Genomic DNA, 55,921 nt, shown 5'->3' on the forward strand with positions numbered 1-55,921 from the left:
GGGTCTCGACGGGCGCTCGTCGCTGGCGCTCCTCACTGCTCGACCACCGGAGGGTGGTTTCGAGGCTCGCTGCGCTCGCACCTCAACCACCGTGGTCGCCGCCTTCGGAGGTTGCGCGGCAACCGTCTCGGAACCACCGCCGGCGGCGGCGGTCAGCGGAGGAGGCGGCGGAGGAGGGCGAGGGCGACGATGGCGCCGAGCGCCTGCTTCCAGTAGGTCTTGAGGAGGATGGGGACGACGGCGGCGCCGAGGTCGAGGGAGTCGTCCGCGGGCTGCGGAGCGGGGGCCGGTCGCGGTGGGGGCGGCGGCGGGGCGGTCGCTGCGGCCGCCTCGTCGGCCAAGGGGGTCGCCTCGACGACGGGCTCCTCGACCGCCGCAGCAGGCTCGTCCGCAACCGCCGGCGACAGCCGCTGCTCGAGGCAGGCGACGAACTGGCCGAGCAGCTTGTCGGAGACGTCCTGCATCACACCGCGTCCGAACTGCGCCGGCTTGCCCGTGATGTTGAGGTCGGTGACGACCTCGACGTCGGTGGCGCCCGCGGAGTCGGTCATGGTGCAGGTCACCACCGCACCCGCGGTCCCGTTGCCGCGCTTGTCCTTGCCCTTGGCGTCGACGACGAACCGGTGGGCGTCCTCGTCCTTCTCCACGAACGTCCCGGAGCCGTTGTAGACCAGGGCGATCGGGCCGAGCTTGACCTTGCAGGAGCCCTGGAACGTGTCGCCCTCCACCGACGACACCGTGGCGCCCGGGAAGCACTCGGCCACCGACGCGATGTCCTGGAAGTGCGCCCAGGTCTCCTCGACGCCGGTCGGGACGGTGAACCGGTGGGTCAGGTCCATCAGCTGCTCCCGGCCGCCGACAGCACTGCCCGGCGTACGAGCACGGTCGCGAGGTGGGACCGGTACGCCGCCTCGCCGTTCAGGTCCGAGGGCGGGTTCGTGCCCTCGGCCGCGTGGGCAGCCGCGGCGCGCACGGCGTCCTCGGTGGCGGGCTGTCCCACGAGCGCCGCCTCCACCGCACGGGCCCGCAGGGGGGTCGAGCCCATGTTGGTGAGGCCGACGCGCGCCTCGGCGATGGTGCCGCCCTCGACCCGGACGGTCGCCGCGACCGCGACGATCGGCCACTGGTGGGCGACCCGCACGAACTTCTCGTACGTCGCTCCCCAGCCGGTGTGCTTGGGCACCCGGATCTCGGTGAGGATCTCGTCCTCGCCGATCGCGGTCTCGAACAGGTCCACGAAGAAGTCGTCGGCCGCGACGGTGCGCGTGCCGCCGGGACCGGCGATCACGAACTGCGCCTCCAGCGCCAGCGCCGGAGCCCCGAGGTCGCCCGCCGGGTCGGCGTGGGCCAGGGCGCCGCCGAAGGTGCCGCGATGCCGGATCTGGTGGTCGGCGAGATGCTCGACTGCCTTGGAGATCAGCGTCGTGTGCTCGGCGACCAGCGCGTCGTGCTCCACCACCGAGTGCTGCGTCATCGCGCCGATGACGAGGGCGTCCCCGTCGTCGCGGATGCCCCGCAGGCTGTCGATCTTGCCGAGGTCGATGACGACCTCGGGCGCGTTGAGACGCATCCGCAGCACGGGCAGCAGGCTCTGCCCCCCGGCCAGGATCTTGGCGTCGTCGCCGTGCTGGCCGAGGGCGGCGAGCGCCTCCTCCACCGTGGTGGGGGCGAGGTAGTCGAACGGTGCGGGGATCATGCGTTTCCTCCAGACGTGCGGTCCACGGTGCCGTCCATGCCGGTCGACTCGTCGAAGTGCGGAGCGGCCGCGCCGACCGTCTCGGCCTGGGCGCCGCCGCGGGCGTCGTTGATGGCCTTCCACACCCGCTCGGGCGTGCAGGGCATCCGGACGTCCTGCACGCCCAGGTGGCGCACGGCGTCCACCACGGCGTTGACGACGGCCGGGGTCGAGGCGATCGTGCCGGCCTCTCCGACGCCCTTAGTGCCGAGCGTGTTGGTGGTCGCGGGCGAGGTCGTGTGGTCGAGGTCGAAGCTGATCGTGTCCGCCGCCGTCGGCAGCAGGTAGTCGACGAACGAGCCGGTCACCAGGGTGCCGGAGTCGTCGTAGACCGCCTCCTCCCACAGGGCTTGCGCGATGCCCTGCACAAGACCTCCGTGCAGCTGCCCGGAGACGATCAGCGGGTTGATGATGTTGCCGATGTCGTCGCAGGCGGCGTACTTGCGCATCGTCACCTCCCCCGTCTCGGTGTCCACCTCCATGGCGCAGAGGTGGGTGCCGTGGGGGTAGTTGAAGTTCACGGGGTCGAACGTCGCGTCGGAGTCGAGCGAGGGCTCGACGCCGTCGGGCAGGTTGTGCGCCGCGAACGTCGCCAGCGCGATCTCCGCCATGGCCAGCCCCTGGTCGGTGCCCTTCACCGAGAACCGGCCGGAATTGAACTCGATGTCGTCCACCGAGGCCTCCAGCAGGTGCGCCGCGATCGGCTTGGCCTTCTCGATCACCTTGTCGGCGGCCTTGACGATCGCCTCTCCCCCGACGACCAGCGAGCGCGAGCCGTAGGTGTCGAGACCCTTGTGGCTGACCATGGTGTCGCCGTGCAGTACCTCGACGTCCTCGAACGCGACGCCGAGCCGGTCGGCGACGATCTGGCTGAACGCCGTCTCGTGGCCCTGCCCGTGCGCGGACGCGCCGGTGAGGACCTCGACCTTGCCGGTGGGCAGCATCCGCACGCTCGCGTGCTCCCAGCCGCCGGCGCCGTAGTCGAGCGAGCCGAGCACCCGCGAGGGTGCCAGGCCGCACATCTCGGTGAACGTCGAGACGCCGATCCCCAGCTGTACCTGGTCTCCCGAGTCGCGACGCCGCCTCTGCTCGGCCCGCAGCTCGTCGTACCCGAACAGCTCCTTGGCGCGCGCGGTGGCGGCCTCGTAGTTGCCGGAGTCGTACTCGAGACCGGCCACCGTCGTGAACGGGAACTCCTCGTGCTTGATCCAGTTCTTCTCGCGCACCTCGAAGGGGTCGACGCCGAGCTCGGCCGCCAGCTCGTCCATGATCCGCTCGATGGCGTACGTCGCCTCGGGCCGGCCGGCGCCGCGGTAGGCGTCGGTCCAGGTCTTGTTGGTCAGGACCGTCTGGCAGTTGAACTGGTAGGCCGGGAACTTGTAGATCGCGTTGAACATGAACGCGCCGAGCACCGGCACGCCGCCGCCCACCAGGGACACGTGCGAGCCGAGGTCGGCGAGCAGCTCGACCTTGAAGCCGGTCACCGTGCCGTCCTTCTCGGCCGCGAGCGTGAGCTTCTGCCACTGGTCGCGCCCGTGGTGCGCGGCCATCAGCGACTCCGAGCGGGTCTCGGTGTACTTGACCGGCTTGCCCACCTGGCGGGCCACGAGGAAGGTGATGAACTCCTCCGGCGTGGTCTGGAGCTTGCCTCCGAAGCCGCCGCCGACGTCGGGGGCGATCACCCGGATCTTGGACTCCGACACCCCGGTGACCGCCGCGAGCAGGAACTTGAGGATGTGCGGGATCTGGGTCGACGACCACATCGTGATCTGCTCGCCGGTCGGGTCGACCACGGTCGAGCGCGGCTCCATGAAGGCGGGGATCAGGCGCTGCTGGCGGTACTCCCGCTCGATGACGATGCCGTCGGCGCGGGCCTTGGCGATGGCCTCGTCGACGTTGCCGCCGGTCCCGGCCTCCTCGGAGTCGAACCTCCAGAACGCCGACTTGTTGGTGCCGAGGTCGGGATGGGCCAGCACCTTGTCTTCTGCTGCCTCCTTGAGGTCGAGCGCGGCGGGCAGCTCGTCGTAGTCGATGTCGACCAGCTCGGCGGCGTCGCGCGCCTCGGCGGCGGAGCGGGCCACGATGACCGCCACGATCTCGCCGGCGAAGACGACGCGGTCGACGGCGATGGGTGGGTGGTTGGGCGTCACCTGGTCGGGCGTGATCGGCCACGCGTTGGGCAGCCCGCCCTGCTCGTCGGCGACGTCGGTGCCGGTGATGACGCGCACGACGTTCGGCGAGGCCTCGGCCGCGGACTTGTCGATGTTCGTGATCGTGGCGTGGGCGAAGGGGCTGCGCACCATCGCGAGGTGCAGCATGCCGGGCAGCGTCAGGTTGTCGGTCCAGCGTGTGCGGCCGGTGATCAGGCGCTGGTCCTCCTTGCGGCGCCGGTCCTTGCCGATCTCCAGCGTGGCGTCGGGCTGGGCCTGGGTCATCTCGTCCTCAGTGAGCGTCACTGCGCACCTCCCTGCGCGGCCGCGTGCTGCACGGACTTCACGATGTTGTGGTAGCCGGTGCAGCGGCACAGGTTGCCCTCGAGGCCGACCCGGATCTCCTGCTCGGTGGGGTCGGGGTTCTCCTTGAGCAGGTCGACGCTCTGCATGATCATCCCGGGCGTGCAGAAGCCGCACTGCAGGCCGTGGCACTCCCGGAACGACTTCTGCACCTGGTGCAGCTCGCCGTCCTTCGCCAGACCCTCGATCGTGGTCACCTCGGACCCGTCGGCCTGCACGGCCAGCACGTTGCACGACTTCACGCTCGTGCCGTCCAGGTGCACGGTGCACGCCCCGCAGTTGCTGGTGTCGCAACCGATGACGGTGCCGGTCTTCCCCAGCTTCTCGCGCAGGTACTGCACCAGCAGCATCCGGGGTTCGACGTCGTCGGAGACCTTCGATCCGTCGACGGTCAGGTTGATCCGGGTCATGGACGACTCCCTCGAGCGTGGGGTGTGGTGACCCAGGTCACGCTAGGGACGATCGGTTGGCGGAAGGTAGGTCCGTGGACGCCGGCCCGGCAGCCCCGAGGTTCTGGGCGTTTCCTGGCGCTTCTGGGGTGGAATTTCGGCCCGGAGGCGCCGGGTTTTCAGCATCTGCTGAAAAACCTGCTCAGCGAGCCGCGACCGCGAGCCGGCCCTTGAGGAGCGGCACGGCGGGGTGGGAGGTGCCGGCGAGGCGGGCGAGGCAGACCTCGATCACCTCGCTGTCGTACGGCGCGAGCTCGCTGTAGCGGACCACGGCGTCGGGCACCGGGTCGACCAGGAGCGCCTCGCGGACCGCGACGGCGACGTACTCGGCCAGGTCGCCGAGGGCCGGGGAGTTGGTGCCGGGGAGCAGGTCGCCGCCGTAGGCGTCGACGGCGGCGGCGACGTGGCCGCCGCGGAGCAGGGCGAGGACGTGCTCGACGTCGGTGGCCACGGGCATCAGCAGCCGGTAGGGGCGGGACGAGAGCTGGCCGCCGAGGGCCGCGCGCAGGTGGGACACCTCGGCCTTGAGGGTCGAGAAGGTCACCGCCTGGTCGCCGTATACGAGGGCGTGCAGCTGCTCGAGCGAGAGACCCTCGGGGTGCAGCGCGAGCAGCGCGAGCACCTCGGTCTGGCGGCGGTTGAGCAGCAGCCGCTGGCCGTCGAGGCGCACCTCGGCGGTGCCGAGCAGGGTCATCACCAGGCCGGGGTCCTGGGTGAGGTCGTCGGCCAGGGCGGAGGGGTGCTGCGAGGACTTGGGCAGCGCCGACTCGATGAGGCGCGCCATCACTCGCGCGGTGGCCAGCCCGATCGGGTGCGTGCGGTCCCAGGTCGTCGAGAGGTCCAGGACGCCGAGCTGCAGGCCGGTCGTGGGGTCGACCACCGGGGCGGCCCAGCACACCCAGTTGTGGACGATGGAGGCGTAGTGCTCGGCGCTGAAGACCATCGCCGGCTCGCCGAGCCGGTTGGCGAGGTCGAGGGCGTTGGTGCCGACCGACTGGTCGTCCCAGCGCCCGCCGGCCACGAAGTTGACGGTCTCGGCCTTGCGGCGCATCACGCGTCCGCCGTAGGTCCACAGGATCCGGGTCTCGGCGTCGGTGACGGCGAGCACGAGGTCGCCGTCCTCGGCGGTGCGGCGCAGCTCGGACTCGACGCTCTCGACCGCTGCCTGCAGCGGGGAGTCCTTCCAGATCGACGCCGTCTCGTCCTCGTCGGCGAGCGGGGCCTCGGTCACGTCGGGCGTGATCGCGGCGGTCGAGCGGGTCCAGCTGGTGAGGATCTCGGGACGGACGACGGGCTCCGCGAGGTCGCCGCTCTCCACGAACGTCGTCCAGGCGCGCATCGCCTCGCGCTTGCGGTCGCGCAGGTCACCGCGCCCCATTGGCCTACCCCCGATGCTGGTCGTCGCCAACGTAGCACCGGCGCGGTGACGTGGGTCACAGCCGCTTCGGGGCCCTGACGCCCCGGCCGGCTCAGCCCAGTCGGCGCCGCAGGAACTGGATGGTGCGGTCCATCGAACGCTGCCAGTCGAAGGTGAACGCGTGGGCCTCGCCCTCGTAGACCTCGAGCCGGCTGTCGACCCCGGCACGGCGCATCGCCTTCTGGGTGTCCAGCGCCCAGGGGAACGGGCACACCTCGTCGGTGTCGGCGTGGTGGGCCAGGACCGGCTCGGTGATGCGGTCGAAGTAGCGGCGGGCGGAGAGACCGGCGTAGACCTGCGGCGAGTCCTCGGGGCTGCCCAGCTCGTCGTAGAGCGCCGCGACCTCGTCGGGGCGCTCGGGCTCGGCGAAGTGCCGCACGTTGTCGAGGTAGCGCGAGGAGACCGAGGCGTAGATGACGGCGGCGTCGACGAGCCCGGGCGCGACGACGAGCGCGTTCATGGTGACGCCGCCGCCCATCGAGCGACCGAGCATCGCCATGCGGTCCTCGTCGACGTAGCGCTCGCGCTCGAGCGCGAGCACGGCGTGGATCGCGTCGCGGGTGTAGCCCAGACGGGTCTCGCGCGACAGGGGGCTGGCGGGGTCGGAGCCGGCGTGGCCGCGGTAGTCGGTGTGGAGCACCGCGAAGCCGGCGTCCGCCAGGGCGACCTGCTCGCGGGCCAGGCCCTGGCCGGTGACGTAGATGGACGGCTCGATGTAGCCGTGGTTGAGCACGATCCCGGGGAACGGCCCGCGTCCGCGCGGGCGCAGCAGCACCCCGGAGACGGTCACGTCGCCGCTGCGGTAGGTGACCTCGTAGCGCGTGTAGCGGTCGGTCTCCTCGATCATGTCGCCGTAGCGGATCCGGCTCGGGCGGAGCTCCTCGCGCATCAGCCCCGGCAGCGAGCGCGGGCCCGTGACCGGCGGCAGCGTGTCCTCGGGCTCCGGCGGCGCGGACGGAGCAGGGGCGGCGGAGGTCGAGGGGGTGGCGGAGGGGCTCGTGGTCGGCGACTCCTCGGAGGGCTGCAGGCCGGGGGTCTCGGTGTCGGTGCTGCAGGCGGCGAGCGGCAGCAGCAGGACCAGCGCGAGCCAGCGCGACGCCCGCCTCACGGCGCGCGGTCGATGTCGCGGTGGATGCGGCCGCCGGTGGCTGCCAGGCGCTCGCCGCTGCCGCCCCAGCGGCCGGCGATGATCTCCGCGGCGATGCTGATCGCGGTCTCCTCCGGGGTGCGCGCCCCGAGGTCGAGGCCGATCGGGCTGGACAGGCGCCCGAGCTCGTCGTCGGCCAGGCCGGCCTCGCGCAGCCGGGCCATCCGGTCGTCGTGGGTACGCCGCGAGCCCATGGCGCCGACGTAGGCGACCTCCGGCAGCCGGAGCGCCACCTCGAGCAGCGGCACGTCGAACTTCGGGTCGTGGGTCAGCACGGTGATCACGGTACGTCCGTCGAGGCGACCGGCCGCCTGCTCGGCCTGCAGGTAGCGGTGCGGCCAGTCGACCACCACCTCGTGGGCGTCGGGGAAGCGGCTGGCGGTGGCGAACACGGGTCGGGCGTCGCAGACGGTGACCTGGTAGCCGAGGAAGCCGCCCACCCGGGCGACCGCGGCCGCGAAGTCGATGGCGCCGAAGACCAGCAGCCGCGGCTTGGGGGCGAAGGCCCACACGAACACCCGCATGCCCTCCCCGCGGCGCTCGCCGTCGGCACCGTAGGTGAGCGTCGCGTTGGTGCCCGACGCGAGCAGCCCGAGCGCGTCGTCGTGCACGGCGTCGTCGGCGCGCGGGGAGCCGAGACCACCGGTGCAGTCGGCCCGGTCGGCGCGCACGACCATGCGGCGCCCGATCCGCTCGGGGTCGGGGTGGTCGATGACGGTGGCCAGCGCCACCGGCGTGCCGGCCTCGATGTCGGCGGCGAGGTCGCCGAGCTCGGGGAAGGTCTCGCGCGAGACCTTCTCGACGAAGACGTCGAGGACGCCGCCGCAGGTCAGCCCGACCGCGAAGGCGTCGTCGTCGCTCACGCCGTACCGCTCGAGCACGGGCTCGCCCGTGGAGACCACCGTCTGCGCCAGGTCGTAGACCGCGCCCTCGACGCAGCCGCCGGAGACCGAGCCGACGGCGGCGCCGTCGCCGAGGACCAGCATCGAGGCGCCGGGCGGGCGGGGAGCCGAGCGGAACGTCGCCACAACCGTCCCGACGCCGACCTCCTCGCCGGCGTCCCAGCGCTTGACCAGGTCGTCCAGCACGTCACGCACGGGCCACCACCTCCAGCACCTCGGCGAACGTCGCCAGTGAGTGGCCGGCGACGAAGTCGTCCACGTGCGGCAGGACCGCCAGCACGCCCTGCTGCACGGGCTCGTAGCCCTCCTTGCCGCGGTGGGGGTTGACCCACACGACGTGGTGCGCCACCCGGCGCAGTCGCGCCATCTGCGCACCGAGCAGGGCGGCGTCGCCGCGCTCCCAACCGTCGCTGAAGACCACGACGACCGCGCCGCGCGCCATGCCGCGCCGGCCCCACCGGTCGAGGAACACCTGCAGCGTCTCCCCGAGGCGGGTTCCGCCGGACCAGTCGGGGACGGCCTCGCCCGCGGCGACCAGCGCCCGCTCGGCATCGCGGTTGTGCAGCGCCCGGGTGAGGTGGGTGAGGCGGGTCCCGACGGTGAACGTCTCCACCACGCCCGGTCCCTGGGAGATCCGGTGCGCCAGGCGCAGCAGCGCGTCGGCGTAGCCGTTCATCGATCCGGACACGTCGACCAGCAGCACGATGCGTCGCGGGCGCACGGCCCGGCGCCGCCACTCGATGACGGCCGGCTCCCCCAGGCGGCGCAGGCTGGCGCGCAGGGTGCGGGAGGCGTCGACCTGGCCGCGGTGCCAGCCGCGGTGCCGCGCCGTACGTCGGACCGGTGCGCGCGGGCGCAGGGTCGCGAACATCGCGTCGAGGCGGTGCTTCTCGGCCGCCGACAGGGTGGCGACGTCGCGGTGGCGCAGCACCTCCGCGGCGCTGGCGCGGGCGTGGACGGCCTCCTCGGCCGCCTCGCCGGAGCCGGAGGACTCGTCGGCGGGCAGGTCGGAGAAGGACGGGACCGACGGCGCCGCGGGCCGGGCCCGGGGCAGTCCGTCGCGGGCGTTGAACCACGCGGTGAAGACCTGGTCGTAGCGCGCCAGGTCGTCCGGGGAGCCGCAGAGCGTGGCCCGGCCGGCGGTGTAGGTGGCGCGCTGGTCGTCGACGCCGACGATCGAGACCGCCTCGACGAAGGTCTGGGCGCGGTCCTGGGTGACCGGGACGCCGGCGGCGCACAGCGCGCGGGTGAAGCCGACGAGCACCTCGTCGACCTCGTGGCGCACCGTCGTGCTCATGCGCGCAGCATCTGGTCGAGCGCCTGGCGGACGCGCTCGGTGTCCTCGCGGTACTTGACCAGCGCCCCGAGCGTGCGCGCGGCGGACGCCAGGTCCAGCTCCGAGCTGCCGAGGTGGTGCAGCGCCCGCGCCCAGTCGAGCGTCTCGGCGACGCCCGGGGGCTTCTCCAGGTCGTGGCGGTCGCGCAGCTGCTGCACGACGGTGGCGACCTGGCGGGCCAGCAGCTCGGGCACCTCCGGGGCCCGGGAGCGCAGGATCTCGACCTCGCGCTCCAGGCCGGGGTGGTCGATCCAGTGGTAGAGGCAGCGCCGCTTGAGCGCGTCGTGCAGCTCGCGGGTGCGGTTGGAGGTGAGCACGACGATGGGAGGCGTGGCGGCCTTGACGGTGCCGAGCTCGGGGATGCTGACCTGGTAGGTGGACAGCACCTCCAGCAGGAACGCCTCGAACTCGTCGTCGGCGCGGTCGACCTCGTCGACCAGCAGCACCGCCGGGCTCTGCTGCAGCGCCGCGAGCACCGGCCGGGCCAGCAGGAAGCGCTCGTCGTAGAGGCTCTTCTCGGCCTCCTCGACGTCGGCGCCGCCGGCCGCCTCGAGGGCGCGCAGGTGCAGGATCTGGCGCGGGAAGTCCCAGTCGTAGAGGGCCTGGGTGGCGTCGATCCCCTCGTAGCACTGCAGCCGGACCAGCGGCAGCCCGAGGCTCTGCGCGATCGCCTCGGCCAGCGCGGTCTTGCCCGTGCCCGGCTCGCCCTCGAGCAGCAGCGGCCGCTCCATGCGCAGCGCGAGGAACGCGACCGTCGCCAGGGAGTCGTCGCAGAGGTAGCCGGTCTCGCCGAGCTGCTCGGCCAGGGCGTGGGCGGACGCGGACTCCATGACCCCGAATCTAGCCGGGGGTGCGTTGGCGGCGGGTTGGCGTGGCGACGCCGGGCAGACTGGGGGCATGAGCGACACCGACGCCCGGCTGGAGGCGACCATCCTCGAGCTGCTCGGCCGGCGCGCGCCCGGGGCGACGATCTGTCCCTCCGACGCGGCCCGCGCCGTCGGGCCGGAGGACGGCTGGCGCGAGCTGATGGAGCCGGCGAGGCGTGCGGCCCAGCGGCTCGTCGACGCCGGCGAGGTCGACGTCACGCAGGGCGGTGAGGTCGTGGACCTGGCCACCGCGCGCGGACCGGTGCGGATCCGGCGGCGCTAGCGCGCGTCGACGTCCTGGCCGGTGGCGAGGTCGCCGCACTCGACGAGGCGGGCACCCGCCGAGTCGAGGTAGTCGCGCGCGCCGCGGTCGCCCGTGGCCGAGCCCTGGACGCCCGCCCAGTGGGCGCGCCCGAGGAGCACGGGATGGCCCGGGCGGCCGTCGTACGACGCGCGGGCGAGGTCGTCCGGCCCCGCGCCGGCGGCGACCACACGCCGTACGACCTCGGCGGTGACGTCAGGCAGGTCCACGAGCAGCACGACGGCCGCGTCGGCGCCGGCGGGGAGGGCGGCGAGCCCGGCGCGCAGCGAGGCCGACATGCCCGCGGCCCAGTCGGTGGCGACCGCGACGTCGACGCCGAGGCCGTCGAGCAGCGGCATCGCCTCGTCGGCGGCGGCGCCGAGCACGACCGTCACGTCGTCGCAGCCGCCGTCGCGCAGCACCTGCACCGCGCGGGCCAGCCAGGACTCCTCGCCGTCGTGGACGAGCGCCTTCGGCATGCCCATGCGGCTGCCGGCGCCGGCCGCGAGGAGCAGGCCGGCGGTGCTCACCCGGGGAACGCCTCGACGTAGAGGGCCTCGAGGTTGGGGCTCAGCGGACCGCTGAAGCCGCAGACGGTGACCTGGCCGTCGGTGGCGCTCACGAGGTAGCGCCGGCCCTCCTCGAAGGAGACCGCACCGACCAGGGCGGTCAGCTCGTCGGGCGTGGCGCGCACCTCGACGAGCTCGGTGGCCTCGCCGGTGTAGAAGCGGTCGGGCACGAGCGTCACGACGCCGGCCTCGACGGACTGGACGGTGCCGGAGAAGGCGACCTGTGCGGTCGACAGGGCCTCGGCGGTGGGGACCATGCAGCGACCGGCGGCGGGCGGCGGCGCCCCCAGCTCGGTCACCGAGGGCGCGGTGGAGCCGGGGTCGACGCTCGCGGAGGCGCTCGGGGCCGCGGTGGGCGCGTCGTCGCGCTCGGGGTCGTTGCCGAGCAGGCTGAAGACCCCGACGCCGGCGATGAGGACCGCGGCCGCCGCGACCAGCCAGGTGAGGGGGCTGCGGTTGCGGGTGCCGTCGTTGCGGCTCTCCTGCTCGGGGGTGCCGGGGGTGCCGGGAGCGGACGTGTCGGTGAGGTCGGTGTTCATGGTGTCCTCCAGGAGTCGGGCCACCCGGTCGGGGTCCGCCGGGGTCAGGTCGGACGCCGGGTCGATCGCCCGGAGTCGCTGCTGCAGCTCGTCGTCGTTCACGGTGTCCTCCCTTCCGTCGACTCCTCATGTCCGGCTGCGGGCCGGTCCTTTCGCAGGATCTCCTTGAGCTTCTCGCGGGCGCGGTGCAGGCGGATGCTCGCGGCGTTGGGGGTCAGGTCCATCACCCCGGCGATCTCGGAGGGGGTGAGCTGCTCCCACGCCCACAGCCGCACGAGCTCGGCCTCGGTGTCGGTCAGCCGGGCGAGCGCCTCGTGCAGCCGCTCCTCGCCGTGCTGGGTCTCGCCGGGTCCGGGGCTGCTCTGCGTCGGCGGGTCCACGGTCGCCACCCGCGCGGCCACCCGGCCCTGCCGGCGCGCGGAGCGCTGGGCGTTGGCGAGACAGTGGCGCGCGACGCCGTAGGCCCAGGGCAGCGCGGCGTCGGGCGGGACGTCGTCGAGCCGGCGCCAGCAGACGAGGAGGGTCTCGCCCAGCACGTCGTCGGCCGTGACCGGGTCGGTACGGCGGGCGAGGAAGCGCCGCAGGGGCTCCACCAGCTCGGGCGCCAGCGCCTCGAACCGAGCGCGGCGCTCGGCTGCTCCAGGGTCGTCGTCGGCCACGCCCCCACCCTCACACGTGCCGCCGACTCCGCGCACGTCGCGGCCCGGCGCCGAGGAGTTTCGCCGGTCGACCGGCGAATCACCCGCTTCCGGCACGTAATTTCGGCCCAGAAGCGTGAGTTTGGCCGGTCGACCGGCGAATCTCACGCGGCGTCCGCCCCGCCCCGACGGCCCGCCGTGTTTCGACAGGCCCGGCAACGGATAGGTTTCCCTCGCTGGACCGCCCGCGACGGAGGAGACGAGATGGCCCGCTTCCCCTCGGTGGGCGAGGAGTTCGGTGGCTACCGCATCACCGGCACGCTCGGACGCGGCGGCATGGGCGTCGTCTTCGCCGCCGAGCAGCGCGGACTCTCGCGCACCGTCGCCCTGAAGGTGCTGGCCCCGGAGCTCGCCGAGCAGCCCGACTACCGGCGCCGCTTCGCCCACGAGGCGTCGGTCCTGGCCCGGCTCGACTCGCCGCACATCATCCAGGTCTTCGACCACGGCGAGCAGGACGGCTGCCTCTACATCGCCACCCAGTACGTCGCCGGCGGCGACCTGAGCGAGGCCATGCGGCGCCACGGCGCGGTGCCCACGGCCCCGGCCGCGCAGATCGTGGGCCAGCTGGCCTGGGCGCTGGCCGACGCCCACGCCGCCGGGATCGTGCACCGCGACCTCAAGCCCAGCAACGTGCTGCTGCGCAACGGCGACGCCACCGACGTGTTCGCCTACCTCTGCGACTTCGGCATCGCCCAGGACCGCAGCCCCGGCCTCACCGCCCCGGGCGCGGTCGCCGGCACCTTCGCCTACCTCGCCCCCGAGCGCCTGCGCGGCGAGCCGGCCACCCCGAGCGCCGACCTGTACGCGCTCGGCTGCGTGCTGTGGACCGCGCTCACCAACGCCACGCCGTACGCCGGCAGCGACGTGCAGATCGCGATGAGCCACATCAGCGACCCGGTCCCCAGGCTCGCCGACACCTCGCCCGTCGCCCGGGCCGTCAACGACGTGCTGCAGCGGTCCATGGCCAAGGAGCCGGCTCAGCGCTACCCGACGGCCTCTGCCATGCGCGCCGCCCTCCAGCAGCTGGCGCACCTCGCCCAGACGACGCCGCACCCGCCGCTGGTGCCGCACCGCTCCACGTCGCCCGGGCCTCCCCCGCCCCCGCCGCCGTCGCAGCCCTCCAACCCGGCCAACCCCGCCCCGCCCTCGCCGCCGCCGCCCTCACCGCCGCGGCCGTCGTACCCGTCCCACCCCTCGCACCCGTCACACCCGTCGGCGCCCACGATGCTGCCGTTCCGGCCGCCGCCGCCGGCGCCTGCGCGCAACGGCCGCCGTACGGCGCTCGTGGTCGCCGCCTCCGTCGCCGCCGTGGCGCTCGTGGCCGGGACCGTCGCCGTCGTCGCGACGCAGGGCTCCGACGACGACCCGACCACCACCTCGACCACCTCCTCGGACCCGACCCCGACCGACTCCGGCGACCCCACCGAGTCCACCGAGTCGCCGACCGAGTCGCCCACGATCGAGATCGACCCGTCCCTGCCCACGGTCAGCTCGCCGCCGGCCCCGCCGACCAGCAGGGCGCCGAAGCCGACGTACCCCGACGTCGCCCCGGCCACGGGCATCAAGCTCGCGGTCGGCAAGGCCGAGATGCGCGCGCCGGCCGGCTGGGGGCGGGTGACCGAGACCAAGATCCCCAACGACGGCGTGGGCTCGCGCGACTACTCCGACTACGAGGGCTACTACTCCTCGGTCTTCCTGGAGCGCACCGAGCCGCGCTTCGAGCTGACCTCGCTGAGCCTGCTGGAGCTCGTCGCCATGGGCTCGGTGCGGGCGCTCGCCGACAACAACCCCGAGATCAAGCTCCTCAGCCAGGACACGCTGAAGCCCGGCTGGCTCGACGGCGAGCAGGCCGCCCGCGTGCGCGGCGTCTACTCCAACTCCAAGACCGGCTTCTCCTTCGCCGAGGAGTCGTGGTTCGTGCAGCGCGGCAAGTTCCTCTACCGGCTCACGTTCCAGCACAGCAAGGTCGACCCCCTGGACCAGCGGCGCGCCGACATCGACCCGGTCACCGTGTCGTTCCGCTGGCGCTGACCCGCGGGCCCCTCCCCCGCCGTTCGGCGCCGGCCGTTTCCCCAAGGGATGCAGGGAAGACGTCACTTCCCGGGCGCTGCAGACCGAGGGAAGTGACGCTTCGGCTGCATCCCTTGGGGAAACTGCAGCCGGCGTACGCCGGAACGCCGACAGGGCCCCCGCCGAAGCGGAGGCCCTGCCGGGTGGTGCTGGTTCGTGACGCTGTCGAGCTGGCTGGGGTTTCGAGACGCGTCGCACGTCCCGGGCTCCGCCCGGTCCGTGCCGACGCTCCTCAACCTGCCGGCCTGATCGCTTCCCCGCGGCTGCGCCGCGAGGAAGCGGGCCGTCAGAAGTCCATGCCGCCCATGCCGCCGGTCGGGTCGCCGCCGCCCATGGGCGCCGCCTTCTCCGGCTTGTCGGCCACGACGGCCTCGGTGGTGAGGAAGAGCGCCGCGATGGAGGCGGCGTTCTGCAGCGCGGAGCGCGTGACCTTCGCCGGGTCGATGATGCCCTCGGCGATCATGTCGACGTACTCGCCCGTGGCCGCGTTGAGGCCCTGGCCGGACGGCAGGTTGCGCACCTTCTCGGACACGACGCCGCCCTCGAGGCCGGCGTTGATGGCGATCTGCTTGAGCGGGGCCTCGGTCGCGACGCGCACGATGTTGGCACCGGTCGCCTCGTCGCCCGTGAGGTCCAGCTTGTCGAACGCGACGACCGCAGCCTGCACGAGCGCCACGCCGCCACCGGCGACGATGCCCTCCTCGACGGCCGCCTTCGCGTTGCGAACGGCGTCCTCGATGCGGTGCTTGCGCTCCTTGAGCTCGACCTCGGTGGCCGCGCCGACCTTGATGACCGCCACGCCGCCGGCCAGCTTGGCCAGGCGCTCCTGCAGCTTCTCGCGGTCGTAGTCGGAGTCCGACTTCTCGATCTCGGCGCGGATCTGGTTGACCCGGCCGGCGATCTGGTCGGCGTCGCCCGAACCCTCGACGATGGTGGTCTCGTCCTTGGTGATGACGACCTTGCGGGCCTGGCCGAGCAGCTCGATGCCGGTCGACTCCAGCTTGAGGCCGACCTCCTCCGAGATGACCTGGCCGCCGGTCAGGATCGCGATGTCCTGCAGCATGGCCTTGCGGCGGTCACCGAAGCCGGGGGCCTTGACGGCCACGGACTTGAAGGTGCCACGGATCTTGTTGACGACCAGCGTGGACAGGGCCTCGCCGTCGACGTCCTCGGAGAGGATCAGCAGGGGCTTGCCCGACTGCATGACCTTCTCAAGGAGCGGCAGCAGGTCCTTGACCGAGGAGATCTTCTGGTTGGCGATGAGGATGTAGGGGTCCTCGAGGACCGTCTCCATGCGCTCGGGGTCGGTGACGAAGTAGGCCGAGATGTAGCCCTTGTCGAACCGCATGCCCTCGGTCAGCTCGAGGTCCAGGCCGAAGGTGTTGGACTCCTCGACCGTGATCACGCCCTCCTTGCCGACCTTGTCCATCGCCTCGGCGATGATCTCGCCGACGGTGGTGTCGGCGGCGGAGATCGACGCGGTGGACGCGATCTGGGCCTTGGTCTCGATCTCGACGGCCATGCTGGAGAGCTGCTCCGAGACGGCGTCGACCGCGGCCTCGATGCCCCGCTTGAGGCCCATCGGGTTGGCGCCGGCCGCGACGTTGCGCAGGCCCTCGCGGACCATCGCCTGGGCGAGGACCGTGGCGGTGGTGGTGCCGTCGCCAGCGACGTCGTCCGTCTTCTTGGCGACCTCCTTGACGAGCTCGGCACCGATCTTCTCGTAGGGGTCCTCGAGCTCGATCTCCTTGGCGATGGACACACCATCGTTGGTGATCGTGGGGGCGCCCCACTTCTTCTCGAGCACGACGTTGCGGCCCTTGGGACCGAGGGTGACCTTGACGGCGTCTGCGAGCGTGTTCATGCCACGCTCCAGGCCGCGCCGGGCCTCTTCGTTGAAAGCGATCAGCTTCGACATATCTGCTGCGATCCTTCGCACTTCAGAGCTGTGGACGGACCGGCTCGCTGCCCGCGACGGACGGTCAGGCTGCCCGGCGAACCCTTCTCGCCGGCGCTTCGGACCTCAGCTCCCCGGTCCGGGGAAAGTTGTCACTCTCATGAGGAGAGTGCCAACCTCATGTTTAGCACTCGGGCCAGGCGAGTGCAAACGATCGGGCCGGCGCCGACCGCGCGCCTGGCTGCCCACGACGACCTCCTCACCGGGCGTGATGCCGGTGTGATGCCTGGTGGTCGTCCACGGTCCTCCGTCCGTCGCCCGCACCTCTCTACCGGGGCACGGGCGGCCCGGACGGTGGGAGGGTCAGAGGCGCGCGACCACCGCGTCCGCGAAGAGCCGACCGTTGTCGGGGATCACGTCGAGGTAGAGGCCGGGCTCGGTCACCTCGACCTCGCTGACCGAGAGCCGGCCCTCGTGGAGCAGCAGGTCGATCCGGGCGTAGACGATCTCGCGCCCGACCAGCCGGGAGGTCGCCGCGGCGGCGGCCTCCGCGACCGAGGCCGCCTCCGGCGAGAGCGCGGCGGGCACGGACGTGCCGCCGTACTCCTCGTGGACCCGGACGTCGCTGGCCCCGGCGACCTTGTGGACCTGGCTGACCGAGCGCCCGTCGATCACGAACACCGACTCCTCCCCCTCCTGCTGCACCGAGGGCACCAGCGGCTGCACCACCCACGAGCCGGGCTCGCCCGTCGGCTCCCACGACCCGTCGCGGACGACGACGAGGCCGCGACCGCCGGCTCCGACGCGGGGCTTGACGACGGCCGGCCGGACCCGCGCCACCGCCGCACGCAGCTCCTCGACGGTCGCGGGCACCTCGGTGGGCACCACGGGCACGGACCCGAGGCCGGCGAGCTCGACGAGGTAGGCCTTGTCGGTGTTCCACCGGAAGACGTCGGCGCCGTGGAGCAGGGTCGGGCCCACCCCCTCGGCCCAGGCCAGGAAGTCCTCCAGCCGGTCCTCGTAGTCCCAGGTGGAGCGCACGGCGACGAGCGCCGCCTCGGCCCAGTCGACGGCCGGGTCGTCCCAGCGGACCCAGCGGCTGCGGACGCCGCGCTCGGCGAACGCCGCGTCGAGCGCGGCGTGCCCGGCCTCGCCCTCCTGGTGCTCGCGGTCGGTGGCCAGCAGGACGAGCTTGGAGGTCATGGAGGAAAGAGTGTCATCCGTGTCGATCGAGGGGTGCCTCGCCCGTCATCGAGGTGTCACAATCCGACAGCCACGACGCGAGAGGTCCCCATGACCCAGACCAGCACCACCTACGTCATCCTCCTGCCGGGCGACGAGTCCGCCTGGGAGGCCGCCACCGAGGACGAGCGCACCGCGGTCTACGCCCTGCACGAGGAGTTCTCCGCGGCCCTGGAGGCGCGCGGTCACAAGATCACCGGCGGCCTGGAGCTCGGCCCGTCGCGGGAGGCGCGCACCCTGCGCACCGCCGCCGACGGCTCGATGACGGTCACCGACGGTCCCTACGCCGAGACGGCCGAGCAGCTCTCGGGGTTCTACGTCGTCGAGTCGACCGACCTCGACGACCTCATCGACGTGTGCCGGATCCTCGGCCGCGACGAGGGCGCCATCGAGGTCCGGGCCACGGCGGTGGAGCCGTGAGGTTCCTGGTGCTGATGGCCGAGGAGGACCACTTCGCGCGCTGGGACGCCGCCGACGAGGCCGCGCGCCAGGCGGTGGTGGAGTGCTTCACGGCCTTCGACGCGGCGGTCAACGAGCGCGGCTCGATCGTCGCCGGCGAGGCGCTGGCTCCCCCCTCGGAGGCCAGGACGGTCCAGCCCGGCCCCGGCCGCGCCGTGACCGACGGGCCCTACGCCGAGACCGTCGAGCAGACCGGCGGCTTCTACCTCGTCGACCTGCCGTCGCACGAGGTCGCGGTCGAGGTGGCGGCGCTGCTGCCGCCGGCGTACACCGTGGAGGTGCGGCCCGTCGTGGACGTGGTCTTCGACTGAGCGTCCACGACGACGCTCCCGAGTCTCTCGAGCGAGCGCTGCGCGACGAGTGGGGCCGCCTGCTCGCCCTGCTCGTCGCGCAGTACCGACGCCTGGACCTGGCCGAGGACGGCCTGGCCGACGCCTTCGAGGCGGCCGCCCGCACCTGGAGCGAGGCCGGCGTGCCGGACAACCCACCCGCGTGGCTGCTGACCGCAGCCCGGCGCCGGATCGTCGACCGCCTGCGGGCCGAGGCGGTCGCCGCCCGCAAGCTGCCGCTGCTCGCCGTCGAGGCGGACCTGACCGAGGAGGCGCACCGCACCATGGCCGACCCCGGGACGCCTGCCGTGCTCGGCGACGAGCGCCTGCGACTGGTGCTGCTGTGCGCCCACCCGGACCTGCCGCCGGAGTCCGCCGCGGCGCTGACCCTGCGCCTGGTGATGGGCGTCCCGACCGCCGACATCGCGCGGCTGTTCCTGGTCAGCACCCCCACGATGGCCGCCCGGCTGACCCGGGCCCGCAAGCGGCTGACGGGCGCGTCGTTCGCGCTGCCCGCCGGCGACGCGCTCCAGGCACGACTCTCGTCCGTGGCCGACGTCGCCTACCTGGCGTTCACGGCCGGCTACGCCCCGGGGACGGGGCCGGACGTGCTGCGCGCCGACGTCGCCGCCGAGGCGCTGCGACTCGTGCGCGTCGTGCGCGAGCTCGCCCCGGGCGACGACCTGGACGCCCTGCTCGCCCTGATGCTGCTCCAGCACTCCCGTCGCCACGCGCGGGTCGTCGACGGCGCGCTGGTGCTCCTCCCCGACCAGGACCGGGCCCGGTGGCGCCACGACGAGGCCGGCGAGGGGCTGCGCCTGCTGACGCCGCTCGCCGGGGCGCCCGCGACCCCGCTGCTCCTGCAGGCGCTCATCGCCGGCGAGCACGCCATCGCGCGCCGCGCGGAGGACACGGCGTGGCCGCGGATCGTGCGCCACTACGACGAGCTGCTGGCCCTCACCGACACCCCCGTGGTCCGGCTCAACCGGGCGGTCGCGGTCGCGGAGGCGGACGGGCCGCTGGCCGGCCTCTCAGCCCTCGACGGGCTGGACTCCGGCGCCCTGCCCGGCCACCGCCTGCCCGCCGTGCGCGCCGAGCTGCTGGCGCGCGCGGGCCGCTCCGCGGAGGCCCTGGCGGCGTACGACGAGGCGCTCGCCGCCTGCGCGAACGACGCCGAGGCGGCGTTCCTCCGGCGCCGGCGCGCCACCCAGGTGACCTGAGGCGCTCAGCCCCCGGCGACCGCCGGGATGACCGAGATCTGGGTGCCGTCGGGCGTGGGCGTCGCCAGGTCCTCGAGGAACCGCACGTCCTCGCTGCCGACGTAGACGTTGACGAAGCGGCGCAGCGCGCCGTTGTCGTCGAGGATCCGCGCCTTGATGCCCGTGTAGCTCGCCTCGAGGTCGTCCAGCACCTCGCCGAGGGTCGCGCCGGTGGCGGTGACCTCGGACTCCCCGCCGGTGTAGGTGCGGAGGATGGTGGGGACGCGGACGGAAACGCTCACGGGTGGCTCCTGGCTGTCGGTGCGTGCGGTGCGGTCCGGCTCAGGCCAGGCCGGTCTGGACGAAGGCGGCGTACGACGGCTCGATGGTCGCGACCGGGCCGACGGAGTCGGAGACCGCGTCGAGGGTCTTGAGACCGTGGCCGGTGTTGATGACGACGGTCTCGAGCGAGGTGTCGAGCTGGCCGGTCTCGACGAGCTTCTTCAGGACGCCGACCGTGGTGCCGCCGGCGGTCTCGGTGAAGATGCCCTCGGTGCGAGCCAGGAGCACGATGCCCTGGCGCACCTCGTCGTCGGTGATGTCCTCCACGGCCCCACCGGTCTGGCGGCAGATGTCGAGGACGTAGATGCCGTCGGCGGGGTTGCCGATCGCGAGGCTCTTGGCGATCGTGTCGGGCTTGACCGGGCGGATCGCGTCGGTGCCGCCCTTGTAGGCCGCCGACACCGGCGAGCAGCCGTTGGCCTGGGCGCCGAAGACCTTGTAGGGCTTGTCCTCGACGAGCCCGAGCTTGATCAGCTCCTGGAAGGCCTTGTGCACCTTGGTCAGCTGCGAGCCGGAGGCGACCGGGATCACGATCTGGTCGGGCAGGCGCCAGCCGAGCTGCTCGGCGATCTCATAGCCCAGCGTCTTGGAGCCCTCGGCGTAGTAAGGGCGCACGTTGACGTTGACGAACGCCCAGCCGTCCTCCTCGCCCGCGATCTCGGAGGCGAGCTTGTTGACGTCGTCGTAGTTTCCGTTGACGGCGACCAGCGACTCGGTGAACACCGCGGAGTTGACCTGCTTGGGCTTCTCGAGGTTGCTGGGGATGAAGACGACGGTCTTGATGCCGGCGCGGGCACCGGCGGCCGCGACCGCGTTGGCGAGGTTGCCGGTGGACGGACAGGCGAAGACCTTCGAGCCGAACTCGGTGGCCGCGCTCAGCGCGCAGGCGACGACCCGGTCCTTGAACGAGTTGGTGGGGTTGGTGCTGTCGTCCTTGACCCAGAGGTTGTCGATGCCCAGCTCGCGGCCGAGGTTGCCGGCCTTGAGGAGGCGGGTGAACCCGGGCTCCATGTTGGGGCTCTGCTCGATGTCGGTCGGGACCGGCAGCAGCGCCTTGTAGCGCCAGATGTTGCGGGGGCCGGCCTCGATCTGCTCACGCGTCACGGCGGGGAAGTCGTAGGCGATCTCGAGGGGGCCGAAGCACTCCATGCACGCGTAGTGCGGGCCGAGCTCGACCTCGTGGCCGCACTCGCGACAGGTCAGGGTCCGGGCGTTGCCGAAGGCACCCTCGCGGATCCCGCTGGTGGTGGTGCTGGTGGTCTCAGCCTGCTCGGCGATGACGGCGCTCATGAATCCTCCTTCTCATCTTCCCCGGCACGTACCTCGCGCCGGGACGGAATTAGCACCGTTTCCACGACTGCGCGATGGCAGGGAGCACGTGGCGGTTGCCGGGACTTCACTGGGCCGTACCCTCAGTCCCTCTTGATGAGCTGGAAGAGACAGTACGGCCGCGTCTCACGATGTGCACATCGGGTCCACGATCCGGGACGGGCTCGTCTCATCCCTCGTCACCCCGACGCGGACCCTCGCGAGCGTTCACCTCGGCGGCACCGGCCGCTCGGCCCGCGTTCAGCGGACGGGAGGACCGTCGGAGCTCCCCCGACGATCCCCCCGTCCCTCCGGAGGACCCCGTGACCCACCACGAGCACCCCCACCTGCACGACCACGACCACGCACACGCCCACGCCCGCGACGTCGACCCCGAGGCCGTGGCGGCCACCCGCGCCGCGGCCGACGAGACGGTGCCCGACCGCGACCTCTCGCCCTCCGAGCTCTCGCGGCGCAACCTCCTGCGCGCCGCCGGCATCACCGGCGCCGTCACGGCCGGCATCGCCGGGATGAGCGGCGTCACGCCGGCCATGGCCGAGGGGACGCGCTCCTCGCGCGGTCGCGGCCCCGGTCGCGGACCCCGGGTCTGGCTCGCCGGCGACCACCACATCCACACGCAGCACAGCTCCGACGGCCAGTACACCGTCCTCGACCAGGCCCAGCACGCCGCGGCGTACGGGCTGGACTGGCTCGTCATCACCGACCACGGCGGACCCACGCACGCCCGCCTCGGCGTCGACCTGGTCAACCCCGACATCGTCGCCGCCCGCCAGGAGCTGCCCGGCACGCTGGTCTTCCAGGGCCTGGAGTGGAACATCCCCTCGGCCGAGCACGGCACGGTGTTCGTCGCGCCCGGCCGCCACGAGGTGGCGGTGCTCAAGCAGTTCGAGAACGACTACGACGGCAACGTCAAGGGGGCCGCGGCCAACGAGGCGCTGGCCGTCGCAGGCATCCAGTGGCTCGGCAAGCAGGTGGACAAGCGCCGGGTGTCGGACGCACTGTTCCTCGCCAACCACCCTGCCCGCAACGGCATCGACAGCCCGCACGAGATCCGAGCCTGGCGCGACGCCGATCCCCGCGTCGCCATCGGCTTCGAGGGCGCACCGGGCCACCAGGCGGCGGGGCTGCCGGCCGGCTACGGCCCCGGCTCGGCCCGCGGCTTCTACGGCAACGCGCAGCGGCCGGACTCGTTCGCGGCGTACCCGCCCGAGAGCTACCGCACCTGGGGCGGCTTCGACTGGATGACGTCGACCGTCGGCGGGTTGTGGGACAGCCTCCTCGCCGAGGGCAAGCCGTGGTCGATCAGCGCCAACTCCGACTCCCACGTCAACTGGTCCGACACCTCGAAGCGCCCGGACGGCTCGACCCAGGCGCAGTTCGACGCCGACGGCCGCTACGGCGACCCCGTCTACGGCGGCCGGGTCAACCTGACCGCCGGCGACTTCTGGCCCGGCTTCTACAGCCGCACCCACGTCGGGGCCGCGTCGCGCGGCTACGTCGACGTCATGCGCGGCATGCGCGACGGCCGCATGTGGGTCGACCACGGGGGCCTGGTGAAGTCCGTGGACGTGACGGTCCGGTCGTCGGGTCGTGGCGGCACGCGGAGCGAGACGCTGGGCGGCACCCTGCAGGCCAGGCGCGGCAGCCGGCTGGAGCTGGTCGTGCGGATCACGGCGCAGGACGTGCCGAACTGGGCGCAGTTCCTCCCGCAGCTCAACCGGGTCGACGTGGTCCGGGGCGCCGTCGACCCCCTGTCGGCGGCCAAGGACCGGGACCGGTTCACCGCACCGGACACCAAGGTCGTCCGGCAGTGGGACACCTCCGGTCGCACCGGCACCTACGAGCTCCGCTACGACCTGGGCGTGGCCGAGGAGCCCTTCTACGTCCGGCTCCGGGGCACCGACGGCAACCGCCAGCAGCCGGGCTTCCTGGGCACGGCGGTCGACCCGCAGGGACCGGCCATCGACGTCGTGGGCTCGGCCGACCCGTGGCTCGACCTGTGGTTCTACACGAACCCGATCTGGGTCGTGCCGGGCCGGTGACACCTCCCCCGACCTCGGCGACGGCGGCCGCGCTCGTGCTGGCCGTCGATGCCGGGACGGCTGACCACGCGGGCGCCGAGCACCTGCTGCACCGGCTGGACGCGCTGCTCGACGGCGTCGCGGGCCTGCCCGGCCCCAGCGACCTGGCGAGCACGCACGTCGTGCCGGGACCGGTGGCGCACACCGCCGTCGTGCTCTCGTGGGACGGCCAGGCACGCCGGGGCGAAGAGGCCCAGCGGCTGCTCGCCGAGGCCCTGCCCGACGCCGGTGTCGTGGTGGCGCCGACGGGCAGCGCCGCCGGGCCGGACGACCGGGTCGCCGGCGCCGACCACGCCCTCGCCGAGCACGAGGAGCGGCGCGCCGGCCGGCTGGCGCGCTTCCCCGGTCAGGCCGAGGTCGAGCGCCGGATCGCGGTCGCGGACGTGCTGACCCTCTCCTGCGTGGACGCCGTCGAGGGCCTGGCCGGCAGGGAGGTGGGGCCGGGGACCATGCTCGACCTCACCGGCTTCGTCCGCCCGACGTGGCGCGACCGGTGGTGCGTCGTGCTGGTGCAGGCGTCAGCAGGGGACCTGGTGCCCTTCGAGAGCCGACACCAGATCCCCTGCTGCTCCGACCACTGAGTCCGATGACGTGGCCGGGCTACCCGGTCAGGCCGCGACCGAGCCGGTCTCCGCCGCGTCGTCCGCGGCGACGTCCGAGGCGACGGGCACGAGCGCGCCCTTCACCACGTCGAGCACGTCGCCGACCACGTGCACCGTCACCGTCTCCAGCACCTCGGCCGGCACGTCATCCAGGTCGGGCTCGTTGCGCAGGGGCACGAAGACCTCGGTCAGGCCGTTGCGCTGCGCGGCGAGCAGCTTCTGCTTGAGCCCGCCGATCGGCAGCACCCGGCCGTTGAGCGTGACCTCCCCGGTCATGCCGACCTCGGAGCGCACCGGCCGCCCGGTGGCCAGCGACGTCAGCGCCGTGACCATCGTGATGCCGGCCGACGGGCCGTCCTTCGGCGTGGCGCCGGCGGGCACGTGCACGTGGATCGCCCGGTCGAAGAACGCCGGGTCGACGCCCAGGTCGTCCGCGTGGGCACGGACGAAGGACAGCGCGATCTGGGCCGACTCCTTCATCACGTCGCCGAGCTGGCCGGTGAGCGTCAGCCCCGCCGTGCCCTCGTGGGCCGAGGCCTCGATGAACAGGACGTCACCGCCCATGCCGGTCACGGCGAGGCCGGTGGCCACGCCCGGCACCGACGTGCGCTCGTGCGCCTCGGGGGTGAAGCGCGGTCGCCCGACCAGGTCCTTGAGGTCGGCCACGTCGATCTCGACGGTGGTCTGGTCGGTCGTCGCCAGCCGGGTCGCCGCCTTGCGCAGCGCCTTGGCCAGCAGGCGCTCCATCTGCCTGACGCCGGCCTCGCGGGTGTAGTCGGCGGCGAGCTCGTGCAGGGCGCCGTCGCTGATCGTGACCTCCTCGGCGGTCAGCGCGGCGCGCTCCAGCTGACGCGGCAGCAGGAAGTCGCGGGCGATGGCGACCTTGTCGTCCTCGGTGTAGCCGTCGAGGGTGACCATCTCCATGCGGTCCAGCAGCGGGCCCGGGATCTGCTCCACGACGTTGGCGGTCGCGATGAACAGCACGTCGGAGAGGTCGAGGTCGAGCTCGAGGTAGTGGTCGCGGAACGTGTGGTTCTGCGCCGGGTCGAGCACCTCGAGCAGCGCCGCGGCCGGGTCGCCGCGGTAGCCGTCGGAGCCGACCTTGTCGATCTCGTCGAGCAGCACGACCGGGTTCATCGAGCCGGCCTCCTTGATGGCGCGCACGATGCGGCCCGGGAGCGCGCCGACGTACGTGCGCCGGTGGCCGCGGATCTCGGCCTCGTCCCGGACACCGCCGAGCGCGACGCGCACGAACGTCCGGTCCAGCGCACGCGCGACGGACTCGCCCAGGGACGTCTTGCCCACTCCCGGAGGCCCGGCGAGCAGGATCACCGCGCCGGAGCCGCGGCCGCCGACGACCTCGAGGCCGCGGGAGGCACGACGGGCGCGGACGGCGAGGTACTCCACGATCCGCTCCTTGACCTCCTCCAGGCCGTGGTGGTCGGCGTCCAGGACGGCCCGCGCGGCGGACACGTCGGTGGAGTCCTCGGTGCGCACCGACCAGGGCAGGTCGAGCACGGTGTCGAGCCAGGTGCGGATCCAGGAGGTCTCGGGGCTCTGGTCGCTGGAGCGCTCGAGCTTGTCGACCTCGCGCAGCAGCGCCTCGCGCACGTGGTCGGGGAGGTCGGCGGCCTCGACGCGGCCGCGGTAGTCGTCGGCCCCCCCTGACTGCTGAGCCTCACCCTCACCTAGTTCTTTCCGGATGGCGGCCAGCTGCTGTCGCAGCAGGTACTCGCGCTGGGTCTTCTCCATCCCCTCGCGCACCTCGGTGCCGATCTTGTCGGTCAGCTCGGCCTCGGCGAGGTGCTCGCGCGTCCACGCGATCACGATCTCGAGCCGCTTCTCGATGTCGGGCGTCTCGAGCAGCTCGCGCTTCTGCTCGCCGGTGAGGTACGGGGCGTAGCCGGCCGCGTCGGCGATCGCGCTCGGGTCGGTCATCTGGTGCACCGAGTCGATGACCTGCCACGCCTCGCGGCGCTGCAGCACGGCCACGACGAGCCGCTTGTACTCCTCGGCCAGCTCGCGCGCCCGGTCGGTGACGGTCTCCTCGACCGGCTCCACCTCGACCCACAGCGCCGCCCCCGGACCGGTCACGCCGGCCCCGATGCGCGCGCGGGTCTCGGCCCGCAGCACCGCCGCGGGCGACCCGCCCGCGAACTTCCCGACCCGCTCGATCGTGGCCACCACGCCGTACGAGGCGTAGCGGTCCTCCAGCCGCGGGGCGACCAGCAGCCGGCTCTCGCTGCCGGCACGGGCGGCGTCGACCGCGGCCTGCGCGGCCTCGTCGAGCTCGATGGGGACGACCATGCCGGGCAGCACGACGAGGTCGTTGACGAACAACACAGGCAGACGGGTGACGGACATGGAGCGCCTCTTTCGGAGAGATTCAAACGTTGAGCGTGATCGACTCAACCTCCGGCTCCGCGGCGGTGTTCCACTGTTCGTCCTGAGCGAACGCGGGCGGCGGGACGCGGCGTGACCGGAGGGTCGGTATGTCGGCAGTTCGAGCCGATGGCGGACCCGGCCGCGCTCGGCCGAGCCGGCGTGGCGCCGAACTGCCGACGCTGAGTGTCGGTCGAAGCACCACCAGCAACACCAGCCCCATGAGGAGGGTGCCGCGCTTTGCGCGGGCGGCGCGGGCGAAGCCCGTGTCCGCCCCGTGCGCCGTCAAGCCGGTCGAGAGAGGCTCCGGGTCAAGGACGCCCGAAGGGCGCCGCGAAGCGGGCGCCGCAGGCGATCCTTGAGGCGGAGACGCGACCGGCTAAGCGCGCGGCACCCCAGTCCGGCCCCGAGGAGACAACCAGAGGTGCAGGGGTCTCGACGGACGCTCGTCCACCGGTGGGGTGGTTCCGAGGCTCGCTCCGTGTCAGGCGCGGAGGGAGGCGGCGTCGGCGGCGAGCTGGCGCAGGAGGTCGAGGACGCCCTCGGGGCCGTGGACGACGACGTCGGCGAGGTCCTTGAGGCGGCTCTCCTCGTCGGAGGCGGAGCAGACGCGGAGGGTGGCGAGGCCCTGCTTCTCCAGGGCGGCGACGGCCTCGAAGGCCTCGATGTCGCCGAGGTCGTCGCCGGCGAAGAGGAAGCCTCCGGCGTCGAGGTCGTCGGCCAGCCGCTCGACGACCTGGCCCTTGTGGACGCCTGCCGAGCGGACCTCGATGACCTGGCGGCCGGGCTCGATGACGAGGTCGTGGCGGGCGGCCAGCTCCTCGATCTCGGGGAGCAGCCGACGGAAGGCGGCATCCGGCTCGGGCAGGCGGCGGGTGTGGATCGCCACGGACAGGACCTTGTCCTCGAGGTGGGCGTCCGCGGCGTCGGCGCGGCGCAGCACGCGGGGCAGCTCGCGCTCGAAGCTCGCGAGGCCGGCGGGCGGGCGCGGGCCGATGACGCGCCGGTTGGTGGAGCTCCAGCGCTCGTTGCCGTACTGGCCGAAGAGGTAGAGCTCCTTGCCGGCGTCGCCGATGGCGTTGCCGACCTGCTCGAGGCCGCCGAGGTCGAGGGCCTGGCGCGCCGGCCGACCGGTGATCACCGCGACCGCCGCCACCTGCAGGGCCAGCTCGAGGAGGACCTCGGGGGCGTCGGGGTGGATGTGCGCCTGGGAGGGGTCCTCGACGATCGGGGAGAGGGTGCCGTCGAAGTCGAGCCCGACGACCGTCTCGGCGGCGGCGCGCACGAGAGCGGCGTACTTCTGCTCACCGGCGCTGGAGGTGAAGTCCACACGCCAAGCCAACCATGCCGCGCGACGGGTTTGCCCAGGTGTCCCCCGCGGCAGGATCCCCCTCATGCGAAGCGTCGTGGTCGGTCTGGCCGTCGTCACCCTCCTGGCGTCCGGCTGCTCCGGCGAGTCCGAGGCGCCCGAGGAGGAGCCCCGACCCACCGCGGTGTCTCTGACCGGGGAGGACCGCGACGCGTTCGTCCGGGAGGTCACGGACCTCGGCTACACCTGTCGCGACGCGCTCCCGGAGACCTCGGAGCACGTCGCCTGCACGCGCCCCGGGCCGGAGGACGAGGCGAGGTACGACGTCGTGAGGATCTCCAGCACCCCGGACGGCGACCAGGTCCTGCGCGTCGCCTACTGCGGGGCGGAGCGCGGCGTGGTACCGGCCATGAGCCGCGCCTTCCTGGCCGAGGTCGACTCCCCCGACCTCCGCTCCGACCCTCCGCGGCTGGACGGGGTCCGGGTCACGCCGTGTCGCACGGAGGCCGGCGAAGGGGTGTCGCTGGGCGGGCCCGGACCGACGGTCCTGCGCGAGCTGGACCTGAACCTGCTGAACGTCAACCTGCGGCGCCGGGGCTGGGACTGCGGCGAGGACAGCGCTCGAGTCGACTGCCGCCAGCCCACCCCAGGGCCCGGGACGCACGTCTTCGGCATCGGCGACCAGGTGCTGGTCACCGCCCCGAGCAACCGGGCCCTGGCCGGGGCGACGCAGGCGCTGGGGCTGAGCCCGGTGGTCGCCGAGGCGGCGAGCTCGTGCCGGCCCGGGACGGCGTGCGAGCACCTCGTCGTCGACGGCTTCGACCTGTACCTCTCGGCCGACGCCGACTACCGGCGGCTCACCATCACGGAGCTGCAGGACTTCTAGACCGAGCCGACGTGGCGAGGACTAGCGCAGCTCGCCCGTCAGGATGACGGTGAGCCGGTCGAGCCGCATCGGGTCGACGGCCAGCGACGTGCGCTGGATGCCGAGGTCGAGCGCGAGCAGCTCGGCGGCGGCCTTGAGCCGCTTGGGGTAGAAGACGGTGTTGCCGTTGACCGAGCCGACCCAGTTGTCGGTGCCGACGACCTGCCAGCCGGCGTCGGTGGCACGGGTGGCGACGCTGCCGGCGAGACCGGTGATGCCGGAGTTGTTGTAGACCTCGACGTAGGTCTTGCCCCGCTTGACGACCGGCTTCGGCTTGGGCTTCGGCTTGGCGCTGGGAGCGGCGCTGGTGGTGGGCGTCGAGGGCTGGGCCGAGGACGGCACGACCTCGCGCTCGGTGGGCTCGCTCCCGCGGGTGGCGACGAAGGCGACGGCGGCCATGGCCACGGCGATGATGCTGAGCATCACGACCGGCGAGGGGAACACGACCCCGCGCTCGTCACGGCGGCGCGCCGACACGGTCAGACCTCGAAGCCGAGTCGGCGGGCGGAGCGCTGACGCTGGCGCTGCGAGCGCAGTCGGCGCAGGCGACGAACCAGGAGCGGGTCGGCCTCGAGGGCCTCGGGACGGTCGATGAGGGCGTTGAGGACCTGGTAGTAGCGCGTGGAGCTCATGTCGAACTTCTCGCGGACCGCGGTCTCCTTGGCACCGGCGAACTTCCACCACTGCCGCTCGAACTCCAGGATCTCGCGGTCGCGGTCGCTCAGGGTCGGCGTGGCCCCGGCCTGCTGGCCGTTGAGGGCGTTCGCGGCGTCCATGCGCTGTCTCCCGTGCGGTATGTGCGGTGCTCGTCGGGTCCCACTGTAGGCGACGAACCACAGCCGTGTCATTCGCCTCGCGCAAGTGGGCTTGTCCTAGGGTCGGGGGCATGGCAGAGACGACCCGCTGGGGCATCCTCGCGACCGGCAAGATCGCCCACAAGCTGGCCGAGGACCTCGCCCTCACGCCCGGCAACGAGCTGGCCGCCGTCGGCTCGCGGCGACTCGAGGCCGCGCAGGCCTTCGCGCAGCAGCACGACGCCCCGGCGGCGTACGGCTCCTACGAGGAGCTGGTGGCCGACCCGGACGTCGACGTCATCTACGTCGCCACCCCGCACGCGCTGCACCTGGAGTGCGCGCGACTGGCGTTCGAGGCCGGCAAGCACGTGCTGTGCGAGAAGCCGCTGACGCTCAACATCGCGCAGGCCGAGGAGATGGTGGAGCTGGCCCGCCGGCACGACCGCTTCCTGATGGAGGCGATGTGGACCGCCTGCAACCCCGTCATCCGGCGGCTGGGCGACGACCTGCGGGCCGGTCGGTTCGGGACGCCGCGCCAGGCGCACGCCGAGCTGGGCTTTCGCGTGGACGCCGGACCGGACCACCGGCTGCTCAACCCCGACCTGGGCGGCGGCGCGCTGCTCGACATGGGCATCTACCCGCTGACCTTCGCCCACCTGATGCTCGGCCCCGCCGAGGAGCTCACCGCCACCGCGACGCTCTCGGACGCCGGCGTCGACCTCGACGTCGCGATCACCGGGCGCTACGCCGGCGGGGCGCTCGCCACGATGACCGCCTCGCTGACCTCCGGGGCGTCGCGGACCGCCGCGGTGGCCACCGACGAGGGCCGCCTCGACGTGCCGGCGGAGTTCCACCACCCGACGTACGCCGTCTGGACGCCCACCGGCGGCGAGCCGGAGCGCATCGAGGCCGACGAGCCGATCATCGGCGTCGGCTACGGCAACGAGGTGGCCGAGGTCGGCCGCTGCGTGCAGGCCGGCCTCCGGGAGAGCCCGCTCGTCCCCCTCGACCGCACCCTGCTGCTCATGCGTCAGATGGACGACCTGCGGCGGCAGATCGGCGTCCGGTACGCGACGGACTGAGGGCAGGTTTTTCAGCAGCTGCTGAAAACCCTGAGGTTCTGGGCCGAAACAACGGCCCAGAAGCGCAGGTTCTGCCCCAGAACCTCGCCCTCAGCCCGAGCGGAGGTAGCTCAGCACCGCCTGGACGCGGCGGTGGGCGGCGTCGTCGGGAAGCAGGCCGAGCTTGGCGAAGATCCGCTGCGTGTGCTTCTCCACGGCCCCGAGCGTCACCGTGAGCTCGTCGGCGACCGCGGCGTTCGAGCGTCCCTCGGCCATCAGCGCGAGCACCTGCCGCTCGCGCGGGGTGAGCGCCGCGATCGGGTCGCGCCGGCGACCCATCAGCTGCCGCACGACCTGGGGGTCGAGCACCGTGCCGCCACCGGCCACGGTGAGCAGCGCGTCGAGGAAGTCGTCGACGTCGCTGACCCGGTCCTTCAGCAGGTAGCCGATGCCACCGTCGCCGGTGGTGAGGAGGTCGTCGGCGTAGGAGACCTCGACGTACTGCGACAGCACCATCAGCCGCGCCGCCGGCCAGGACCGCCGTACCTCCACGGCCGCCCGCAGGCCCTCGTCGGTGTGGGTCGGCGGCATCCGCACGTCGACGACGGCGAGGTCCGGCCGCTCCCCGAGCACGGCGGTCACCAGCGACGGGCCGTCAGCCACCGAGGCCACCACCTCGTGGCCGGCCTCCGCCAGGAGCAGCTGGAGACCCTCGCGCAGCAGCACGGAGTCGTCCGCGACGACGATCCTCATCGGCCACCCGCGTAGGGCACGTGTGCGGTCAGGACGGTGGGCCCGCCCTCGGGCGAGACGACGTCGAGCCGGCCCTCGACGCCGGTGAGGCGCTGCTGCAACCCGGCGAGCCCGTGCCCCTTGGCGGGGTGCGCCCCTCCGATCCCGTCGTCGGCCACGCGCACCTCGATGCGGTCGGCGAGCGTGGTGACCTCGACGCGGGCGGTCGCGGCGGCGCTGTGCTTGGCGACGTTGGTGAGCGCCTCGGAGACCACGAAGTAGACGGCCGTCTCGACCTGCGGCGGCAGCGACGCGGGCACCTCGACGAGTGCCTCGACCGGCACCGGGCTACGCGAGAGCATCTCCTCGAGCGCCACCGCCAGACCCCGGTCGACGAGCAGCGGCGGGGCGATGCCGCGCGAGAGCGAGCGCAGCTCGTCGACGGTCTCGCGCGCCTGTCGCAGCGCCTCGTCGAGGGTCTCGCCGGCGCGCTGCGGGTCGTCGGCCAGCTGCTTGCGCGCGCGACCCAGGTCCATGGTCAGCCGCACCAGCCGCTGCTGCGGACCGTCGTGCAGGTCGCGCTCGAGTCGCCGCAGCGAGTCGGCCTCGGCCAGGTGCGCGGCGTCGCGGCTGTCGGCGACGCGACGTACCTCGCCCTGCAGCTCGGCGCGGCTCGACAGCAGCACGGTGGCCAGGCTGGCGTGCACGACCGCCGCGAGCCGCACCGCCAGCGGCAGCGTCAGCACCGCGAAGACGCCGATCCCGAACATCAGCCACCGCTCCGGCTCGCGTCCCTCGCCGAGCCCGATCAGCGAGGCCACCGTGACGTTGTCGTCGGGGTCGTAGGGGATGAACCGCGACCAGAACCAGTAGCTCAGCCCGCCGAGCGCCGCCACCCACCAGACGAGCGCGAGGACGCTCGCGACCACGGAGGTGGCCAGGCCCAGGACGGACCAGAGCATGTCGAGCCACGACTGGGGGTCGCGCAGCGGCGTAAGGACCTTGCGCACCACTCCGGCGCCGGGCTCGGCGCGCAGGTAGTCGGGCGTCGGCGCCGCGCGTCCCTGGGCCGAGCGCAGCCGAACCCGCTCGAGCGCCGCGACCGCCCGGGCGACCTGGGTGGCCAGCGCCACCACGGCGACGCCGGCCACCACGACGCTGAGCCCGACCCCCAGCGCCAGGGTGACGACCACCAGGACGAACGCCGGCAGGGCGATCACGAACGCCGTCAGCGCGTAGCCGCTGTCGCGCAGCATCCGCCGTACGACGGACGGGGTCGCCGCCGGCGTCGCCGGAGCCGGAGCGGTGGCGTGGGTCGTGGTCATCGGCAGCGTCTCGGTCATGTCTCCAGCCTCGCGTCGGCGAGGGTCGTGCACGATCCTGCCAGCCCGACACCTCCTGTCGGGCCAGCCCGACAGGAGGGCGTCCGACGACATAGGGTGAGCACCGTGCCCGCGGACCTCGTGATCGTCGCCAACCGACTGCCCGTCGACCGGGTCGAGCAGAGCGACGGGACGCCCGGCTGGCGCGGCTCGCCCGGCGGCCTCGTGACCGCCATCGAGCCGGTGATGCGCGCCAACGACGGCACCTGGATCGGCTGGCCCGGCGGCACCGAGACCGACCTGGAGCCGTTCGAGTACGACGGCATGAACCTCGTCCCGATGACGATGTCGCAGAGCGAGATCGAGCTCTTCTACGAGGGCTTCGCCAACGGCACGATCTGGCCGCTCTACCACGACCTGGTCGCGAAGCCGGAGTTCCACCGGGAGTGGTGGGACGCCTACGTCGCGGTCAACCAGCGCTTCGCCGAGAAGGCCGCGTCGCTGGCCAACAAGGGCGCCACCGTCTGGGTCCACGACTACCAGCTGCAGCTGGTCCCGCAGATGCTGCGCGAGCTGCGGCCCGACCTGCGCATCGGCTTCTACCTCCACATCCCGTTCCCGCCGGCCGAGCTGTTCCAGCAGCTGCCGTGGCGCCGTCAGATCCTCGAGGGCCTGCTCGGGGCCGACCTGGTCGGCTTCCAGCTGCCCGGCGGCGCCGGCAACTTCGTGCGCCTGGTGCGCCAGCGCGTGGGCCACAAGACCCACCGCGACCTGGTCTACCTCCCCGACGGCCGCACCGTCCGCGCCGCGGCGTTCCCGATCTCGATCGACGCCGCCGGCTTCGAGGAGCTCGCGCAGAGCGACGCCGTGGCCGCGCGCGCCACCGCGATCCGCGAGGCGCTGGGCAACCCGCGCCGGATCTTCCTGGGCATCGACCGGCTCGACTACACCAAGGGCATCTACGCCCGCCTGCGCGCGTTCAGCGAGCTCATCGCGGACGGCCACCTCGACGTCGAGGACGCCGTGTTCGTCCAGGTGGCGGTGCCCTCGCGCGAGCAGGTCGAGCAGTACCGCATCCTGCGCGACGAGATCGACCGCCTCGTCGGCCGCATCAACGGCGACCTCGGACGCATCGGCAAGCCCGCCATCAGCTACCTGCACTCCTCCTACCCGCGCGAGGAGATGGCCGCCCTCTACCGCGCCGCCGACATCATGGTCGTCACCCCCTACCGCGACGGCATGAACCTCGTCGCGAAGGAGTACGTCGCCTGCCGCTTCGACGACGACGGCGCCCTGGTCCTCTCGGAGTTCGCCGGCGCGGCCGACGAGCTGCGTCAGGCGTGGCTGGTCAACCCCTACGACATCAACGCCATGAAGTCCTCCATGCTCGAGGCCTACGCCGCCGACGAGAAGGAGCTGACCAAGCGGATGCGCGCCATGCGCAAGACGATCCGCCAGCACGACGTGGCCGCGTGGGCCGACAGCTTCATGTCCGAGCTCGCCGACGTCGACAACACCCACGCCAAGCCGGTCAAGCCCGCCAAGCGCTCGTGACGCTCGAGGTCACCACCGACCCGGAGCGCCTCGACGTCGGCCTGGTCCACCGCTGGCTGTCGGAGGACAGCTACTGGGCGCTGGGCCGCTCCCGCGAGGTCATGGACCGCGCCGTCGCCGGGTCGCTGAGCTTCGCCGCCCTCGACGACGGCCGCCAGGTCGGCTACGCCCGCGTGGTGACCGACGGCGCGACGTTCGCCTGGCTCTGCGACGTCTACGTCGACCGGGCCGCCCGCGGACGGGACGTCGCGAAGGCCCTGGTGGCCGCCGTCGACGCCACACTCACCGAGCTCGGCGTCCGCCGCACCCTGCTCGCGACCGAGGACGCGCACGCGCTCTACACGCCCGTGGGCTTCGAGCCCCTCAGCGACCCGCACCGCTGGCTGATCCGCACCCGCAACGCTTGACGGAGCCGGGGGTAGGTTCTGGACATGGATCTGATCCCCAAGCCCGGTCAGGTCGTCTCGGCGGCGGGCAACGTGGCCACCCTGCTCGTGCGAGGGGGGCTCGCCGACCTCCGCCCGATGCCGCGCACCCTCGTCGACGAGGGCCCGCTGCGCGAGCTCTACCACTACCGCCCGGCCACCACCGTGGCCGCGCAGTCCGACCCGGTCCTGCTGGTGACGCCCCCGGCGGCGCCCTCCCTCTGCTACGACCTGCGCCGGGGGTGCTCGCTGGTCGAGCACCTGGTCGTCGGCGGGCGGCCGACGTACCTCGTCGAGTACGGCGAGCTGTCACTGACCGACCGTGACCTCGCGCTGGACCCGTGGGTCGAGGACGTCCTGCCCACTGCCGTCCGTGAGGTCTCCGAGCAGGCCGGCGGACGACCGGTCCACCTCGTGGGCTGGAGCCTCGGCGGGATCCTGGCGCTGCTGACCGCGGCCGACGACCCGACGCTGCCGATCGCGTCGCTGGCGCTGCTCGGCTCCCCCGTCGACCTCGCGCAGGTGCCGCTCGTGGCACCGCCCCGTCCGCTGCTCGACCCCAGGAAGGCCGGCGGCCTGACCGGTCGGGGCGCGCAGGTGCTCGGCAGCATCCCGATCGTCAAGTGGGCCGCCGACCTCGGCCCGGTCCAGCGGCTCGTGGCGAAGCCGCTCGCGGTCGGCACGCGCCTCGACGACGCGGAGTTCCTGGCGCAGATCGAGGCCGTCGACCGCTTCACGGCCGGCATGTCCGCCTACTCCGGCCGCACCTACGGGCAGCTCTACCACCGGTTCGTGCGGGGCAACGCGCTCGTCGCCGGCGAGATCGAGCTCGGCGACCGCACCGTCGAGCTGGCCGCCGTCAACAAGCCGGTGCTCGTGGTCGCCGGCGCCACCGACGGCATCGCTCCCTTGAAGGCGGTCCGGCCCCTGGTCGACCTCCTCGACGGCGCTCCCGAGGTGCAGCTGGAGATCGTGCCCGGCGGCCACCTCGGGCTGCTGACCGGCCGCGAGTCCCGCACCACCACCTGGCCCGCGCTGGACGACTGGTTCACCCAGTGGCCGGCCGAGCCCACTGAGCCCACCGCGCCGCCGGGTCCCGCGATCGGCACGGGCCGGCGCCAGCACGGCTCGAAGGCGTCGCGGAGGCTCTCGAACTAGGCGCCACGCCGGAAGGTTCCGGTTTCCGGGGCGGCGCGCGGGGCAGGGGACCGGCACCTGTTCCCGACGGAAGGTCTCCCCCATGTCCCGGATGCGTGCCTCTCTCGTGGCGGCGCTGGTCACCCTGACCAGCCTCGTGGCACTCACCACCGCCACCACCGCCCCCGCCCATGCCGACGAGTGCTACTCCTGGGGCCGCAGCCTCAGTCCCGGCGCCACCGGCGACGACGTCGCCCAGCTCCAGGTCCGCGTGGCGGGCTGGGCCGGGTACGGCGTCAACATGGCCATCGACGGCAGCTACGGCGCCCAGACGACCCAGGCGGTGCGCGGCTTCCAGGCGGCGTACGGCCTGAGCGCGGACGGCGTCGCCGGCCCGGCGACGTACGCCAAGATCTACGAGCTCCAGGATCCCGACTGCACCCCGATCCACTTCTCCTACGCCGAGGTGGACGGCGGCTGCGGCGCCGGCGGCTACAGCGGCGGCTCGGTGGGCGCGGCGACCGTGCAGCGGAACCTGCTGCGCGCGATGTGGCGCGCCGAGGCGCTGCGGCACCGGCTGGGCGACCGGCCGCTGACCGTGACCTCGGGCTTCCGCTCGCAGGCCTGCGACCGCCAGGTCGGCGGCAGCGGCACCGGTCAGCACACCTACGGCACCGCCCTCGACCTGGTCGGCTCCTCGACCAGCCTGTGCACCATCGCCCAGGGCTCCCGCTCCGCGGGCTTCGGCGCGATCTTCGGTCCGGGCTACCCCGACCACGACGACCACGTGCACGTCGACGTGCGCGCCGGCCGGTCGTGGAGCGCGCCGAGCTGCGGGATCTGACCCCGCGAGCGGCGGTGGCGTCCTAGGGTGCGGGACATGTCCGCACCCGTGGCGACCACCGCCGCCCTGCCTCGCGCCGTTCGCATCGGCTACGGATCGGGGTCCGTCGCCACCGGCGCCTTCGGCACCGTCCCGGGGCTCATGCTGCTGCCCTACCTCACCGACAGCCTCGGGATCACGGCCATCGTGGCCGGTGTCATCGTGTTCCTGCCGAAGGCGTGGGACGTGATCCTCAACCCGATCGCCGGACGCATCAGCGACCGGACCGTCGACCCGCGTGGGCCGCGGCGTCCCTGGCTGCTGCGGGCCGGGCTGACGCTGTCGGTGGCCTTCGCGGTCATCTTCGCCGCTCCCGAGCTGGGCTCGAAGGTCGCCGAGGCCGCCTGGGTGCTGGTGGCGTTCCTGGCCTGCGCCACGGCCTACGCGTTCTTCCAGGTGCCCTACGTCGCGATGCCGGCCGAGATGACCTCGTCGTACGACGAGCGCACCCGGCTGATGACCTGGCGAGTGGCGATCCTGGCCTTCACGATCATGCTGGCGGGAGCGACCGCACCGGTGATCCGCGACGCCGTCGGCGGGCGCGACGGCTACCGCGTCATGGGCGTCGTGATGGCGCTGATCATCGCGATCGGCGTCGTCGGCTCCTACCGCGGCACCCGCCACGCCCCGGTCGGCTCCGTCGAGGCCGGCCCGGGGTCGCTGCGCGACCAGCTGCGCATCGTGGCCACCGCCCACGACTTCCGCAACCTGCTCATCACCTTCGTCATCCAGGCGCTCGCGACCGGCTGCATGCTCGCCGGCGTCGCCTACCTCGCCGAGGACGTGCTCGACAGCAAGGGCGCCGCCACGGTCCTGTTCGTGTGCTTCGTCGGCCCGGCGCTGCTGCTGACGCCGGTGTGGTCGGCGATCGGCGGCCGCATCGGCAAGAAGCGCGGCTACCTCTACGCCTCGCTGATCCTCGCCGCCGGCGCCGCCCTCGCGGCCCTCGCCCAGTCGGCGCCCGCGGCCGTGGTGTTCCTCGCGACGGGTCTGGTCGGCGTCGGGTACGCCGGCTGCCAGGTGTTCCCGATGGCGATGCTGCCCGACGCGGCCGCCGTCGACGCCCGGCGCACGGGCACCAACCGGGCCGGCGTCTACACCGGCGTCTGGACCGCGGGCGAGACCCTCGGCCTGGCGCTCGGACCCGGCGTCTTCGCGCTGGTGCTCGCGCTCGGCGACTACCGCTCCAGCACCGACGGCGACGCGGTCCAGCCCGACTCGGCGCTGACCGCGATCGTCCTCGGCTTCTCGCTCCTGCCCGCCGCCCTCACGCTGCTCAGCCTCTGGTGGCTGAGCCGCTACACCCTCGACGCCTCGGAGGTCGACGCATGACCCGCTCCGCCGACATCCTCGCCCGCCTCGCGCTCATGCGCGCCGGCGACGTCCCGGTCCACGGTGGCCGCACCCTGGCCTACGTCTACGACTCCGGCATGGCCGAGGTCGAGCAGGTCGGGCGCGACGCGGTCGCGGCCTTCGCCGGCTCCAACGGCCTGGACCCCACGGCCTTCCCGAGCCTGCTGCAGATGGAGAACGACCTGGTCGCCTTCGCCGCCGGGCTGCTCGACGCACCTGAGACGGTCGTCGGCTCGGTGACCTCGGGCGGCACCGAGTCGGTGCTGCTGGCCGTGCAGACCGCGCGCGACTCGCGCCTCGACGTGGCCTCGCCCTCGATGGTGCTGCCGAGCTCGGCCCACGCCGCCTTCCACAAGGCTGCCCACTACTTCGGCGTGCGCGCGGTGGTCGTGCCGTGCGGCCCCGACCACCGCGCCGACGCCGCCGCGATGGCGGCCGCCGTCGACGACACCACGGTGCTCGTGGTGGCCAGCGCGCCGTCGTACGCGCACGGGGTCGTTGACCCGGTCACCGAGATCGCGGCGGCCGCCGCCGAGCGCGGGGTCCGCTGCCACGTGGACGCCTGCATCGGCGGGTGGGTGCTGCCCTACGCCGCCAGGCTGGGCCGCGAGGTCACGCCGTGGACCTTCGCGGTCCCGGGCGTCACGTCGGTCTCGGTCGACCTGCACAAGTACGGCTACGCCCCCAAGGGCGTCTCCCTGCTGCTGCACGCGACGCCCGCGCTGCGGCGACCGCAGTTCTTCGCCTCGGCCGACTGGCCGGGCTACACGATGCTCAACTCCACGATGCAGTCGACGAGGTCCGGCGGCCCCACCGCCGGTGCGTGGGCGGTCGTGCAGATGCTGGGCGACGCGGGCTACGAGAAGCTCGCCCGCGACGTCTTCGAGGCCACCGACCGGATCGCCGCCGGGATCGCGGAGATCCCGGGCCTGCGGCTGCTCGCCCCGCCCGACTCCACGCTCGTCGCCCTGACGACCGACGACACGTGCGACCCGTTCACGGTGAGCGACGAGATGGGCGCCCGCGACTGGTACGTCCAGCCCCAGCTCACCTACGGCGACGTCCCGGCCAACATCCACCTCTCCGTCAGCGCCGCCACCCTGGCGCACGTCGAGGACTTCCTCGCCTCGCTCGCCGAGTCGGTGCGGGTCGCGGCGCAGTCCGGGCCGGTGCAGGTCGACGCCGGCGTGGCGGCGTACATCGCGTCGCTGGACCCGGCCTCGATCACCGAGGAGGACTTCGACGGCCTGCTCGCGGCGGCGGGCCTCCTCGGCGCCGCCTCCGCCGACGAGGGGCTGGCGCTGCCCGACCGCAAGGCCGACATCAACGCCCTCCTCGACGTCGCCTCCCCCGCCCTCCGCGAGGCCGTCCTGCTCGCCTTCCTCGACCGCCTCTCCCGCCCGTCACGCCCCGGCGCCTGACGAGGCCACTGCCAGGCACCACCACCAGCCTACGGTGGTTGAGGTGCGAGCGCAGCGAGCCTCGAAACCACCCCACCGCACCCAACCGGTGGTCGAGCAGCGAGGAGCGCCAGCGACGAGCGTCCGTCGAGACCCCTGCACCTCTGGCTGTCTCCTCGGGGCCGGACTGGGGTGCCGCGCGCTAGCCGGTCGCGTCTCCGCGTCAAGGAGCTTCGCCCGCTTCGCGGCGGCTGCGCCGTCCTTGACCCGGAGCCTCTCTCGACCGGCTTGACGGCGCACGGGGCGACACGGCTTCGCCGCGCCGCCCGCGCAATTGCGCGGCACCCCTCCTCATGGTGCTGGTGTGACTGGTGGTGCGACAACCGACACTCAGTGTCGGCAGTTGGTCGCCACACCAGGCCGGCCAAGCGTGGAGACGTCGACGTGAGGCGCGAACTGCCGACGCTGATGACCAATAGGCAGGGCCCGCGCTGTTTGCGGGCGGCGCGGCGAAGCCGCCGCCGCCCGTGCGCCGCCAAAGCAGCCCGGGAGAGGCTCGGAGTCAAGGACGGCGAAGCCGCCGCGAAGCGGGCGAAGCTCCTTGACGCCGAGACCCGGGCTGCTAGCGCGCGGGCCAACACCAGCCCCGCACAAGCGGGGTGGTTTCGAGGCTCGCTGGCGCCTCGCACCTCAACCACCGGTGGGGTCGTTTCGAGGCTCGCACCTCAACGACCGAGGCGTGTCCCGGACCTCTCAGGCGACGAGGTCGGCGTACGCCGGGTGACGCTCGATGTAGCTCGCGACGAAGGGGCACGACGGGACGACCCGCAGGCCACGGTCGCGGGCGGCGTCCAGCGCGTGCTTGACCAGCGTCCCGCCGATGCCCTTGCCCTCGAACTCGTCACGGACGACGGTGTGGGTGAGGTCCATGACGCCCTCGGAGAGCTCGTACTCGGCGAACCCGGCGAGCGTGCCGTCGGCGGTGATCTCGAAGCGGTGCTGGGCGGGGACGTCGGTGACCTGGGTGGCAGCCATGGGCACCAACCTACGGGCGCTCACCCAGCGAGGGCGCTCACCGACTCCAGGGAGTAGGAGCCGGCGTCGGTGCCGAGCCCCTGCGCGACCTGGGCCGCGGTGGCGCACCCGAGTCGCGCCGCCGCAGCGGCGTCGTGGCCGAGCGCGAGCCCGCGCAGGAAGCCGGCCGAGAACGCGTCGCCGCAGCCGGTCGTGTCGACGACCTCCACCGGGTACGCCGCCACCTCGACGACGTCGTCGGAGGTGACGACGAGCGCGCCCTTCGCGCCCCGGGTGACCGCGACGCAGCCGGCACCGGCGGCGAGCAGGGCGCGGGCGCCCTCGGCGAGGTCGGTGGCGCCGGTGAAGCCCAGCACCTGCTCGTCGTTCGGAAGCAGGTAGTCGGTGTGGGGCAGGGCGCCGGCGATCCAGGCGAGCATGTCGGGGTCGCCAGGGGCGAGCACGTCCAGCGACGTCGTCGCGCCGAGGGAGTGCGCGTGCGCGAGCAGCTGCCCGGCGGCCTCCCCGCCGAGGAACTCCGGCCCGCCGAGGTGCAGGTGGGTGATGCCCTCCAGCGCACCGAGGTCCAGGTCGTCGAGCGTGAACGCACCGTTGGCGCCGATGCAGTGCCAGGCCGGTCGGTCGCCGCCGGGGCGAACCGGGATCACCGACGAGGAGGTCTGGTGGTCCGGCTTGCGCACCAGCCCCGACACGTCGACGCCCTCGCGCCCGAGGAGCGCGAGCAAGGTGTCGCCGATGACGTCGGTCCCGATCGCGCCGAGGGACAGCACCTCCGCACCGAGCCGCGCGAGCACCACGGCGGTGCCGCCCGCCGTGCCGGCCGGTGACCACCGGATGGTCTCGACGAGCTGGCCGTCCGAGCCCTGCGGGATGGACTCGACGCCGATCACGTGGGTGTCGAGGACGTGCACGCCGACGGCGGCGACTCTCATGGGTTCTCCTGCGGGGTTCCGTAGCTGCGGGCGATGGCCGCGGCGACCACCGCGGCCTGGTCGGCCCCGGTCAGGGTGCGGGGCGTCCCGAGGACGCTGGCGCGGTGGTGGAGAGTCGCGAGCCACTCCAGGAGCAGCGCGTGCTCGACGGCCTGGGCCAGGTCGGCGCCGACGGCGACCGAGCCGTGGTTGGCCATCAGCGCCGCCTGCCGGTCGACCAGCGCGTCGCGCACGTGGACGGCGAGCTCGGGGGTGCCGAACGTCGCGTACGGCGCGACGCGCACCGCCCCGCCGAGGGCCAGCTGCTGGTAGTGGAGGACCGGCAGCTCGTCCAGGACGCAGGCGACCGCGGTGCTGTAGGGCGCGTGGGTGTGCACGACGGCGGCCGCGGCCGTGGTGGCGTAGAGCCCGAGGTGCAGGTCGAGCTCGGAGGTGGGGCGCAGGGCGCCCTCGAGCACCCGACCGTCGGTCGAGACGACGGTGACGTCGTGGGTGGTGCAGTCGCCGAGGACGACGCCGGAAGCCGTGACGGCGACCCGGTTTCCCTGGCGGGCGCTGACGTTGCCCGCCGTGCCGACGAGGAGCCCGGCCTCGGCCAGGCGCCGCGACGCCGCCGCCACGGAGGCGCGCAGGTCGTCGCTCGTCACGGCTGGACCCGGAGGCTGGAGGCGGGCACGGCGTAGCGCTGGAGGTAGGCCGTCACGAGGATGATGCCCTCCTCGACCAGCTCGGCGTCCCCCTCGTCGTCGTGCTCGTAGGCCAGCTGGAAGACGCGGTCGCCGATCTCGACGGCCAGGAGTGCCGTCTTCACGGGCAGCGTCGGCAGCGCCAGGCCCTTCTCGATCGCGAACCCTCGCAGCGTCGCGGCCACCCGGGCGTTGTGCTCGCGACCGAACTGGTGCAGCGCCACGTTGGTGCGCCCGCGCAGGTAGATCTCGACGAAGGCGCGCCGGCGTCGGTAGACGGTGACGAAGGCACCCATCGTCGTGCGGACCAGCGACTCCAAGGTGAGCTCGCGCAGGCTCGCGAGGTCGGCCAGCACCTGGTCGTCCATCTCCGCCATGTCGCGCTCGGCCAGCGCGATCAGGACGTCCTCCTTGTCGGCGAAGTACTGGTACAGCGACGCCACCGGGACGCCCGAGGCGAGCGCGATGTCGCGGGTCGTCAGCGCCTCGACGCCGTGCTCGACCACCAGCCGCGAGGCGGTGTCCAGGAGGTGCTCGACCTTGCGACGGCTCCGGACCTGGGTGGGCACCCGGCGCCGGCGGGGAGGCGCGGACTCGGCCGCGTGCGATGTCACGACGCAAGAGTAGAGCCAAAAGACGAAGCCGACACATGTTTATGTTTCTCGGCCCCACGCCCCGCCTCTCATCACCGCCAACCCGACCCTGGTGGGATGTACCCATGAGCGCACTCGCGGGCCTGGTGGACAAGGGACTGATGGCACCGGACTGGGCGGAGGCCCTCGCACCGGTCGACGACCGGATCGGCCGCATGGGCGCGTTCCTGCGCGACGAGCTCGCCGCCGGGCGCGACTACCTCCCGGCCGGCGACCACGTCTTCCGGGCCTTCCGCCGCCCCCTGGCGGACGTGCGCGTCCTCGTCGTCGGGCAGGACCCCTACCCCACTCCCGGACACCCGATCGGCCTGAGCTTCGCCGTCGACGCGCACGTGCGACCCGTGCCGCGCAGCCTCGCCAACATCTACCGCGAGCTGGGCACCGACCTCGGTCTCGCCACTCCTGAGCACGGCGACCTGACCGCGTGGTCCGAGCAGGGCGTGATGCTCCTCAACCGGGTCCTGACCGTGCGTCCGACCGAGTCGGCCTCCCACCGCGGTCGCGGCTGGGAGGAGGTCACCGAGTGCGCGATCACCGCCCTCGTGCGGCGCGTGGCCGACGGCGGCCCGCCGGTCGCGGCGATCCTGTGGGGCCGCGACGCCCAGTCGCTCAAGCCGCTGCTCGGCCCCGTCCCCTGGGTCGAGTCGGCGCACCCCTCTCCCCTGTCGGCGTCCCGGGGCTTCTTCGGCTCGCGCCCCTTCTCCCGAGTCAACCGGCTCCTCGAGGAGCGCGGCGGACAGGCCGTGGACTGGTCGCTCCCCTAGCCGTCCCGCTTGACGTCCGGGATATAGTTGAAACATGAACTACCGGATGCCCGCTCTCTACCTCGGCCACGGCGCGCCGCCCCTGCTCGACGACCCGATCTGGTCGGGTGAGCTTGCCGCGTGGGCGCGCGACCTCCCGCGCCCGAAGGCGATCCTGATCGTCAGCGCGCACTGGGAGTCGGCACCGGTCAGCCTGAGCGCCAACGGCGCCCCGCTCGTCTACGACTTCGGTGGCTTCGACGCGAAGTACTACCGGATGACCTACGAGACCCCCGACGCCACCGCACTCGCCAAGCGGGTCGCGGCGATGATGCCGGCCACCGAGCCGGTCCACCAGCACACCTCGCGCGGCCTCGACCACGGCGCGTGGGTGCCGCTGCGGATCATGTACCCGGAGGCCGACATCCCGGTCCTCCAGATGTCCCTGCCCACCCAGGACCCCGCGCGCCTGCTGGCCCTCGGCGAGAGGCTGCGCCCGCTGCGCGACGAGGGCGTGCTGATCATCGGCAGCGGGTTCCTCACCCACGGGCTGCCGTTCCTGAAGGAGTTCCGCATCGAGGCGGCCGCGCCCGGCTGGTCGCAGGAGTTCGACGCCTGGGCCGGCGAGGCGCTGGCCCGCGGCGACGTCGACGCGCTCGCCAACTACCGCGCAGAGGCCCCCGGCATGCCCTACGCCCACCCCACGGTGGAGCACTACACGCCCCTGTTCGTCACCCTCGGCGCCGCCACCACCCCCGACGACCCCGGCATCCAGGTCATCGACGGCTTCTGGATGGGGCTGTCGAAGCGCTCACTCCAGATGGCCTGACCCCGACACCCCGCAGCCTCTGGGCATTTCCTGTCACTTCTGGGCCAGAGTTCTGGCCCAGAACCTCAGGTTTTTCAGCATCTGCTGAAAACCCTGCTCCCGCTACGCCGGCCCCGACGCACCCGCCGCGACGTCCGCGGGACGCTCCGAGCCGGGGACGGCCATCAGCCGGCGCACGTCCTCCTGCAGGGCCGGGCCGAGCTCGCCCCAGCCCGGCTCGTACCCGTAGAGCTCGCGCAGCGAGACCCGCGAGCGGGTGCCGTCGAGCAGGTCGACGTCCTCGGGCCCGATCAGACCCGGGTGGACGACGCCGACGGCCTCGCTGACCTTGATCAGGTCGCGGCGCAGGGAGGTCACGTAGTTGGCGGCGCGCACGGACTTCAGCGTCGGGTCCAGCCCGCGCTGGAGCCAGGCGTTCTGCGTCGCGACGCCGGTCGGGCAGTGGTCGGTGTGGCACTTCTGGGCCTGGATGCAGCCGATCGCGAGCATCGCCTCGCGGCCCACCTGGATCAGGTCCGCGCCCAGCGCGAACGCCACGGTCGCGGTCTCGGGGATGCCGAGCTTGCCGCCGCCGATGAACGTCACGTCGTCGGTGAGCCCGGCGGCGGCGAAGCGCCGGTAGACCTCGCTGAAGCCGATCCGGAACGGGTAGGCCACGGAGTCGGCGAAGACCATCGGCGCCGCGCCGGTGCCGCCCTCGCCGCCGTCGATGTTGACGAAGTCGACGCCGCGCTGCCCGCCGGCCATCTCCGCGACCAGGTGGTCCCAGAAGTCCAGGTTGCCCACGGCCGACTTGATGCCGACCGGCAGCCCGGTCTCGGCGGCGATCATCTCGACGAAGTCCAGCATCGAGTCGACGTCGTGGAAGACCTCGTGCCGGCTCGGTGAGGCGCAGTCGACCCCGGCCTTGATCCCGCGGATCGCGGCGATCTCGTCGCTGACCTTCGCGGCGGGCAGCATCCCGCCGAGGCCCGGCTTGGCGCCCTGCGACAGCTTGATCTCCAGCGCCCGGACCGGCGCGCCGGCGACCAGGTCCTTGAGCCGCGCCAGGTCGAAGCGGCCGTGCTCGTCGCGGCAGCCGAAGTAGGACGTGCCGATCTGGAAGACCAGGTCGCCGCCGTTGCGGTGGTACGGCGAGAGCCCGCCCTCCCCGGTGTTCTGCAGGCAGCCGGCGAGGTCGGCCCCGCGGTTGAGCGCCTCGATCGCGTTGGCCGACAGCGAGCCGAAGCTCATGCCGGAGATGTTGACCACCGACGGCGGCCGGAAGGCCTTGGCCCGGCCCCGGGCGGCGCCGATGACCTTGGCGGCCGGCACCGGGACGCCCTCCTCGGCGTGCCGTCCGGTCGCGGCGCCCGGCCCGGTGAACGTGCGGTGCTTGATGATCGGGTAGCCGACGACGTTCTCGACGTCGTTGTCGGTGCCGAAGCCGAAGTAGGAGTTCTCCAGCTTCGAGGAGGCGTAGACCCAGCGCCGCTGGTCACGGCTGAACGGCCGCTCCTCGTCGTTGGAGGTGACGATGTACTGGCGCAGCTCGGGGCCGAACCGCTCGAGCTGGAAGCGCAGGTGCCCCACGACGGGGAACGTGCGCAGGATGGCGTGCTTGCGCTGGGTGAGGTCGTGTGCGGCGACCGCACCGAGCGCCGCGGCGCCGAGGGCCGCGACCCGGGTGAGCTTCATGCTCTAGAGGTACCCGCAATCGGCACCGGACGATAGGGCGTCAGCGGATCCGCGTCTTGCGCATCATCCGCAGCCCCGACAGCATCCCCTTCACGTACTCGTCGTAGTCCTGGCCGGGCCGGGCCCCCATGACCTGCTTCTTGAGGACGGCGAGGTTCTGCACATCGGTGTACTTGGTCAGGCCCTGGTCGCCGTGACGGGCGCCCACGCCCGACTGCTTCACGCCGCCCGAGGGCGTGCCCTTGGACGCGAACGCCGTGGCGAGGATGTCGTTGACGTTGACGTTGCCGGAGTGGATGCGTCGCGCCACCGCCTCGGCGCGCGACAGGTCGCCGCCCCAGACCGAGGCGTTGAGGCCGTACTCGGTGTCGTTGGCGAGCTCGACGGCCTCGTCGACGGTGCGGTAGCGGTGCAGCCCCACCACCGGGCCGAACGTCTCGGTGGAGCCGGCGAGCATGTCCTTGGTGACGCCCTCGAGGATCGTGGGCTCGAAGAACGCCGGCCCCAGGTCGGGACGAGCCCTGCCGCCGGTGACGACCGTGGCGCCCTTGGCGACCGCGTCGTCGACGTGCGACTGGACGCGCTCCTTGTGGTCGGGCGAGACCAGCGAGCCCATCTCGGGGCCGAAGTCGTACGTCGCGCCGACGTTCAGCGCCTCGGCCGCCGCGGTGAAGCGGGTCTTGAACTCGTCGTAGCGCGACTCCGGGAGGTAGATCCGCTCGATGTGCATGCAGATCTGGCCGGTGTTGCCGAACACGCCGAAGACCGCGCCCTGCACGGTCTCCTCCATGTCGGCGTCGTCGAGCACGATCATCGGGTTCTTGCCGCCGAGCTCGAGGCAGCAGCCGATGAGGTTGCGCCCGGCGCGCTCGCCGATCACCCGGCCGGTCGCGGTGGAGCCGGTGAACATCACGTAGTTGGCGTTGTCGATGAGCGTCGGCCCGACGTCCGGGCCCTCGCCGCAGACCACCTGGAACAAGCCCTTCGGCAGCCCGGCGTCCTCCAGCATCTGGATGCCGTAGAGCGGCGAGAGCGCGGTCTTGTTGTCGGGCTTCAGCACGACGCCGTTGCCCGCGATCAGGGCGGTCACGGCGTCGGAGAGGCCGGTGGCAAAGGGGAAGTTCCACGGCGCGATGACGCCGACGACACCCTTGGGCTGGCGGATCTCGGTCGAGGTGGTGAGGAACGGCACCGGCCCGCCGCGCTTGACCGGCGCGAGCAGGTGCGGCGCCCGCTTGATGTAGTGGCTCATCACCATCGGCGGGTCGCAGCTCTCCTCGATCGCCATCCGCCGGTTCTTGCCGCTCTCGACCTGGATCAGGTCGGTCGTGGTGACCGCGTTGTCGACGAAGAGCCTGTGCGCGCGCTTGAAGACGGCCAGCCGCTTCTTCAGCGGCCACGAGGCCCACTCGCGCTGCTCCGTGCGTGCGGTGGCGAAGGCCCGCTCGATGTCGGCGGGCGTCGACTGGGGCAGCTCGACCAGGACCTCGCCGGTGTAGACCTCGGTGAGCTTCCACGTGCCGCCGCTGGTCGACGGGATGCGGGCGACCAGCCGCTGGAGGAACGCGTCGGTGATCGACGCGGGGCGCTGCAGCGTCATGTCAGGACCCCGCGCGGGCGCCGCCGAGGACGAGGTCGGCGCCGCGCTCGCCGATCATGATCGCCGGTGCGTTGGTGTTGCCGCCGGTGATCGACGGCATGATCGAGGCGTCGCAGACGCGCAGCCCCTCGATGCCGCGCACCTTGAGGTCGGGCCCGACGACCGCGAGCTCGTCGACGCCCATCCGGCAGGTGCCGACACCGTGGTAGACCGACGTCGCGCGGTTGAGGATCGCGTCGCGCAGGGCCTGGCCCTTCACGCTCGCACCGGGGTGGATCTCCTCCTTGACCGCGCCGCCGAACGCCGCGCCTCCCATGATCTCGCGCACCATCTCCGAGCCCTCCGCGAGCACCTCCAGGTCGGCCGGGTCCGCGAGGTACTGGAAGTCGATCAGCGGCGCCGCCGTCGGGTCGGACGAGGCCAGGCGCAGGGTGCCGCGGCTCTTGGGGTAGATCAGTGTCGAGAGCAGCGTGAGCGACGTACGCGGGTCGACCTTGTGCTGGATCGGCTCGTCCTGGTTGGGCGAGACGTAGGACCACGGCAGCAGGTGCAGCTGCAGGTCGGGTACGTCGGTCGCCTGCGAGGTGCGCAGGAAGGCCACCGACTCGAAGACCGAGTTGGCGAGGAACGTCTTGCCCGGCCGCAGCGCCTCCTGGGCCACGCCCTTGGCGAAGAAGAAGGCGTTGCCGCGCATCTTCGACGTCGTGGTGTGGAAGGTCAGCGCGTGGAACATGTGGTCGTGCAGGTTGTCGCCGACGGGCAGGTCGGCGATCACCTTGATGCCGTGGTCGATGAGGTGCTGCGCGTGCCCGACGCCGGAGAGCATCAGCAGCTGGGCCGACCCGACGAAGCCGGCCGAGAGGATGACCTCCTTGCCCGCGCGCACCGTGCGGCGCGAGCCGTCCTTGTCGGTGACCTCGACGCCCGTGGCGCGCCCGTTGTCGATGACGACCTTGGTGACCATGACCTCCGACTGCAGCTGCAGGGACGGCACGTCGAGGTGGTGGATGTAGCCGCGCGAGGCGCTGTAGCGCAGCCCGTCGGACGCGTTCTGCTGCATCCGGCTGACGCCTTCCTGGGACTCGCCGTTGTAGTCGTCGAGGATCTTCACGCCCATGGCGTCGGAGGTCGCCTGGATGAACTGCAGCGACCCCTCCTGCGGCGCGCGGTTGCGGGTGACCTTGATCGGCCCGCCGGACCCGCGGTACTGGTCGGGCCCGCCCTCGAAGTCCTCCATGCGCCGGTAGGCCTCGTTGACCTCGTCGGCCGACCAGCCGGTGTTGCCCTCGGCTGCCCAGGCGTCGTAGTTGGCGCGGTTGCCGCGCACGTAGACCATGCCGTTGATGGAGCTGGAGCCGCCGACGACCTTGCCGCGCGGGACCGGCATCTTGCGGTCCAGGAGGTGCTTCTGCGGCGTGGAGTAGAAGCCCCAGTCGACGCGGGCCTTGATCTGCGGGACCGAGTGCATCGGTCCGATCATCCCGGGCTTCTTCACCAGGTACTGGTCGTCGCTCTTGCCGGCCTCGAGCACGATGACGCTGGCGCCCGACTGGGCCAGGCGGCCGGCGATCGCGGCGCCGGAGCTGCCGGACCCGACCACCACGTAGTCCGCTTCGTTCCGGGGGGGAGCAGCCTTGGCCATGGGTGTGGTCCTCGCGTCAGTCGGGGTGATGGCGGCCACAACTGTAACGCGTTCTAGTTTGCTCCGTACACCCTTCCACGACGACACTCGGAGCGTGCAGATCCTCTCGATCCAGTCCTCCGTCGCCTACGGCCACGTCGGCAACTCCGCGGCCGTCTTCCCGCTCCAGCGCCTCGGCCACGAGGTGTGGCCGGTCATCACGGTGCACTTCTCCAACCACACCGGGTACGGCGCGTGGCGCGGGCCGCTGCTCGCGCCCAACGACGTGGCCGAGGTGATCGCCGGCATCGGCGACCGCGGCGTGCTGGGCGAGGTGGACGCGGTGCTGTCCGGCTACCAGGGCGACCCGGCGATGGGCCAGGTCATCCTCGACGCCGTCGCCCGGGTGAAGGCGGCCAACTCCGACGCCGTCTACTGCTGCGACCCGGTGATGGGCGACGTGGGCCGGGGCATGTTCGTGCGGCCGGGCATCCCGGAGTTCCTGCGCGACACCGTCGTCCCCGCCGCCGACGTGATCACGCCCAACCACTTCGAGCTCGACTTCCTCGCCGGCACGACCACGACCACCATCGACGAGGTGCTCGCGGCCGTCGACGTGGTGCGCGAGGGCGGCCCCCGCGACGTCCTCGTCACGAGCGTCCTGCACGGCGACTCCGCGCCCGACACCCTCGACGTGGTCGCCGTCTCCGACGCCGGCGCCTGGGCGGTCACCACACCGCTGCTCCCGATCACGCCCAACGGCTGCGGCGACGTCACGGCGGCGCTCTACCTCGCCCACCTGCGCACGACCGGCTCCCCCGAGCTCGCCCTGGGCCGCACGACCTCGTCGGTGTTCGGCATCCTCGAGGCCACGCTGGCCGCCGGCACCCGCGAGATCCAGCTCGTCGCCGCCCAGGACGCCATCGCCGACCCCGCCGACCGCTTCCCGGTGCGGCGGCTGCGCTGAGCGTCAGTAGGACCTGCCTTCGGCGTAACGCTCACGGCGCGCAAAGCGCCCGCGCCCCCTGTTGCGGCTCTTGAACGTCGGCAACTGGGAATCGCAGTTCGGGCACACGAGTCGTAGGTTGTCTCGCCCATTGTGGGAGGCGTCGCCATCGACGTGATCGAGCACGAAAGTCAACGGTTGCCCGTTCCAGGTGGAGGGACAGCCGCACAAGGCGCACCGCTCCTGCTGCTCCTGAGCGATGTACCGACGCACGTAGTGCCCCTTGCCGGTGCCGGGATGCGCCACGCCGGTCTCGAGCCAGATCTGCACGAGCAAGGCGCGCTCGTGAGCCCTCTGACACGAAAGGCTGCAGAAGACCCGTGACCTGCGACCTTCCGTGGTCGATCCGCATCCGGCGCACTGGAACATGTCCAGCACGCTAGGAGCAGCCACCGACAGAGCCGCGTGAGAGAATCGAACTCTCGACATTCGCATTACAAGGGCGATGCTCTGCCAACTGAGCTAACGCGGCGCGCGCTCTCGCGCGCGGCAATCCTAGGCGGTGGCGGCCCGACGGTTCGCACCCTGCCCGCCGCATCGCGCGGCAGGGCGCAGGAACTCCTCGAGCGCGCGGGCGATGCCGGCGGCGTCGAGGCCGTGGGCGCCGACGTGCTGCTCGGGGGTGCCGTAGCGGCGGTGCTCGACGCGGTCGACGCCGAGCGCGAGCAGGCGGTGCGGCACGTCGCGCAGGGCGTCGGCGACGTGACGGGCCGACGTCCCGGCCAGCCACGGCTCGACCAGGACCACCTCGGGGCTGCCGAGCGCGGCGCGGAGGCCGCGGGCGTCGAAGGGCCGCACGGTGCTGGTGTAGAGCACGGTCACGTCGCGCCCGGCCGTGGCCGCCACCACTGCGTCCAGCACCGGCCCGACCGCGACCACGGTGGCGCCGGCGCCGCGGCGTACGACGTGGAAGTTGCCCGACGTCACCGCGAACGTGCAGGCGTTGGCCTGGCCGACGACCCGCACGTAGTGGAGGCCGGAGCCGGCCACCGCCGAGCGCAGCACCATGTCGGTCTCGACCGCGTTGCCCGGTGCGTGCAGCGAGATGTCGGGCAGGGTGTCGAGGAGGGCGACATCGCCGGGCGACTGGTGGGTACGTCCCCCGCCCGAGACGTCGAACGATCCGCCCGACCCGACCAGCACGCCGCCGACGTCCTGGTGGGCGAAGCCGAGCTTGACCTGCTCGAAGGCACGCTCCACCAGGAACGACCCGAACGTGTGCACGATCGGCCGCAGCCCGGTCAGCGCCATGCCGGCGCCGACGTTGACGAGCAGCTGCTCGCGGATGCCGACATTGACCACCCGGTCGGGGTGTCGGGCCTCGACCTCGCGCAGGTACTGCCCCGAGATCTCGGCGTAGACCAGCGCGACGGAGTCGTCGGACTCCACCAGGTCGGCCGCGGTGGCCGCGAACTGTCGACGCGCGTCCCTCATCGCCCCACCACCTCCACGACCTCCGCCACCACGACGCCCGGACGACCTACCGCGCGGTGCGCGAGCGCCTTCTCGAGCTGGTCGTGGTCGCGGCCGTCGACGGTCACGGCATGCCAGCCCTCGGTGCGGAAGCGCTCCTCGATCCGCCCCGCCACGGCGTACGACGCCGATCGGTTGTCCACGACCACGACCGTGAGAGCGTCGAGCTCGAGCGCCACGGCCAGCGCGAGCGCCTCGTGGTTGGAGCCCTCGTCCAGCTCGGCGTCGCCGACAAGGACCACGACGCGCGAGTCGATGCCCTGGGCCCGCAGGCCGAGCGCCGTACCGACGGCGAGCGGCAGCCCGTGCCCGAGCGAGCCCGAGGAGATCTCGACGCCGGGCACGAGGTTGCGGTCGGGGTGGTGCCCCAGCGGGGAGTCGTAGCCGCCCCAGCCGGCGAGCCACGAGGCGGGGAAGAAGCCGCGCTCGGCGAGGACGGCGTAGTAGGCCATGGGGCCGTGGCCCTTGGAGAGGTAGAGGCGGTCGCGGTCGACGTCGGCCACGCGCTCGGGCGAGACGTCCAGCACCCGCTCGTAGAGCACGCGCAGGACGTCGAGGGTGGAGGTGGCGGCGTCCGAGTGCTTCTCGTCGCCGGTCATCAGGCCCATCAGCCTGGTCGTCTCGCTCATGCCGACCATGCTCGGACTTCAAGTCGACTCGAAGTCAACACCCCGCCCTCGGGAGCCGCCCGGCCTTTGACAGACTCCTCCGGTGACCGACGCGCCCGCCACCGAGAGCCGCGCTGCGCGGATCCTGGTCCTGGTCGGCATCGTGGTGCTGGCCTTCAACCTCCGCCCCGCCGCCGTGAGCGTCGGCCCGGTCCTCGACGAGATCCGATCCGGCCTCTCGATGTCGGGCACCGAGGCCGGGGTGCTGACCTCGCTCCCGGTGCTGGCGTTCGCGCTCTTCGGCGGACTGGCGCCGCGCTTCGCCCGCGCCGTGGGCAGCCACCGGCTCACGCTGATCGCGCTGCTCAGCGTCGTGGTCGGCCTGTTCCTGCGCGCCCGCATGGAGAGCGTGGTCCCGTTCCTCGCGCTGTCCCTGCTGGCCCTGGCCGGCATGGCCACCGCCAACGTGCTGCTCCCGAGCCTGATCAAGGCGCACTTCCCCGACCACACCGGGCTGATGACGTCGATCTACTCCACGGCCCTGGCCATCGGGCTCACGCTCGCCTCGGTGACGACGGTGCCGATCAGCGAGGCGACCGGCGGCTGGCGCGACGGCCTGGCCGTCTGGGCCTTCACGGCCGCGATCGCCGCCCTGCCCTGGCTCGCGCTGCTGCGCCACGACCGACCGACCGGCGACCGCGACCGCGCCGGCCACGCGCCCATCGGCCTGCTCGCCGTGGCCCGCACCCGCCTGGGCATCGGCATGGCGCTGTTCTTCGGGATCCAGTCGCTGCAGGCCTACGCGATCTTCGGCTGGTTCGCCGCGATCTTCCGCGACTCCGGCTACTCCGCCACCCAGGCCGGGGTCCTGCTCGGCGTCGTCACGGGCGTCAGCATCCCGCTCTCGTTCGTGATCCCCACGCTGGCCGCCCGGATGCCCGACCAGCGACCGCTCGTGTGGGCGATCCTGTCGTGCTACCCGGTGGGCTACATCGGCATGATCGTGGCGCCGTACGAGCTCGCCTACCTGTGGGCGGTCCTGGTCGGCATCGGCACCACGACGTTCCCGCTGATCCTGACCCAGATCGGGCTGCGCTCGCGCACCCCCGCCGGCACCGCCGCCCTGTCCGGCTTCACCCAGTCGACGGGCTACCTGCTGGCGGCGCTCGGCCCCTTCGGCGTCGGTCTGCTGCACGACGTCAGCGGCGGCTGGACCGTGCCGCTGGTCGCGCTCACCGTGCTGACGATCCCGCTGCTCGCGGTCGGGCTCTCGGTGTCGCGACCGGCGTACATCGAGGACGAGTTGGACCAGCGCCGGACGTCGGCCTAGCTCATCCCGCCGTCGAAGGCGAGCACGCTGCCGGTGATCATCCGCGCCTCCTTCGAGGCGAGGTAGACGATCGCGGAGCCGAGCTCGGCGGGAGTGATCGCGCGCCCGGGCAGCATCATCATCAGGCGGTCGGCGACGCGGGCGTCCAGGTCCGGCGGGAAGATGCTGGCGACGTGCGACACGATCGGGGTGTCGACGGTGCCGGGACAGATCGCGTTGACGCGCACACTGTGCGGCGACAGCTCGAGCGCGAGCGACTTCGTCAGCATGGTGAGCCCGCCCTTCGCCGCGGCGTACGCCGTCGCGTAGGGCTGCGCGACGTTGCCGGCGACGGAGGAGACGTTGACGATGTTGCCCCGGCTGGCCTTGAGGTGGGGCAGCGCGGCCTGCATCAGCATGAACGGACCCTTGAGGTCGACCGCGTGGACGCGGTCCCACTCGGCGTCGGAGATCTGCTCGAACCGCCCGAACTGCACGATGCCCGCGACGTTGGCGAGCACGTCGATCCGCCCGCCCTCCGCGCAGGTGGCGATCGCCGCGTCCACCGACGCCCGGTCGCCGACGTTGCACTCGACGTACGTCACGCCGTCGGGGACCGTCGCCTGGATGTCCAGCCCGAAGACGGTGTCGCCCAGGTCGCGGAAGAGCTCGGCCGTCGCGAACCCGATGCCGGACGCCGCCCCCGTGATGACGACGACGCGCGGGCTGGAGGCGGGGGTCTCGGTCATGGCGCGGAGCGTACCAGCGGACTAGAACGTGTTCTAGGTTTGTGGATCGGCGGCACCTCTGCCGACACTCAGCGTCGGCAGTTGGTCTCCGCACCGGCTGCGCCAAGCGCGGCGTTCGGCTCACCGGGTCTCGACGGGCGCTCGACCACCGGAGGGCGGCCGCATGTTGAAGTTCGGTTGAGGTACCGGCAGGGTGACAGGGTGGAGCTGACGGTGGGACAACTGGCGGAGAGGTCGGGCGTGGCGACGAGCGCGATCCGCTTCTACGAGTCACGGGGGCTGGTGCACTCCCGGCGTACGACGGGCAACCAGCGCCGCTACCCGCAGGCCGAGCTGCGGCGGGTGGCGTTCATCCGCACCGCCCAGCGGGTCGGGCTGTCGCTCGACGAGATCGCCGAGGCGCTGGCCACGCTGCCGGACCGCCGGGCACCCACGAAGTCCGACTGGCACCGCCTCAGCAAGGCCTGGCGTCCGCGCCTCGACGAGCAGATCCGCCGCATCGAGCTGCTGCGCGAGCGCCTCGACGGCTGCATCGGCTGCGGCTGCCTCAGCCTGAAGAGCTGCGCGCTCACCAACCCCGGCGACGTCGCCGGCGCGCGCGGCACCGGGGCGGTGTTCCTCGAGCCATGAGCCTCCTCCTCGAGCCCCACCACGACGGGTCCCCCCTCTACCTCCCCGACGACCGGCCCACGCCCGACGGCACGGTGACGGTCCGGATGCGCACCCACGTCGACGACCCCGTGACGGCGGCGTGGGTCCGCACGACGTACGACGCCGAGCCGGTCTTCCACGAGTGCCGGCGCGAGGCGACCGACCCGGACGACACGACCGGCACCGTGTGGTGGTCGGCCGAGCTGCCGGTGCACAACCCGGTGACCCACTACCGCTTCCTGCTCGCCGACGGACCCGCCGCCGGCGACGACGGCGCCGTCACCGCGCCAGCCCAGCGCTGGCTGACCGCCGCCGGGATCGTCGAGCACGACGGGCCCGACGCCTTCGACTTCACTGTCAGCTGGCACGAGCCGGCGCCCGACTGGGGTCGCGACGGCGTCGTCTACCAGGTGTTCCCGGACCGCTTCGCCCGCTCGGCGCAGGCCGACGAGCGCCCCACGCCGGCGTGGGCCCTGCCGGCCGCGTGGGACGACGAAGTGGTGTTCGAGCTCGACGACCCGCGTACGGCGGTCCAGCTCTACGGCGGCGACCTCGACGGCGTCGTCGAGCACCTCGACCACGTGGCCGAGGTGGGGGCGACGATCCTCTACACGACGCCGGTGTTCCCCGGGGAGAGCAACCACCGCTACAACGCCTCCACCTTCGACGGCGTCGACCCGCTGCTCGGCGGCGACGAGGCCTACGCCCGGTTGAGCGCGGCCGTCCACGAGCGCGGCTGGCGGATCCTGGGCGATCTCACGACCAACCACACCGGCGACACCCACGAGTGGTTCCTCGACGCCGTCGCCGACCCGGAGTCGGACCGGCGCACCTGGTACCACTTCGCGCCGGACGGCAGCTACGAGTGCTGGATGGGCTGGCAGAGCCTGCCCAAGCTCAACCACGCCGACGACGGCGTGCGGCGGGCGATGGTCGCCGGGCCCGACAGCGTCGTCGCGCGCTGGCTGCGACCGCCGTTCGACGTGGACGGCTGGCGCATCGACGTCGCCAACATGACCGGCCGGCTCGGGGCGATCGACGTCAACCACG

At 72.8% G+C, this 55,921-nt stretch carries 54 protein-coding genes, 1 tRNA gene and 1 riboswitch (1 of these 56 cut by a window edge); of the genes, 21 read left to right on the forward strand and 34 right to left on the reverse strand.

The annotated features are described in order from the left end of the window. Nucleotides 1-152: 152 nt before the first annotated feature. The 9 genes from IRQ30_RS13185 to IRQ30_RS13225 form a co-directional block, all read right to left on the reverse strand. Nucleotides 153-839 carry an SRPBCC family protein gene (locus IRQ30_RS13185; protein WP_193613312.1) on the reverse strand — a complete coding sequence of 229 codons (687 nt, stop codon included), beginning with the start codon at nt 837-839 and terminating at the stop codon, nt 153-155. Continuing rightward, nucleotides 839-1,696, reverse strand: a complete 858-nt coding sequence (locus IRQ30_RS13190; RefSeq protein ID WP_193613313.1) for an FAD binding domain-containing protein — start codon at nt 1,694-1,696, stop codon at nt 839-841. The genes IRQ30_RS13185 and IRQ30_RS13190 overlap by 1 nt, the downstream gene beginning before the upstream one ends. Further along, nucleotides 1,693-4,191: a xanthine dehydrogenase family protein molybdopterin-binding subunit gene (locus tag IRQ30_RS13195; protein ID WP_338089695.1), complete on the reverse strand. Its 2,499-nt coding sequence runs from the start codon at nt 4,189-4,191 to the stop codon at nt 1,693-1,695. The genes IRQ30_RS13190 and IRQ30_RS13195 overlap by 4 nt, the downstream gene beginning before the upstream one ends. Next, nucleotides 4,188-4,658, reverse strand: coding sequence for a (2Fe-2S)-binding protein (locus IRQ30_RS13200; RefSeq protein ID WP_193610146.1), 471 nt, complete (start codon nt 4,656-4,658; stop codon nt 4,188-4,190). The genes IRQ30_RS13195 and IRQ30_RS13200 overlap by 4 nt, the downstream gene beginning before the upstream one ends. 181 nt (nt 4,659-4,839) lie before the next feature. Continuing rightward, a complete protein-coding gene (locus IRQ30_RS13205; protein WP_193613315.1) occupies nt 4,840-6,075 on the reverse strand; it encodes a transcriptional regulator in 1,236 nt (411 codons plus the stop codon). A 91-nt stretch (nt 6,076-6,166) separates the two neighbouring features. After that, the gene (locus IRQ30_RS13210; protein WP_193613317.1) at nt 6,167-7,222 is read right to left on the reverse strand and encodes an alpha/beta fold hydrolase; all 1,056 of its coding nucleotides are present in this window, start codon (nt 7,220-7,222) and stop codon (nt 6,167-6,169) included. After that, nucleotides 7,219-8,358, reverse strand: a complete 1,140-nt coding sequence (locus IRQ30_RS13215; RefSeq protein ID WP_193613319.1) for an XdhC family protein — start codon at nt 8,356-8,358, stop codon at nt 7,219-7,221. The genes IRQ30_RS13210 and IRQ30_RS13215 overlap by 4 nt, the downstream gene beginning before the upstream one ends. Continuing rightward, nucleotides 8,351-9,460 (reverse strand): vWA domain-containing protein, encoded by a 1,110-nt coding sequence (locus IRQ30_RS13220; protein WP_193613321.1) that lies wholly within the window; start codon nt 9,458-9,460, stop codon nt 8,351-8,353. The genes IRQ30_RS13215 and IRQ30_RS13220 overlap by 8 nt, the downstream gene beginning before the upstream one ends. Next, nucleotides 9,457-10,329, reverse strand: coding sequence for an AAA family ATPase (locus tag IRQ30_RS13225; RefSeq protein ID WP_193613323.1), 873 nt, complete (start codon nt 10,327-10,329; stop codon nt 9,457-9,459). The genes IRQ30_RS13220 and IRQ30_RS13225 overlap by 4 nt, the downstream gene beginning before the upstream one ends. 67 nt (nt 10,330-10,396) lie before the next feature. Here IRQ30_RS13225 and IRQ30_RS13230 point away from each other — a divergent pair, with 67 nt between their 5' ends. Beyond that, nucleotides 10,397-10,648 carry a DUF3253 domain-containing protein gene (locus IRQ30_RS13230; RefSeq protein ID WP_227464659.1) on the forward strand — a complete coding sequence of 84 codons (252 nt, stop codon included), beginning with the start codon at nt 10,397-10,399 and terminating at the stop codon, nt 10,646-10,648. On the opposite strand, the gene IRQ30_RS13235 is transcribed toward IRQ30_RS13230, so the two are convergent. The 3 genes from IRQ30_RS13235 to IRQ30_RS13245 are packed head-to-tail and all read right to left on the reverse strand — an operon-like array spanning nt 10,645 to nt 12,433. After that, nucleotides 10,645-11,196 (reverse strand): NTP transferase domain-containing protein, encoded by a 552-nt coding sequence (locus IRQ30_RS13235; protein ID WP_193613327.1) that lies wholly within the window; start codon nt 11,194-11,196, stop codon nt 10,645-10,647. The two genes, IRQ30_RS13230 and IRQ30_RS13235, sit on opposite strands and share 4 nt — an antisense overlap. After that, nucleotides 11,193-11,876: a hypothetical protein gene (locus IRQ30_RS13240; protein ID WP_193613329.1), complete on the reverse strand. Its 684-nt coding sequence runs from the start codon at nt 11,874-11,876 to the stop codon at nt 11,193-11,195. The genes IRQ30_RS13235 and IRQ30_RS13240 overlap by 4 nt, the downstream gene beginning before the upstream one ends. Beyond that, nucleotides 11,873-12,433: a sigma-70 family RNA polymerase sigma factor gene (locus IRQ30_RS13245; RefSeq protein ID WP_193613331.1), complete on the reverse strand. Its 561-nt coding sequence runs from the start codon at nt 12,431-12,433 to the stop codon at nt 11,873-11,875. The genes IRQ30_RS13240 and IRQ30_RS13245 overlap by 4 nt, the downstream gene beginning before the upstream one ends. Nucleotides 12,434-12,676: 243 nt before the next feature. Here IRQ30_RS13245 and IRQ30_RS13250 point away from each other — a divergent pair, with 243 nt between their 5' ends. Continuing rightward, a complete protein-coding gene (locus IRQ30_RS13250; RefSeq protein ID WP_193613333.1) occupies nt 12,677-14,503 on the forward strand; it encodes a serine/threonine-protein kinase in 1,827 nt (608 codons plus the stop codon). Nucleotides 14,504-14,828: 325 nt separating this feature from the next. On the opposite strand, the gene groL is transcribed toward IRQ30_RS13250, so the two are convergent. Together groL and IRQ30_RS13260 are read right to left on the reverse strand one after the other, a co-directional pair. Beyond that, on the reverse strand, nt 14,829-16,460 hold the full coding sequence (groL, locus tag IRQ30_RS13255; protein WP_193610157.1) for a chaperonin GroEL: 1,632 nt from the start codon (nt 16,458-16,460) through the stop codon (nt 14,829-14,831). Between the two features lie 342 nt (nt 16,461-16,802). After that, complete coding sequence (locus IRQ30_RS13260; RefSeq protein ID WP_193613335.1) at nt 16,803-17,642, reverse strand: ATP-grasp domain-containing protein; 840 nt, start codon at nt 17,640-17,642, stop codon at nt 16,803-16,805. A gap of 90 nt (nt 17,643-17,732) precedes the next feature. On the opposite strand from IRQ30_RS13260, the gene IRQ30_RS13265 reads away from it, so the two are divergent. The 3 genes from IRQ30_RS13265 to IRQ30_RS13275 all read left to right on the forward strand — a co-directional run bounded on the left by IRQ30_RS13265 (nt 17,733) and on the right by IRQ30_RS13275 (nt 19,689). Further along, nucleotides 17,733-18,101, forward strand: coding sequence for a YciI family protein (locus IRQ30_RS13265; protein ID WP_193610161.1), 369 nt, complete (start codon nt 17,733-17,735; stop codon nt 18,099-18,101). Then, nucleotides 18,098-18,451 (forward strand): YciI family protein, encoded by a 354-nt coding sequence (locus IRQ30_RS13270; RefSeq protein WP_193610162.1) that lies wholly within the window; start codon nt 18,098-18,100, stop codon nt 18,449-18,451. The genes IRQ30_RS13265 and IRQ30_RS13270 overlap by 4 nt, the downstream gene beginning before the upstream one ends. A gap of 161 nt (nt 18,452-18,612) precedes the next feature. Next, entirely contained in the window at nt 18,613-19,689 is a 1,077-nt protein-coding gene (locus IRQ30_RS13275; RefSeq protein WP_338089696.1) for an RNA polymerase sigma factor, read from the forward strand. 5 nt (nt 19,690-19,694) lie between these two features. On the opposite strand, the gene IRQ30_RS13280 is transcribed toward IRQ30_RS13275, so the two are convergent. Further along, nucleotides 19,695-19,970, reverse strand: a complete 276-nt coding sequence (locus IRQ30_RS13280; protein ID WP_193610163.1) for a MoaD/ThiS family protein — start codon at nt 19,968-19,970, stop codon at nt 19,695-19,697. 40 nt (nt 19,971-20,010) lie between these two features. After that, complete coding sequence (gene thrC / locus IRQ30_RS13285; RefSeq protein ID WP_193613337.1) at nt 20,011-21,300, reverse strand: threonine synthase; 1,290 nt, start codon at nt 21,298-21,300, stop codon at nt 20,011-20,013. 9 nt (nt 21,301-21,309) lie between these two features. Then, nucleotides 21,310-21,442: riboswitch (SAM riboswitch) on the reverse strand. 199 nt (nt 21,443-21,641) lie between these two features. Here thrC and IRQ30_RS13290 point away from each other — a divergent pair. Next, a complete protein-coding gene (locus tag IRQ30_RS13290; RefSeq protein ID WP_193613338.1) occupies nt 21,642-23,381 on the forward strand; it encodes a PHP domain-containing protein in 1,740 nt (579 codons plus the stop codon). Beyond that, a complete protein-coding gene (locus IRQ30_RS13295) occupies nt 23,378-24,001 on the forward strand; it encodes a hypothetical protein (protein ID WP_193613340.1) in 624 nt (207 codons plus the stop codon). Before IRQ30_RS13290 ends, IRQ30_RS13295 begins: the two co-directional genes overlap by 4 nt. A gap of 27 nt (nt 24,002-24,028) precedes the next feature. Here IRQ30_RS13295 and lon read toward each other — a convergent pair whose 3' ends face one another. Both lon and otsB read right to left on the reverse strand, forming a co-directional pair. Further along, complete coding sequence (gene lon / locus IRQ30_RS13300) at nt 24,029-26,386, reverse strand: endopeptidase La (protein WP_193613342.1); 2,358 nt, start codon at nt 26,384-26,386, stop codon at nt 24,029-24,031. Between the two features lie 502 nt (nt 26,387-26,888). After that, on the reverse strand, nt 26,889-27,734 hold the full coding sequence (gene otsB / locus IRQ30_RS13305; RefSeq protein WP_193613344.1) for a trehalose-phosphatase: 846 nt from the start codon (nt 27,732-27,734) through the stop codon (nt 26,889-26,891). A 64-nt stretch (nt 27,735-27,798) separates the two neighbouring features. Here otsB and IRQ30_RS13310 point away from each other — a divergent pair, with 64 nt between their 5' ends. Next, nucleotides 27,799-28,599 carry a hypothetical protein gene (locus tag IRQ30_RS13310; protein WP_193613345.1) on the forward strand — a complete coding sequence of 267 codons (801 nt, stop codon included), beginning with the start codon at nt 27,799-27,801 and terminating at the stop codon, nt 28,597-28,599. 21 nt (nt 28,600-28,620) lie between these two features. Here the strand turns inward: IRQ30_RS13310 and IRQ30_RS13315 are convergent, their stop codons facing one another. Together IRQ30_RS13315 and IRQ30_RS13320 are read right to left on the reverse strand one after the other, a co-directional pair. Next, nucleotides 28,621-29,115 (reverse strand): LytR C-terminal domain-containing protein, encoded by a 495-nt coding sequence (locus IRQ30_RS13315; RefSeq protein ID WP_338089697.1) that lies wholly within the window; start codon nt 29,113-29,115, stop codon nt 28,621-28,623. Between the two features lie 2 nt (nt 29,116-29,117). Beyond that, nucleotides 29,118-29,414: a DUF3263 domain-containing protein gene (locus IRQ30_RS13320; protein ID WP_134739803.1), complete on the reverse strand. Its 297-nt coding sequence runs from the start codon at nt 29,412-29,414 to the stop codon at nt 29,118-29,120. A 110-nt stretch (nt 29,415-29,524) separates the two neighbouring features. On the opposite strand from IRQ30_RS13320, the gene IRQ30_RS13325 reads away from it, so the two are divergent. Continuing rightward, a complete protein-coding gene (locus tag IRQ30_RS13325) occupies nt 29,525-30,514 on the forward strand; it encodes a Gfo/Idh/MocA family protein (RefSeq protein ID WP_193613347.1) in 990 nt (329 codons plus the stop codon). Between the two features lie 90 nt (nt 30,515-30,604). On the opposite strand, the gene IRQ30_RS13330 is transcribed toward IRQ30_RS13325, so the two are convergent. Next, nucleotides 30,605-31,246 carry a response regulator gene (locus tag IRQ30_RS13330; RefSeq protein WP_193613349.1) on the reverse strand — a complete coding sequence of 214 codons (642 nt, stop codon included), beginning with the start codon at nt 31,244-31,246 and terminating at the stop codon, nt 30,605-30,607. After that, entirely contained in the window at nt 31,243-32,568 is a 1,326-nt protein-coding gene (locus IRQ30_RS13335) for a sensor histidine kinase (protein ID WP_227467550.1), read from the reverse strand. The genes IRQ30_RS13330 and IRQ30_RS13335 overlap by 4 nt, the downstream gene beginning before the upstream one ends. Before the next feature lie 96 nt (nt 32,569-32,664). Here IRQ30_RS13335 and IRQ30_RS13340 point away from each other — a divergent pair, with 96 nt between their 5' ends. The 6 genes from IRQ30_RS13340 (at nt 32,665) to IRQ30_RS13365 (ending at nt 39,320) form a co-directional block, all read left to right on the forward strand. After that, the gene (locus tag IRQ30_RS13340; RefSeq protein WP_193613351.1) at nt 32,665-34,101 is read left to right on the forward strand and encodes a trehalose-6-phosphate synthase; all 1,437 of its coding nucleotides are present in this window, start codon (nt 32,665-32,667) and stop codon (nt 34,099-34,101) included. Continuing rightward, entirely contained in the window at nt 34,098-34,508 is a 411-nt protein-coding gene (locus IRQ30_RS13345; RefSeq protein WP_193613353.1) for a GNAT family N-acetyltransferase, read from the forward strand. Before IRQ30_RS13340 ends, IRQ30_RS13345 begins: the two co-directional genes overlap by 4 nt. Nucleotides 34,509-34,532: 24 nt before the next feature. Continuing rightward, nucleotides 34,533-35,684, forward strand: a complete 1,152-nt coding sequence (locus IRQ30_RS13350; RefSeq protein WP_193613354.1) for an alpha/beta fold hydrolase — start codon at nt 34,533-34,535, stop codon at nt 35,682-35,684. An 82-nt stretch (nt 35,685-35,766) separates the two neighbouring features. Further along, the gene (locus IRQ30_RS13355; RefSeq protein WP_193613356.1) at nt 35,767-36,507 is read left to right on the forward strand and encodes a D-Ala-D-Ala carboxypeptidase family metallohydrolase; all 741 of its coding nucleotides are present in this window, start codon (nt 35,767-35,769) and stop codon (nt 36,505-36,507) included. Nucleotides 36,508-36,543: 36 nt separating this feature from the next. Next, complete coding sequence (locus IRQ30_RS13360) at nt 36,544-37,878, forward strand: MFS transporter (protein ID WP_193613357.1); 1,335 nt, start codon at nt 36,544-36,546, stop codon at nt 37,876-37,878. Then, on the forward strand, nt 37,875-39,320 hold the full coding sequence (locus IRQ30_RS13365) for a pyridoxal phosphate-dependent decarboxylase family protein (RefSeq protein ID WP_193613359.1): 1,446 nt from the start codon (nt 37,875-37,877) through the stop codon (nt 39,318-39,320). Before IRQ30_RS13360 ends, IRQ30_RS13365 begins: the two co-directional genes overlap by 4 nt. 732 nt (nt 39,321-40,052) lie before the next feature. Here IRQ30_RS13365 and IRQ30_RS13370 read toward each other — a convergent pair. Genes IRQ30_RS13370 through IRQ30_RS13385 form a run of 4 tightly spaced genes read right to left on the reverse strand, consistent with a single transcriptional unit; the run spans nt 40,053 to nt 42,566 of the window. Next, nucleotides 40,053-40,334 (reverse strand): GNAT family N-acetyltransferase, encoded by a 282-nt coding sequence (locus IRQ30_RS13370; RefSeq protein ID WP_193613361.1) that lies wholly within the window; start codon nt 40,332-40,334, stop codon nt 40,053-40,055. Between the two features lie 20 nt (nt 40,335-40,354). Next, nucleotides 40,355-41,266: a carbohydrate kinase family protein gene (locus IRQ30_RS13375; protein ID WP_193613363.1), complete on the reverse strand. Its 912-nt coding sequence runs from the start codon at nt 41,264-41,266 to the stop codon at nt 40,355-40,357. Further along, the gene (locus IRQ30_RS13380) at nt 41,263-41,913 is read right to left on the reverse strand and encodes a class II aldolase/adducin family protein (RefSeq protein ID WP_193613365.1); all 651 of its coding nucleotides are present in this window, start codon (nt 41,911-41,913) and stop codon (nt 41,263-41,265) included. The genes IRQ30_RS13375 and IRQ30_RS13380 overlap by 4 nt, the downstream gene beginning before the upstream one ends. Further along, nucleotides 41,910-42,566 carry a TetR family transcriptional regulator gene (locus IRQ30_RS13385; protein WP_193613367.1) on the reverse strand — a complete coding sequence of 219 codons (657 nt, stop codon included), beginning with the start codon at nt 42,564-42,566 and terminating at the stop codon, nt 41,910-41,912. The genes IRQ30_RS13380 and IRQ30_RS13385 overlap by 4 nt, the downstream gene beginning before the upstream one ends. A gap of 104 nt (nt 42,567-42,670) precedes the next feature. Between IRQ30_RS13385 and IRQ30_RS13390 the strand changes: the two genes are divergently transcribed. Both IRQ30_RS13390 and IRQ30_RS13395 read left to right on the forward strand, forming a co-directional pair. Then, nucleotides 42,671-43,369: a uracil-DNA glycosylase gene (locus IRQ30_RS13390; protein WP_193613369.1), complete on the forward strand. Its 699-nt coding sequence runs from the start codon at nt 42,671-42,673 to the stop codon at nt 43,367-43,369. A 34-nt stretch (nt 43,370-43,403) separates the two neighbouring features. Further along, on the forward strand, nt 43,404-44,177 hold the full coding sequence (locus IRQ30_RS13395) for a dioxygenase family protein (protein WP_193613371.1): 774 nt from the start codon (nt 43,404-43,406) through the stop codon (nt 44,175-44,177). A 102-nt stretch (nt 44,178-44,279) separates the two neighbouring features. Here the strand turns inward: IRQ30_RS13395 and IRQ30_RS13400 are convergent, their stop codons facing one another. The 3 genes from IRQ30_RS13400 to IRQ30_RS13410 are packed head-to-tail and all read right to left on the reverse strand — an operon-like array spanning nt 44,280 to nt 49,096. Continuing rightward, the gene (locus tag IRQ30_RS13400) at nt 44,280-45,854 is read right to left on the reverse strand and encodes an FMN-binding glutamate synthase family protein (protein ID WP_193613373.1); all 1,575 of its coding nucleotides are present in this window, start codon (nt 45,852-45,854) and stop codon (nt 44,280-44,282) included. Nucleotides 45,855-45,894: 40 nt separating this feature from the next. Continuing rightward, nucleotides 45,895-47,454 (reverse strand): succinic semialdehyde dehydrogenase, encoded by a 1,560-nt coding sequence (locus tag IRQ30_RS13405; RefSeq protein WP_193613375.1) that lies wholly within the window; start codon nt 47,452-47,454, stop codon nt 45,895-45,897. 1 nt (nt 47,455) lies between these two features. Next, entirely contained in the window at nt 47,456-49,096 is a 1,641-nt protein-coding gene (locus tag IRQ30_RS13410; protein ID WP_193613377.1) for a GMC family oxidoreductase, read from the reverse strand. Nucleotides 49,097-49,190: 94 nt separating this feature from the next. Here IRQ30_RS13410 and pdxY point away from each other — a divergent pair, with 94 nt between their 5' ends. Further along, nucleotides 49,191-50,042, forward strand: coding sequence for a pyridoxal kinase PdxY (gene pdxY / locus IRQ30_RS13415; RefSeq protein WP_193613378.1), 852 nt, complete (start codon nt 49,191-49,193; stop codon nt 50,040-50,042). A gap of 3 nt (nt 50,043-50,045) precedes the next feature. Here pdxY and IRQ30_RS13420 read toward each other — a convergent pair whose 3' ends face one another. From IRQ30_RS13420 to IRQ30_RS13435, 4 genes are all read right to left on the reverse strand, one after another. After that, nucleotides 50,046-50,357: an HNH endonuclease signature motif containing protein gene (locus IRQ30_RS13420; RefSeq protein ID WP_227467552.1), complete on the reverse strand. Its 312-nt coding sequence runs from the start codon at nt 50,355-50,357 to the stop codon at nt 50,046-50,048. 123 nt (nt 50,358-50,480) lie between these two features. Then, a tRNA-Thr gene (locus IRQ30_RS13425) sits at nt 50,481-50,553 on the reverse strand. 23 nt (nt 50,554-50,576) lie between these two features. Next, nucleotides 50,577-51,515, reverse strand: a complete 939-nt coding sequence (locus IRQ30_RS13430; RefSeq protein WP_193613382.1) for a transketolase family protein — start codon at nt 51,513-51,515, stop codon at nt 50,577-50,579. Then, entirely contained in the window at nt 51,512-52,183 is a 672-nt protein-coding gene (locus tag IRQ30_RS13435; RefSeq protein ID WP_227467553.1) for a thiamine pyrophosphate-dependent enzyme, read from the reverse strand. The genes IRQ30_RS13430 and IRQ30_RS13435 overlap by 4 nt, the downstream gene beginning before the upstream one ends. Nucleotides 52,184-52,265: 82 nt before the next feature. On the opposite strand from IRQ30_RS13435, the gene IRQ30_RS13440 reads away from it, so the two are divergent. Beyond that, a complete protein-coding gene (locus IRQ30_RS13440) occupies nt 52,266-53,492 on the forward strand; it encodes an MFS transporter (protein ID WP_193613386.1) in 1,227 nt (408 codons plus the stop codon). On the opposite strand, the gene IRQ30_RS13445 is transcribed toward IRQ30_RS13440, so the two are convergent. Next, a complete protein-coding gene (locus IRQ30_RS13445; RefSeq protein WP_193613388.1) occupies nt 53,489-54,220 on the reverse strand; it encodes an SDR family NAD(P)-dependent oxidoreductase in 732 nt (243 codons plus the stop codon). The genes IRQ30_RS13440 and IRQ30_RS13445 overlap by 4 nt on opposite strands. Nucleotides 54,221-54,433: 213 nt before the next feature. Here IRQ30_RS13445 and soxR point away from each other — a divergent pair, with 213 nt between their 5' ends. Beyond that, a complete protein-coding gene (soxR, locus tag IRQ30_RS13450; protein WP_338089704.1) occupies nt 54,434-54,850 on the forward strand; it encodes a redox-sensitive transcriptional activator SoxR in 417 nt (138 codons plus the stop codon). Next, on the forward strand, nt 54,847-55,921 hold the 5' portion of the coding sequence (locus IRQ30_RS13455; protein WP_193613391.1) for a glycoside hydrolase family 13 protein. 773 nt of this gene lie beyond the right edge of the window; only the first 1,075 of its 1,848 coding nucleotides appear in the window; its start codon is at nt 54,847-54,849; its stop codon lies beyond the right edge, outside the window. The genes soxR and IRQ30_RS13455 overlap by 4 nt, the downstream gene beginning before the upstream one ends.

Origin of the sequence: Nocardioides lijunqiniae (assembly GCF_015024225.1) — a bacterium.
Classification (GTDB): domain Bacteria; phylum Actinomycetota; class Actinomycetes; order Propionibacteriales; family Nocardioidaceae; genus Nocardioides; species Nocardioides lijunqiniae.

Coding starts and splice junctions, on each gene's coding strand:
- IRQ30_RS13310 (WP_193613345.1), top strand. CDS start 27,799: ATGCGAAGCGTCGTGGTCGGTCTGGCCGTCGTCACCCTCCTGGCGTCC.
- IRQ30_RS13405 (WP_193613375.1), bottom strand. CDS start 47,454: ATGACGCTGCAGCGCCCCGCGTCGATCACCGACGCGTTCCTCCAGCGG.
- IRQ30_RS13205 (WP_193613315.1), bottom strand. CDS start 6,075: ATGGGGCGCGGTGACCTGCGCGACCGCAAGCGCGAGGCGATGCGCGCC.
- IRQ30_RS13360 (WP_193613357.1), top strand. CDS start 36,544: ATGTCCGCACCCGTGGCGACCACCGCCGCCCTGCCTCGCGCCGTTCGC.
- IRQ30_RS13335 (WP_227467550.1), bottom strand. CDS start 32,568: ATGACCGAGACGCTGCCGATGACCACGACCCACGCCACCGCTCCGGCT.
- IRQ30_RS13395 (WP_193613371.1), top strand. CDS start 43,404: ATGAACTACCGGATGCCCGCTCTCTACCTCGGCCACGGCGCGCCGCCC.
- IRQ30_RS13185 (WP_193613312.1), bottom strand. CDS start 839: ATGGACCTGACCCACCGGTTCACCGTCCCGACCGGCGTCGAGGAGACC.
- IRQ30_RS13400 (WP_193613373.1), bottom strand. CDS start 45,854: ATGAAGCTCACCCGGGTCGCGGCCCTCGGCGCCGCGGCGCTCGGTGCG.
- lon (WP_193613342.1), bottom strand. CDS start 26,386: ATGTCCGTCACCCGTCTGCCTGTGTTGTTCGTCAACGACCTCGTCGTG.
- IRQ30_RS13265 (WP_193610161.1), top strand. CDS start 17,733: ATGACCCAGACCAGCACCACCTACGTCATCCTCCTGCCGGGCGACGAG.
- IRQ30_RS13320 (WP_134739803.1), bottom strand. CDS start 29,414: ATGGACGCCGCGAACGCCCTCAACGGCCAGCAGGCCGGGGCCACGCCG.
- IRQ30_RS13375 (WP_193613363.1), bottom strand. CDS start 41,266: ATGAGAGTCGCCGCCGTCGGCGTGCACGTCCTCGACACCCACGTGATC.
- IRQ30_RS13190 (WP_193613313.1), bottom strand. CDS start 1,696: ATGATCCCCGCACCGTTCGACTACCTCGCCCCCACCACGGTGGAGGAG.
- IRQ30_RS13445 (WP_193613388.1), bottom strand. CDS start 54,220: ATGACCGAGACCCCCGCCTCCAGCCCGCGCGTCGTCGTCATCACGGGG.
- IRQ30_RS13220 (WP_193613321.1), bottom strand. CDS start 9,460: ATGAGCACGACGGTGCGCCACGAGGTCGACGAGGTGCTCGTCGGCTTC.
- IRQ30_RS13355 (WP_193613356.1), top strand. CDS start 35,767: ATGTCCCGGATGCGTGCCTCTCTCGTGGCGGCGCTGGTCACCCTGACC.
- IRQ30_RS13430 (WP_193613382.1), bottom strand. CDS start 51,515: ATGAGGGACGCGCGTCGACAGTTCGCGGCCACCGCGGCCGACCTGGTG.
- IRQ30_RS13200 (WP_193610146.1), bottom strand. CDS start 4,658: ATGACCCGGATCAACCTGACCGTCGACGGATCGAAGGTCTCCGACGAC.
- IRQ30_RS13250 (WP_193613333.1), top strand. CDS start 12,677: ATGGCCCGCTTCCCCTCGGTGGGCGAGGAGTTCGGTGGCTACCGCATC.
- IRQ30_RS13410 (WP_193613377.1), bottom strand. CDS start 49,096: ATGGCCAAGGCTGCTCCCCCCCGGAACGAAGCGGACTACGTGGTGGTC.
- IRQ30_RS13230 (WP_227464659.1), top strand. CDS start 10,397: ATGAGCGACACCGACGCCCGGCTGGAGGCGACCATCCTCGAGCTGCTC.
- IRQ30_RS13350 (WP_193613354.1), top strand. CDS start 34,533: ATGGATCTGATCCCCAAGCCCGGTCAGGTCGTCTCGGCGGCGGGCAAC.
- IRQ30_RS13370 (WP_193613361.1), bottom strand. CDS start 40,334: ATGGCTGCCACCCAGGTCACCGACGTCCCCGCCCAGCACCGCTTCGAG.
- groL (WP_193610157.1), bottom strand. CDS start 16,460: ATGTCGAAGCTGATCGCTTTCAACGAAGAGGCCCGGCGCGGCCTGGAG.
- thrC (WP_193613337.1), bottom strand. CDS start 21,300: ATGAGCGCCGTCATCGCCGAGCAGGCTGAGACCACCAGCACCACCACC.
- IRQ30_RS13260 (WP_193613335.1), bottom strand. CDS start 17,642: ATGACCTCCAAGCTCGTCCTGCTGGCCACCGACCGCGAGCACCAGGAG.
- IRQ30_RS13435 (WP_227467553.1), bottom strand. CDS start 52,183: ATGAGCGAGACGACCAGGCTGATGGGCCTGATGACCGGCGACGAGAAG.
- IRQ30_RS13330 (WP_193613349.1), bottom strand. CDS start 31,246: ATGAGGATCGTCGTCGCGGACGACTCCGTGCTGCTGCGCGAGGGTCTC.
- IRQ30_RS13365 (WP_193613359.1), top strand. CDS start 37,875: ATGACCCGCTCCGCCGACATCCTCGCCCGCCTCGCGCTCATGCGCGCC.
- IRQ30_RS13225 (WP_193613323.1), bottom strand. CDS start 10,329: ATGGAGTCCGCGTCCGCCCACGCCCTGGCCGAGCAGCTCGGCGAGACC.
- IRQ30_RS13390 (WP_193613369.1), top strand. CDS start 42,671: ATGAGCGCACTCGCGGGCCTGGTGGACAAGGGACTGATGGCACCGGAC.
- IRQ30_RS13325 (WP_193613347.1), top strand. CDS start 29,525: ATGGCAGAGACGACCCGCTGGGGCATCCTCGCGACCGGCAAGATCGCC.